Raw genomic sequence first — 57,671 nt, 5'->3', positions numbered from 1 at the left:
GTGATATATGTGTCCTACATTATAACACTCCATGTATTATTAAACAATAATTCATCCTTATAGGGATAAAACTGCTTTTGTGTTACAATAATAGAGAATTTTTGTAAAGGAGGATTACTGCTATGAGTACTTTTGATCAGGTCATCACACGGCTTGGAACCAACTCTGAAAAGTGGGATGGCGCGGAGAAACTTTTCGGTCGCAAAGACCTTCTCCCGATGTGGGTAGCCGATATGGATTTTAAAGCTCCCGATGTAGTCATCGAGGCTCTACATAAGCGCGCGGAAAGTGGTGTTTTCGGCTATGAGCTGATCCCCGATTCTTTGCCAAAAGCAATAATTGAATGGAATAAAAACCGTCATAACTATGTTATTAAAAAGGAGTCACTGTTTTATAATGTAGCTGTCGTGCCTTCTATCTCTTTATTGATACGGGCATTAACGAAAGAAGGTGACGGGGTGCTGATGCATTCGCCAATCTACCATCCTTTCTTCAAAGTCACAAAAGCAACACGCCGCCAAGTAGTAATGTCCCCGCTTCGTTATGAAGATGGCCAATATCAGATCGATTTAGAAGATATGGAAAAACGGATTCGCGAGGAGAATGTCAAACTTTTCTTACTGTGTAATCCGCAAAATCCTGGTGGTCGCTGTTATTCTAAGGAAGAACTGCAGGCGATCGCTAGACTTTGCGCTACCTATAATATTCCGATTGTATCTGACGAGATCCACAGTGATCTGGTAATGAAGCAGTATAAGCATATCCCGCTCGCTGTGGCTGCACCTGACTATGAATACGAGATCATTACACTGATGGCGCCAACCAAAACGTTTAACCTAGCTGCCATCAAAGCTTCTTATTTCATTATTACGAATCCTGACTATCAAGAAAAAGTCCGTGCAGAGCAGGCTTATATGAGCCAGCCTGACTTAAACGCTTTTGCGATCGCAGGAATGGAAGCTGCTTATACTGGTGGAGCCGAATGGCTGGATGAATTACGTGATTACATCTATGACAACTATTTGTATGTCAAAAAAGCACTGCATGAAGCACTTCCGGAAATCACGGTCACTGAATTGCAAGCGACTTATCTCATGTGGCTCGATTGTCGTTCTTTTGAAAGTGATGAGAAAACAATTTATCAAAACCTGATTGACGAAGGCGTGGGCGTGCAAATGGGATCCACTTTCGGATTGTCAGGCAAAAAGTTTGTCCGCCTCAACATCGCTTGCCCGCGTGAAACTTTAAAAAAAGGAACTGCCGCGCTTATTGCCGGACTTAAAAAAAATAAATAATAGAAGGAGTTTTATTCATGTTTCTTGGAATGCGTGAACTTTTATATTCAAAATTACGTTTTTTCTTAGTTACTGGCATCATGGTATTGATCATCTTGCTTGCCTTGATCTTATCTGGTCTTGCAAACGGTCTGGCATATGACAATGCTTCCTCGATCGCCAATAACAATGTACCACTTTATGCGATCAGTAAGGACGCCCAAGGTACACTTGCTCGCTCGCTTTTCAATGAGAAGGCTTTAGATACGATCAAAAAAGACAGTAATGTCAAAGATGCTGCTCTTTTTGGCCAATCTATGCAGACTTTAAAACGAGAAAGCGATGATAAAAAATACAGCGTGGCGCTTTTCGGCATTCAGCCTGATAGCTTTTTAGCTCCGAAGATCGCCAGCGGTCATTCTTTGAAAGTGACAAAGCCTGACGAGATCGTCGTGGATTCCTCTTTGAAAAAAGAGGGCTTGCACATTGGCGACGTGTTGATGGACGATATTTTAAATCGTGAACTTACAATTGTAGGCTTTACAACTGATCAAAAATACAGTCATGCGCCAGTTGCCTATCTGAACATCGCGACTTGGCAGCAGATAAATCCGATTTTATATCATCAAAAAACGCCACAAACCAGCGCGATAGCAATCAAAAAAGTCGATGCTGATAAAAAAGTGGCGCTTAGTGATAAGAAATTGACACTACTAGATCATAAAGCATTCTTGGATCAGATCCCGGGCTATTCTGCAGAACAAATGACGCTGAACATGATGATTTATTTCTTAGTTGTCATTGGCGGTTTTATCCTAACAGCTTTCTTCTACGTCATGACTTTACAGAAGACTGCACAATTCGGGATTTTAAAAGCGCTCGGAGTCAAGACAAAACGCTTGGCTGGCAGCATTATTGGTCAAGTCGTTGTCATTTCTTTGATCGCGATCATTATCAGCGTATTGGTCACATTCTTGCTTCCTTTGATCTTGCCGGATGCAATGCCATTCCGACTTGATACTGTAACGATCATCAGTTATTCCGTCTTGTTCTTCGTTGTTGCGATCATCGGTTCGCTGCTTTCGTTATACCGGATCGCTAAGATCGATCCACTAGATGCCATTCGCGGAGGTGACGAATAATGACAAATCTTATGACATTTGAAAATGTAAGCAAAACCTATCCATCCGGAAAATCGACCATCGAAGCGCTGAAGCCAACTAACTTTTCAGCTGCAAGTGGTGAATTGATTGCAATCGTAGGACCTTCTGGTTCCGGTAAAAGTACTTTTCTTTCGCTTGCCGGTGCTTTGATCTCACCTACTACAGGAACGATCTCCATAAACGGACGTGATATCAGTACTCTTAAACAAAAAGAGCGGACAGATATTCGGTTGGAAGAGATTGGTTTTATTTTCCAAGCGGCCTATCTTGTTCCTTATTTAAAAGTAAAAGAGCAGATCACCTTTATCGGCCGTACTGCTGGGAAGACGAAAAGCGAAGCCAATCAAGAAGCTGATGTGATCTTGGAGCAATTGGGACTTGGTGACCGCAAGCAATTTTATCCAAAAGACCTTTCTGGCGGTGAAAAACAGCGGGTCGCGATCGCACGGGCGATCATCAATCAGCCTTCGATCATCCTTGCTGATGAGCCGACTGCAAGTTTAGATTCCAAGCGGAGCCGCGAAGTCGTCGAACTACTCCGTTCCGAAGTTGTTGGTACTAATCGTGCTGCGATCATGGTCACACATGATGAAAGAATGTTGGATCTCTGTGATCATGTTTACTATATGGAAGACGGTTTATTGACGAAACAAAAATAGAAAAGAACCCTTTGATTGCCAAATGCCGTCAAAGGGTTCTTTTTGAAATCAAAAAAACACTCTGAGAAAACGATTACAGTATTTCGGACAAAAAACGGCCGAACAGTTCGTTTTCTTGAGTGCTTTTATTTTTAAAAATGAGTTTGCTTATTTGTTACCTTCAATTAATTCTACAGCTTGTGCGTATACTTTTTCACCGTTCATTGTACCATACGCCGTCATATCGATAACATCAACTGGAATACGACCAGCTACAACATCATCAACTGTTTTCTTTTGGTAACGAACTTGTGGTCCTAACAATACAACATCTGCGTCTTTTGCTACCGTATTGATTTCAGAGATAGAATAAGCATCGATTTTAGCTTCTTCTCCCTTTGCTTCCGCAGCTTGGCGCATTTTTGTAACTAAAAGGCTCGTGGACATTCCTGCCGCACATACTAATACTATATTTTTCATTATCAATCTTTCCTTTCTAGTTCAAGGTACAAATATTTGCTACATCTTTATTATAGCGCATGACTGGTATAATTAACAAGTAAACCCTTACTTTATTTTAGAAAATGTTTTTTATGGCGGTTTTTTCTATAAATAACTAGAATTTTCCAAATAAACTAACTTTTCATGTTGCACTTTTATAGAAATAGCGCGATAATAGACAATAAACTTTTCCAAAAAAACGTCGAGGTGAAAGCATGAAAGTAATCAAATTCGGAGGAAGCTCGCTCGCTTCGGGAGAAAAACTCCAAAAAGTACATCAGTTATTAGCGGAAGATCTATCTAGAAAAATCGTTGTCGTTTCTGCTCCTGGCAAACGTTTTGCGGGAGATGCCAAGGTAACGGACTTATTGATCGATTGTGCAACAAAGCGGTTGTTGCAGGAAGACACGGAAGCGATTTTCGCGAAGATTATCCACCGTTATCGTGATATCGCGCTAGATAGTGATATGGATCTGGCTATTATAGAAGAGATCGAGAAAGATTTGACGCTTCTTTTAGCCGCAGATACAAACGATCCGGATGTTTTCATGGATAAGATCAAAGCGAGCGGTGAAGACAATAATGCGAAATTAGTCGCTGCTTACTTGCGACATCAAGGGCTTGAAGCCACGTATGTCAATCCAAAAGATGCCGGCTTATTCGTTACGGCTGAACATGCAAATGCCCAAGTCCTCCCCGAATCGTATCGCAATTTATATAAATTGCGCGAACAACCTGGCATCATTGTTTTTCCCGGTTTCTTCGGTTATACGAAAGCTGGCGAGATCGTGACATTTTCCCGAAGCGGTTCTGACATTACTGGCGCGATTCTTGCCAATGGCATCCAAGCCGATTTGTATGAAAACTTTACTGATGTGGATGCAGTTTATACTGTCAATCCGAATATCGTCAAAGATCCAGAGCAGATCAACGAATTAACTTATCAGGAAATGCGTGAACTTTCTTATGCCGGATTTTCTGTTTTCCATGATGAAGCCTTGATCCCTGCTTTTAAAGCCGGCATTCCAGTACATATCAAGAATACTAACAACCCGTTTAGTGAAGGAACTAAGATCGTCAAACAACGGTTAGGAAGTAGTCGACCGGTCACAGGGATCGCAAGCGATGGCGGGTTCTGCAGTATTTTTATTAGTAAATATCTAATGAACCGTGAGATTGGTTTTGGGAGAAAGATACTACAGATTCTGGAAGCACATCATTTGAACTTCGAGCACATGCCTTCTGGGATCGACAATCTAACAATCCTATTGCGGGAAAATCAATTGACTGCGACATTGGAGCAAACGCTGATCACAGATTTGGAGACCGAATTGAAGCCGGATAGCATTCATATCCAGCACCAGATCTCTCTAATTATGGTGGTTGGTGAGGAAATGCGCCAAAATGTTGGAATCACAGCGCGTGCGGCGAAAGCATTGTCTGGCTCGTGTGTGAATATCGAGATGTTGAACCAGGGATCTTCGGAGGTCAGTATTATGTTTGGTGTCAGTGAAGAACAGGAGGAGCGCGCGGTTCAGGCGTTATATGAGGAGTTTTTTGTACAGGTTTTGAAATAGCTTTTCTAAGTGGCTCCACAAAACAGAACGTCCGTTTGCTTTTCTGCGGCTATTTTATTATAATAAATAGTGTATTTATTATAGAAAGTAGGAGATGTAGATGAAATTACAAGCCACTCGCATTATAACGGATGATGTTGATGTTTTAATCCGTTTCTATGAAAAAATCACGGAACTAAAAGCCGTACGCTTACATCCTTTATTTGCGGAGCTACGGACCAATGCTGGCGTTCTAGCCATTGCAAGTTCAAAAACAGTGCCTCTGTTAGGAGATAATGCTGCGGAAGCCGGAGCAAATCGATCTGTCATGCTTGATTTCCTCGTTGCTGATGTAGACGCTGAATATGAACGGCTCAAAAAGGTTATTTCATCCTTTGTCAACGCACCTACGGATATGCCTTGGGGCAACCGTTCCTTGCTATTCCGCGACCCTGATGGAAATCTCATCAATTTCTTTACTCCCGCTACTGCGGAAGAGTAAATTTATGGACTTCAAAAAAACCGCTTGAGCATGATCTCAAGCGGTTTTTAACTATTCTTTACTTCACAATAACTTTTTCGATCACTACATCATTGGCAGGTTTATCTTGTCCCACAGTCGGTACGCTTGCGATCGTATCTACTACATCCAAACCTTCTACCACATGGCCGAAAACAGTGTGGCGGCCGTCTAACCAAGGCGTGCCTCCTGTTTTGTATGCTTCGATGATTTCAGATGGGAAACCAGCTTCTTTCATTTGTTCGATCATATCTTCCGGCATGTCCGGTTTTTGAACGATGAAGAATTGACTCCCGTTTGTATTCGGACCGGCATTCGCCATCGAAAGAGCTCCACGGATATTGAACGCATAAGGTGAAAATTCGTCTTCAAATGGATCACCCCAGATGCTTTCGCCGCCATAACCTTGCCCTTGTGGGTCGCCGCCTTGAATCATGAATTCAGGGATAACACGGTGGAAGATCAAATCATCATAATAACCATTTTTAGCGTGTGTGACAAAATTTTCTACTGCTTTTGGCGCTATTTCTGGAAATAATTTTAATTTGATTGTTCCACGATTTGTCACCATTTCTACTGCAACTTCATTTTCTGCGATTTCTTTCGATAATTGAGGGTATGTCAATTGTATTAACTCCTTTATTTTTAAATTTTTCAACCTAGCCACATATAAAGTAAATTACTTATTACTGCGACCATGTACAATACTAGTATAACAGCTGCTGACCAAATAACAATTTTTTTACCCAAAAAAGCACATCCTTTTTATTGTCTATTGTATTTATTCTATAATAGATAAGACAATATGCAAACTTTTAAGAAATGAGGTGAGATAATGACAGCACAAAAGCGGAATTTATATATCTTGATGGGGGCGAATTTACTTGTTTCCGCGAGCATGACGATGATCATGCCTTTTCTCTCCTTATATATTGAAACATTTGGGCATTATAGTGATGCTTATGTGCAGCGCTGGGCGGGATATATTTTCGGTATCACCTTTTTGATTGCATTTATATTTTCTCCGATTTGGGGTCGGTTAGGTGATAAACATGGCTACAAGGGTATTCTTACGGGCACAGCGATCGGGCTTGCGGTCTGTATTTTTTTGATGGGCTTTGCCGATTCGGTCTTTCATTTGTTTGTTTTGCGAATATTTATGGGGATCGTTACTGGTTTTGTCGGTGTTTCCAACGCTTTTATTGCCAGACAAACGCCTGCTAAAGAAGCCGGTAAGATATTAGGGACGCTTCAATTAGGCGGTGTGACGGGTATGCTGTTCGGGCCTTTGCTTGGCGGAGCGATGGCGGATGTATTTGGATTCAAAAATACATTTACTATTACTGGGATCGCGATCATGATTGCTGCGATTTTAGTTGGCTTCGGGTTGAAGGAATACCGATTGGATTCTGAGGAAGGCGGACGTCCCTTCTATTCCAGACGTGCGGTATTGAAACAAATCTTCAGTCTGCGGGTTCTCTTGACCGTATTGATCATCACGGCATTGATCCAAGTCGCTAACTTCAGCGTTCAGCCGTTGCTTGCTTTATATGTGGGTAGTATGACGCATTCCACAAATATTGCTTTTCTTTCTGGTCTTGCCTTCTCCGCTACTGGGTTTGGCAACTTGGTGATGACGCGGCAATGGGGCAAATGGGGCGATAAATACGGCTACGAAAAAATCCTCAACATTTTGCTCATTCTTGCTGCGGTGACAGTCATCCCTCAAGCATTCGTTTCTAACCTCTGGGTGTTTGTGATCTGCCGGTTCTTATTTGGGATCGCTCTTGGTGGCATGATTCCTTGTACAACGGCGTATATTCGGATCGCTGCTCCGCCAGCAATGCAGGGAGAGATTCTAGGCTACAATCAAAGTGCTCGGTTCTTAGGAAATGTGATCGGCCCGATCTTTGGTGGCATTTTGGCTGGTTTTGTGGGCATCTCGAATGTTTTTCTCTTTACGAGCGCGATGTTTTTCGTCGCCTTCTTCATCTTGTTAGGCTCACTGCATTCCGACCGCAAGCGTCATGTGAATGTGGATTGATCGAGCGGCTTCCTTTTGGCGGCAAGTGCTGGATGAGATTATTTCCCCAGCATTTGCCGGCAGCTTGAGGTTTTTTTTCAGAAATATTTATGTTATACTTAAATTAAGTTTTTATTTTACAAAAATAAATGTAAGTACTTACTTGAAAAATAATCTAGTAATGATTTTTGATAGTGGCTGTTTACAAAAGGAGGACTAAATTTGAATTTTCTCCATCTGGCTATTTTGCTGCCTCTCTTAATGGCAATCTTGATCCCGATAATTTATCGATTTACAAAATCAGTCCACACAGGGTGGTTTGCGCTTCCGATCCCGATCGTACTCTTTATCTACTTTTTGACATTGATCCCGCAAACAATCAATGGGCCGATCACGAAGACGATGGCATGGATCCCGCGATTAGGGATCGATTTTACCGTTCGGCTCGATGGGCTTAGTCTGTTATTTGTCCTACTGATAACTGGTATCGGTGCTTTAGTGACTTTTTATTCGATTTTTTATCTCGGTAAAAACAAAGAGCGTCTGAATAATTTTTATGTCTTTTTACTTATTTTCATGACCGCCATGCTCGGCGTTGTGTTGAGTGATAATTTAATTGTTTTATATCTATTCTGGGAACTTACTTCTATCAGCTCGTTTTTATTGATCGGTTACTGGTATCACCGTGAACGTTCTCGATATGGCGCTCGTAAAGCAATGCTGATCACCGTTTTTGGTGGGCTGATGATGCTCGGTGGGTTTATTGTCCTTCATTTGATGAGCGGTACTTATTCGGTTCATGAAATTATTGGAAATGCCGCTTCCCTCTCGGATAGCCCTCTATTTCTTCCCGCAATGATTTTTATCTTACTTGGTGCTTTTACGAAATCTGCTCAAGTGCCGTTTCACATCTGGTTGCCGGATGCAATGGAAGCTCCTACGCCTGTTAGTGCTTATCTGCACTCCGCTACAATGGTCAAAGCGGGACTTTATTTAGTCGCTCGTTTTACTGCTTTGTTTGCCAGTTCGGGTGTGTGGTTCTGGACGATTTTGATCGTCGGCGTACTCACGATTCTGTGGGGTTCTGTGAATGCGACACTCAAAAATGATTTGAAAGCGATCCTTGCCTATTCGACGATCAGTCAATTAGGGATGATCATGTCCCTCCTTGGGATCGGTGCTGCTGCACTTCATTTCAAAGGTAACAATGACAATATTTATATCGCGGCTTTAGTAGCAGCGATGTTCCACTTATTCAATCATGCGACTTTTAAAGGCAGCTTGTTTATGATGGTCGGAATCATTGACCATGAAACCGGAACGCGGGATATTCGGAAACTTGGTGGACTGCTTCGGATCATGCCGATCACGGCAACTATTGCTTTCATCGGGACTTTTTCCATGGCTGGTCTGCCACCGTTCAATGGCTTTCTAAGCAAGGAAATGTTCTTGGAAGCAATGGTCGATATCACACATCTGCAGTTGTTCAACGCCGATGCGCTGATGATCATCTTGCCAGCGATTATCTGGATCGCAAGCGTATTTACCTTCATTTACAGCATGCTGATATTCTTCCGAACATTTACGGGTCAAGGTGAAATCAAAAAACTACCTAAAAAACCGCATGAAGCTGGAGCCGGATTATTGATCCCGCCTCTATTACTTAGCGCTATTGTTATCGTGACCGGCTTTTTCCCGAACCTTCTGGCTAGACCGATTTTAGAACCTGCTGTTCGTTCCATCATGCCAGCTCTGCAAAATAACGGTTTGGGTGAAAACTTTACGATCCATATCAGTTTCTGGCACGGTATCACGCCTGCCCTCTTGATGACATTTGGCATCGTCATTATCGGCGCACTGCTTTATAAATGGCATTCTGTTTGGAAAGTTTGGCTGATCGAAAAAACCCCGCGTTTCTTTAAATGGGGCGGTATTTATGATAATAGCCTTTTCTGGATAGAAAGTGGTTCTTATCGGATGACAATGTGGCTGATGACTGGTTGGCTGCGGACCTATCTGAATTATATGCTTGCTTCTTTCATTGTAATGGTACTGTCGGCGATGACATTCACGAATGCTTGGAACTTCGACTTTTCCAACTTGACGAAAGTGACACTGATCGACTTTATCCTTGTGGTCGTGATTATCGTGACACTCGTCGGAATCGTATTTTCCAAGTCACGGATCACGTCGATTATTTTACTCGGTGCGATGGGCTATACGATCAGTATCTTCTTCGTGATCGCACGAGCACCGGATCTGGCTTTGACGCAGCTTGTCATTGAAACGATTTCGGTCGTCTTGTACTTGCTTGTCTTTTATTTCTTACCGCAGTTCAGTAATATCGAAGAAAAACCGAAATGGCTGTCGATCAAGACATTCTTGAGCATCGGTGTTGGCGTTGTGGTAACGCTGATTTCTCTTTCTGCTTATAATACGGATATTTTCGAGTCAATTTCTAAATACTATGAACTAAATGCTTATAAAGAAGCGGCTGGTAAAAATATCGTCAATGTTATTTTGGTCGACTTCCGTGGTTTTGATACGCTCTTTGAGACAATGGTCCTTTCCATTGCTGCCATTGGTATCTTTATCATGATCAAACTACGTTTAACGAAAAGGAGGAAATTAGATGAAAACGAATGACGTCTTACTTCGAAATGTCACGAAAGTAGTTTCTTTCATTATTTTCCTTTTCTCGCTCCACTTGTTTTTTGCCGGACATTATAATCCTGGCGGCGGATTTGTCGCTGGGCTCACCACTTCTGGCGCGATCACGCTGACATTACTTGCTTATGATACGAAAACAGTCAGCAGTATGCTGAATATCAATCCGATCATGCTGATTGGGATCGGATTGGCATTCGCGCTTGGAACTGGGATGATCGGTATTTTCACCGGAGATACTTTTTTGACACATAAATACGGGCATTTTCAATTGCCGATCCTAGGAGAAACAAATCTGCACACAGCAACACTTTTTGATCTAGGCGTTTACTTAGTGGTTGTTGGTGTGACAATGACGATTATTCAATCGATTGGGGAGAGTGATTAGATGGAAGTATTAATGTCGATCCTCATCGGACTGATCTTTGCTGCCGGTATCTACCTCATCCTGTCGAAAAGTCTTCTCCGTATCGTTATCGGAACTGCAATTTTGAGTCACGGTGTCAATCTACTGGTGCTTACGATGAGTGGCATCAAAAAAGGGAAAGCTCCCCTGATCGGAAAAGGAATCGGAAAACTTTTTAATGATCCGCTGCCGCAAGCGCTTGTACTGACGGCGATCGTTATCAGTTTTGCGATTACTGCCTTTTTCCTTGTCCTCGCTTACCGAGCTTATCAAGAATTAGACAGTGAGAGTATTTCTAAGACGAGAGGACATGAAGCTGATGATAAATAATATTGTGTTACTACCCATTTTGATTCCTTTCCTCGGCTCCATCATGCTGCTCTTACTTCCTAAAAAGATCATCGTCCAGCGGATCGCTGCTCTTTGTTTCGGTATTTTGCTGTTGTTCGGATCAGGATTTTTAGTTTATTATGTGCATGTACATGGGATTCAAGTTGTAAATCTCGGCAGCTGGAAAGCGCCGTTTGGTATTAGTATCGTGGCCGACATGTTGGCGGCATTATTGACATTCACCACCAGCCTGCTTGTTACGGTCGTTATCTTTTACTCCTTTTATTCAATTGGGAAACCGCGGGAACGCTTTTTATACTATCCGATGATTCTCTTTATGATCGTCGGGGTGAACGGCTCGTTTTTAACGGGCGACATTTTCAACATGTTTGTGTTCTTTGAAGTAATGCTGATGGCTTCTTATGTATTGCTTGTCATCGGCGGGACGGAGATTCAGCTGAAAGCCACGATCAAGTACTTGCTGATCAACGTGATCGGTTCTGCCTTCTTCGTTGTAGCGGTCGGGCTGCTTTACTCGATGATCGGTTCTTTAAATATGGCAGATATTTCTCAGAAGATCAGCACCCTGGGGGATCATAGTTATGGCATGCTAAGTGTTGTCGGGGTATTGTTCTTATTCGTTTTCGGTTTAAAAGCCGGCGTCTTCCCGCTTTATTTTTGGCTGCCTGGTTCTTACTTTGCTCCTCCAATGCCGATTTTAGCATTGTTCGGCGGGTTGCTGACTAAGGTCGGGGTCTATGCGATCATTCGAACATTCAGCTTATTCTTCCATCAAGAAACTTCCTTTGTCATGCCGCTACTTAGCATTTTGGCGCTGCTGACAATTGTGCTCGGTATTATTGGGGCAATTAGTTACTATGATATGAAAACGGTATTGATCTATAACATTATGATCGCGATCGGTGTTATTTTATACAGCTTATCGCTGATGACGCGGGAATCATTGAATGGCGCGATCTTCTATCTGTTCCATGATATGATCATCAAAACAGCCTTATTCTTGATAGTGGGAACGATCATCGCGATCACCGGTTATTCCAGTACGAAGCGGTTCAGCGGACTGATGTCGGTAAAACCAGCGCTTAGCTGGGCATTCTTTATCGGAACGCTTGGCCTTGCGGGCATCCCTCCTCTTAGCGGATTTATCGGAAAAATTTTCATTGTGGAAGGTGCTTTTGATTCCCAACATTTTGTTGGTGGAACAATCGTTTTGGTCTCAAGTTTATTCGTCCTCTTTTCCATGATCAAGTTATTTACGAAAGGGATCTGGGGCGTTAAAGAAGGTACGTTTAATCTGCAGGTATCGTACAAGCGAATGATGATCCCGATCGTCGTCCTGCTTGCCTTATCACTCAGCTACGGGATTTTCACAGATGCGATCTATCCGTTTATCAAACAAGCGGTCGATCCATTGATCGATCCAACAATCTATATTCATGCAGTACTAGGAGAGTGAGTGTTTATGGCCTTTCAATTGATTATCAATATAATTCTCGCCGCTTTATGGATGTTCCTTGAATCTTCATTTACAGTAGGAACGTTCATTATCGGGTTTTTGATCGGGATCGTGCTGCTCTTCTTTATGCGCCGTTTCCTTGGCTCCCGGTTTTACCTCTTTCGATTATTCGCACTCGTCAAATTGGTATATTTCTTTATCCATGATTTGATTATCTCAACAGTCCATGTTGCTCGGATTATTTTGCGAAAGGATATGAATATCCGACCTGGTATATTTCGTTATGACACAACGCTGGAGACAAACTGGGAAGTAACCATGCTGGCGATCATGATCACACTTACTCCTGGGACACTTTCCATTGATATTTCCGATGATTATAAAGTTATTTATGTCCATTCCTTGCATGTGCCAAACATCGAAGAAGAAATCGCAACGATCCGTAAATCTTATGAAGGTGCCATTATGGAGGTGTTTCACGGATGATTTTAAAAATCGCTTTGTCGATCGGACTATTGCTTTATTCCATCTCGACTTTCTTATACCTATATCGAATGCTCAAAGGACCTACCACCTCAGATAAAGCAGTCGCGCTCGATTCTACTGGAATGAATCTTGTAGCGATCGTAGCACTGCTTTCGATTTTCTATGATACAGATGCTTATTTAGATGTTATTCTCTTGATTGCCTTGTTGGCATTTATTGGAACGATTTCGTATGCGAAATTTATTGAAAAAGGGAAGGTGATCGAACGTGAACGTGATAATTGAGTGGATCATTTCGATTTTGATCATCATCAGCGGGCTGCTTAGCGTCCTTGCTGCGGTCGGCGTCATTCGACTTCCCGATGTTTATACAAGGACGCATGCTGCCGGGGTGAGTAACACATTTGGTGTCAGCCTGCTGTTGTTTACGACAGTCGGCTACTTTTTCCATTCCGGCGAGGGCTTTAATGCTCGCTTGATATTAGCAATTTTGTTCATCTATCTGACCACACCGGTTGCGTCGCACTTTATCAACCGTGCCGCTTATGACACCGGCGTTCCACTGGCGATCCGGGTTCGTGACCAGCTGCGGTCGGTGAAAAAAGAAGATATCAAACAGCGCCGTAATTTGATCATCAGACAAGAACAAGTCGAAAAAGCGCGTCAGGAAAAAGAAGAATTGGAAGATCGACTCGAATGGGATAGGGAAGTAGAACGAATCGAGAAACAAGACCATGAGGAAGAAGAAGCTCGCGAAAAAGAATCAGAAACAGTCGAAAAACAAGAAGAAGATTCCGAAGGCGAGATCATCGCCGAGGAAGAAGAAGAAAATAAAACTGAGGATAAAAAGGAAGAAAAATAGGGAAATCTAAAGTGATTTCCCTATTACTGTCTTTTTTTCTTTACCGCGATCGTACAGCGGCTAATACAGATCAAACGATTCGTTTCATCTGTGATCTTTACTTCCCAGACGTGGGTCGTTTTACCGATATGAATAGGTAGTGCTGTTGCGGTAAGTTCGCCTGATTGCTTAGAAGCCAGATGATTGGCATTGATCTCCAATCCAAAAACGATCTCATCTTCTGCGATCATTTTACTCGCTCCCATACTAGCTGCATGTTCAGCAAGTGCGACCGATACACCACCGTGCAGATAACCGAACGGCTGCAGGACTGCTTCTGTGACCGGAAGTTTTAAGATTGCTTTTCCCTTTTCCAAATGTTCGGTAATAATTCCGATCGTTTCATGAAATGCCATAAAAACACCTTCTTCTAGTAGAATATCTCTATTATACAAATTATTACGCTTCCTTGCGAGCAGATGGCGTTTTTAATACTTGCTTTGTGGTAAAATAAATTATAAAGCTTTAGACAGGGGAGATTTCCATGGACTTATTCACTAATATACCTTTTATTGCTTCTATTGTAGCAATCTTATTCGCGCAGTTTATCAAAGTTCCGATCCATTTGATCGTTTACCGAAAAATCGAATGGGGCTTGATGTTTTCAACGGGCGGTATGCCAAGCTCGCACTCCGCTGCAGTAACGGCGCTGATGACTACACTGGCAGTAGAACATGGTTTCGGCTCTCCTTATTTCGCAATCGCCGTAGTGTTCGGCGTCATCGTCATGTTCGATGCTACTGGTGTTAGACGGCAGGCCGGGGAGCAAGCCATCGTACTGAACAAACTAACACTGGATTTCCAAGAATTTGTTGTTCACGCAAAAGGATTGACGGCGGAAAAGCAAGAAGAAAAAACCAAGCATTTGAAAGAATTACTTGGTCATAAGCCAGTAGAAGTATTTTTCGGAGCAGTAACAGGGATCGTAATCGGTATCCTGTTTGAATTATTCCTATAAAAAAAGAGGTGATATCCAGCGGGCTGGTGTATCACCTCTTTTCATTTTGTTTTTATTTGTAGAACTGGAATTTCCCTTTACTAGCTAAAACGCCAGCTCCGCCTAGCATTAAGAGCGCACGGTCGTCGATCACTTTTTTCATGACAGATGCCGGATAACCTTTAAGCGGTTTGCCCATAACAACGCCGATCGCATCATTATCACCGATGGAACATACTGTTCCTTTTTCGTGATAAACGAAATCTTCTAAATCAGATTGGCCGTTGACCAATTTGATTAGATTTTTCGCAGCTATATCTGCTTGTTGCAACGCAATTTGTGCCGTTGGTGGGTATGGACGTTCATTATTCGGATTAATGATCAAGGAACAGTCGCCTACGATCAAGATCTCTTCATTATTTGGTACAGTTAAGTTATTGTTTACTTTCACACGGCCACGGCCTGCTTCAAAGCCAGAAGCTTCGATCACGCTATTCCCACGAACGCCGGCAGCCCAAATGATCGTTGCTGCTTTGATCTCGCGAACATCGTTTTCGCTTTCCGCATATTTAACGCCGTCTGCATTTGCTTCTTTAACTGGTTTGCCCACTTTAAACTCTACACCGCGGTCTTCTAATACACCAACGCCGTAGCTAACTAATTTTTCATCGAATTGTGGAAGTACGCGAGGAGCAGCTTCTAGACAAACGATACGAACTTTTTCACGAGGAACGTCGTATGTTTTCACTAATTCAGGAATACGGTTTGTTAATTCCCCTAAGAATTCGATACCCGTAAATCCTGCTCCACCAACGATGATTGTCAATAGTTCATCGCGTTGTTCGGATTTCCATTTCGCAAATTGTGCTTCAATGTGTGCGCGGATCTTTTTAACAGAATCTACGCTTGTGATAGTATGTGCATACTCTTTCAACCCACTGATACCGAAAGTTTCTGCTTCGGAACCTAATGCGATCAATAGATAATCGTATGCGATCTCCCCTTTTGTAGTTAGGGTAACTGTTTTTTCGTCTTTGTTGATTTTTTCAACAGTATCTTGGATGAAAGTTGTTTTTGATTTGTTCACTACTTTATCGATCGAGTACATCAATTTTTCTGGTTCGATCGTACCTGCAGCTGCCTCGTGCAGCCAAGTTGTTTCATGATGATAGTCATTCTTGTTAACCAATACGATTTCCGCATCGATGTTCGATTGCTGTAATTTACGTAACGTTCTAAGACCGCCGTAACCAGCACCTAGAATGACAATTTTAGATTTGCTCATCTGTAATCACATCTACTTTCCCTTATATTTTTCTTCACAAATAATTTTGCAAATATTTCTCACTTCTAGATAGATTGCGCTAAACATCTATTACTAAGTGAAAATGTCAACTCACTATTCTATCATAGACTTTTTCACAAGCATTTTCAAGAAGATAAACTTACTTTTTTTATCTTTTTATAAGTATCCGCTTCCGTAAGAAAAGCTGTTCTTTTTAACTGATTTTATGCTAAAATAGCTGTATTGTACCCATAATAAGGAGGAATTCTTTTGGACGACACTACCAAAATTTATGATATCACCATTATCGGCGGAGGCCCAGTTGGTCTTTTTGCCGCTTTTTATGCAGGAATGCGTAAAGCCAGTGTGAAAATAATCGAAAGCCTTCCTCAATTAGGCGGTCAGCTTTCGACACTATATCCAGAAAAATATATTTATGACATCCCCGGTTTCCCCGCTGTTCGCGCGCAGGAACTCGTCAATAATTTAACCGAACAAATGCAACCATTCGATCCAACCGTTTGTCTCGGTGAAGCAGTACAAGCCGTGGAAAAGCAGGCGGATGGCACTTTTGAGATCACAACGGAAACAGATATCCATTACAGCAAGTCGATCATCATCACTGCTGGTAATGGCGCTTTTCAACCGCGCCGTTTGGAGTTGGAAGAAGCTAAACAATACGAAGGGAAAAACCTCCACTACTTCATCAACGACTTGAGTCGCTTTTCAGGGCGCCGGGTGGCTGTCTGCGGTGGCGGTGATTCCGCTGTCGACTGGGCGCTGATGCTGGAGCCGATCGCTGCCGAAGTATCGATCATCCATCGTCGCAATGCTTTCCGCGCACATGAACATAGCGTCTCCAATTTGGAAAAGAGTAATGTCAAGATCATGACTCCTTTCATCCCTACTAGCATCGTAGGCGATGAAAGTGGTTTGTCCGCAATTGCTTTAGATGAAGTGAAGGGTGACAAAAAAGAACTTTTAGAGGTCGATGACTTTATCATCAATTATGGCTTTGTTTCCTCGCTGGGACCGATCAAAGATTTCGGTTTGGATCTCGAACGAAATTCGATCGTCGTCAATTCCAAAATGGAAACGAACATTCCCGGCATCTACAGTGCGGGTGATATTTGTACGTATGACGGCAAAGTGAAACTGATTGCCACTGGTTTTGGTGAAGCACCAACTGCTGTTAATAACGCGATGCATTTTATCGATCCTAAAGCCCGCGTGCAACCAATGCACTCTAGCTCATTGTTCGATCAAGACAAGTGATTCTACAAGGGGCCACGTCTAATTAGGCGTGGCCCCTTGTTTTATTTTGGCAAGACCGGGAAATAATAACTATAGAAATTTTGGAGGCGATAGAGTGAATGTTTTAGTTATCGGATCAAATGGCCAGATCGGCAAGCAAATCGTGGAAAAGTTAGCCTTGGAAAAAGGTTATTTTGTACGGGCAATGGTGCGTAAAGCAGAACAAGGTGATACGCTTTCCAAACTTGGAGGAAAACCCGTTATCGCAGATCTTGAAAAAGATTTCAGCTACGCTTATGATGAAATCGATGCAGTTGTCTTCGCGGCTGGTTCTGGCGGAAGCGGTGGTCCTGAAAAAACAACTGCCGTCGACGAACAAGGAGCGATCCGCGCGATCGAGACTGCCAAGCAAAAAGGTGTGAAACGCTTTGTACTGATCAGTACGATTTTCGCCGGCGAACCTGATAAAGGACCTGATTCGCTTGCTCATTATCTAGCAGCAAAAGGCCGGGCAGATGACGCATTGATCGAAAGCGGTCTAGATTACACCATCGTCCGTCCCGTTGCTCTCACAAATGATGAGCCTACTGGGAAAGTCGGTGAAGTCGTTAATAACGCGCCTACCGAAAAAATCTCACGCGCGGATGTTGCGGCTTTCGTCACAGAAGTTCTTCCAGTCGAAAAAGCTTATCAGAAAATCTATACCATTGAAAACGGATCTACTAAGATCGAGGATTTTTGGAATTAAAAAAGCGCCTTGCTTTTCAGCGAAGGCGCCTATGGAATGGACAAAGTCAACTGGCTTTTGTCCATTTTTTATATGGGATTTTCTTCCAAAAAGCGATAGATATTGGCAGCAAGTTCTTCGGCATTGCTCCCTCTAACGACTTCTCCATCCACTAATGCAAACAAGCTGGTTGCACATAGATCGCAGTAAGTCAGACAATCATATTCGATGACATCGACATCTAGATTCGGATCATTCTCCAACTTCTCATAAACTGCTTGTGATCCTTGCGCCAGGTTGTTCACACAAAATTCGACAATCGGGTTCATTTCTGCCCTCTCCTTTAAGATGGTTGCGCTATATATCCTCTATCCAGCATGATCGCATAGATATCCTTCAGCCGCGGATTTCCCTCGGCCACCACTTCATTATCCACAACGATAACTGGGTAGATATAGTCTTCTTCCACGATTTTTTCTGCGAGTTGCCGGGTCTCCTGCTGGTTTGGCGGGTCAAAAATATCAACATAGGTCACGCGGAATGACTGTTCCGGAAACTTCCTTCTGATTGCTGCCCGCAGCCATTCTTCTGTTTCTTTAGAGGACGGAGCACCTACACAACTGGCACATGGAATGGAAGAACCATACACATAAATAGTCACTGCTTCTGTCATTTTATTTCCCACCTTTCTATCCATATTGTAACGAATCTTATCGGCAATTGCGACTATCTTGTTTAGATAATGGTTGACAGATAATTCTGTCTTATATTATAATTGTCCCAACATCTATGGTGCTTTAATGCGCCTAAGTGTTGAAATGAAGTTGCTATCTTGGGTCAGATGATTTGGATCTAGCAACACTCCCTTTTGTTTACAGGTATAGTAACCTGTAACTTTTATCTACTTTTTTTAGTAGAACCGCGTTCCTTTTTGAGCCTTAGGAGCGCGCCTTTTTTTATGGGAAAATGGGCTTCGGATATTAATAGTTTTCTTTTAGCAACAACCTGTTATAATAGGGATATAAGCATTCAAAGGAGGCTGTTTCTATTATGATGGAAGAAATCAGCTATGAAGCGGTCGAGCGAGCGCTTCAAAAGTTCCGTCCCTACCTTGCACGTGATGGTGGCGACTATGAATTGATCGATGTTACGAAAGACGGTACTGTCAAAATCAAACTTTTAGGAGCATGTGAGTCTTGCGCAAGCTCAGAAATCACACTAAAAGTGGGACTAGAAACAACACTTGCAGATAAGTTGATCGGCTTTAAAGAAGTCGTTCAAGTATATTAAACATAGAATAATTGAAGTGTTCTAAAAAGGAATAATCCGCTATCCCTTTTTAGGATGCTTTTTCATTTTAATGATGAGGTGATCATAATGGTTGAAAAACAAAGTGTCTTAGAAGCAAAAGCCAGAAGTTGGCTGGAAGAACGTGGCGTCACGATCGACGACATCGCAGAGCTTGTTTTATATTTACAAAAAAAATATCATCCTACTTTGGATATTGAGATCTGCCGCCAAAATGTAGAGCGTGTCCTTCGCAAACGAGAAGTTCAAAATGCGATTTTGACTGGTATTCAGCTAGATGTCTTAGCGGAACAAAAGCAACTCGTGGAACCGCTGCAAAGTATTATTGATTCAGATGAAGGCCTTTATGGTATTGATGAGATCTTGGCATTTTCGATCGTCAACGTTTATGGTTCGATCGGTTTCACTAATTACGGCTATATCGATAAAGTCAAACCAGGTATTTTGGCTAAATTAAATGAGCATAACGGTACAGATGTGCATACCTTCCTCGATGACATCGTCGGAGCGATCGCTGCAGCTGCAGCAAGCAGACTTGCGCATAGTTATCATGACGATATCGTCCAATAGAGGGAGGCTGTTCTTATGAAAGAAAGTCCTACTATTTTGATCGCACCAGATTCTTTCAAAGAAAGTTTGTCTGCTCGAAAAGTTTGTTTAGCGATCCAGCGCGGTATGCAAAAAGTATATCCAGAGGCTGCCTTTATCCTCTCCCCAATGGCAGATGGCGGGGAAGGAACTCTGGATGCAGTGGTTATGTCAGCTGGCGGAGTCAAAAAGCAGCTGAATGTGCGCGACCCGCTCGGTCGGTCAGTACTGGCACATTATGGCATTATCGAAGCTAGTAAAACCGGTATCATCGAAATGGCCACTGCCAGTGGATTAGAACTTTTGAAGTTGTCAGAGCGAGATCCCGCCATTGCTTCTACTTATGGAACAGGCCAGCTGATCAAACAATGTTTGGCTGACGGCATGCGAACGATCTTGATCGGCGTCGGCGGAAGTGCCACAAATGATGGCGGCAGAGGCATGGCCGAAGCGCTTGGTATTCGTTTTTTAGATAGAAACGGCCAACTTCTCCCAAACGGTGTTTCCTCCTTGAGGCAGTTGGCTAAGATCGACGTATCAAAGTTAGATCCGCGTGTCGCTGAAACAACATTTATCATTGCTACGGATGTCGATAACCCTCTTTGTGGGCCATATGGTGCGAGTGTTGTTTTCGGACCACAAAAAGGCGCAGATAAGAAACTTGTGCAAGAATTGGATAACGCGCTTCATCAATATGGCGAGCTGATCAGGCAAAACTTGGGTAAAGATGTTTTGTCCCTAAAAGGAGCAGGTGCTGCTGGCGGATTAGCTGCAGGACTGGTGGCTTTTACCAATGCTACAATCAAAAACGGCGCAGAAATCGTTATGACATATACCGATCTAGCAGAAAAAATGCAGCAGGCCGATCTCTGTTTGACTGGCGAAGGCAAGCTGGATGACCAAAGCAAAGCCGGGAAAGTCCCCGTTGCTGTTGCCAGCCTTGCTGCACGTTATGATGTCCCTGTGATTGCACTAGCAGGAAGTATTACTGCTGAAAATGCCGCCCTGTATCAAGAGGGATTTACGAGTGTTTTCAGTATTCAATCTGGCGTAACAGAGTTAGAAACGGCGATGCAGCAGACAGACGCCAATTTAGAACGTGCTAGTGAGAATATTGCTAGGATCTTGCGGTTATAAAAAGCCATATCATCTAGTGGATGATATGGCTTTTTATATTGCTACTTTTGATCACATATATTATCAAGCTTCTGCTTCATGCTCTTTAATATGTGATCACCATGATGACGCCTTCCTATTAAAACTGCCACTCCGATAAATCAGCAATGGCATATGTAGGCTGCTGCGGCTTTTCCCGCAGTTCTTCTGGTGAAGTAAAGCCGGTATGCACGATCACCGTATCCATACCGTAATGAATGCCGGCGGAAATATCTGTTTCATAATTATCGCCGACCATGATTGCTTGTTCTTTTCCGATTCCAAGGCGTTCTAATGCCTGCTCTACAATGATAGCTTCGGGTTTGCCGATAAATGTCGGCTCTACGCCAGTTGTCAAACTGATCGCGCCTGTGATTGCTCCATTACCGGGCATGAGACCTTTTTCAGTGGGGATCGCTCGGTCGCGGTTTGTAGAAATAAAAGTAGCCCCGTCGCGGATCGCTAGTGCTGCTGTGGCTAATTTTTCATAATTTACTTCCCGGTCCATTCCTACGACCACAAAATCAGGATCAACGGCTTTCTCTTCAAAACCCGCCAGCTGAAGTGCCTCTTTTAAGCCAGTCTCACCGATGACATAGGCAGTTTTTCCTTGATTCAGTTGTGTCATATATTGTGCAGTCGCCAAAGAAGAAGTGAAAATATTTTCCGGTTTTGCCGGGATATCCATGCTATTCAATGTTGCAGCGACTTGTTCTGGTGTTTTGGTCGAATTATTCGTCACAAATAAATGTGGGATGTTTCGAGCCAACAGTTCTTTTACAAAGAGCGGTGCTTCCGGGATTTTTTCTGAACCTCGGTACATGGTTCCGTCTAAATCAATCAAATATGCACCATATGTTTTTGTGATCACTTTACAAACCTCATTTGCCTTTTATTTTTTTCAAAACGAAATAAGCACAGCCAAAATTACAGTATTCATAAATATATTCTTTCAGCGTGCCGATTTTATTATCATAGGCGGCTTTCCGGTTGTTGTCTTCAAAAAAGCCTTTCAGTCTGAGCTGATCATAACCCCAGTCGCCGACAATATAATCATATCTTCCGAGAATATCACTGAAGCGTTCTTCTAACTTTTCCTGATCGAATGCTTCCCGATAGTTCGTTATCAATTCGTAATTGATATTTTGGATGGTGATCATCGGGCTTCCCTCCTCTTCTATCCGTAAATAGCCTTTAGCTTCCATTTTAAAATATCACGCAAAAGCTCCGGTGTATACACTTCTTTTTTAGATACCCGTTTGATGATCGGGAAAAATGGTGCGAATACAAATGTATCATGTGTGGCGATCCGGTATTCTTTTTGTGCATCGATCCATTCGCCATTGAATAGCGCCACTTGGTTTTCGGCATCGAAGCTCGCTCCGGGCATCAGGATCTTTCCGAAAAACTCACCACGGAAGCCAAAACCTCTTAGCGGTAATTGGACTAATTCTGCTTCTTTTTCTGCAATCGATTGGATCAGCACGGCCAGTTCTTCACCTGTCATCGTCACCACAATCGCATTGAGCGGGTGTGGCAGCATTTGATGGATGTCGAATTCTGTAATGGTTCCCGGCTGCCAATCTTTCATAAAGATACCGGCATTGTTTAGAAATGTTTCTGCCCCTGTCCATTCTATCACAGCTTCCGCCATTATATCCGCTATTTTTGAAGTCTGGTACCAATCATGATAAAGAGCTTCTGGGAGGTGGACCACTTCAGCAGATAATTCCGCTTTTCCTTCTTCAAAATATTGCGCGATCATTGCTTCTTTTCCAGCAACATCGGGAAGTGAGGTGGTCGGATAAGTGATCGCCGTTTTTGCTGCGATAGTTTTATCATCATGGAAAGTGATCGTGATCTCGCCCACATACTGTCCCCATTTCCCAGCGGCAGCAAGCAGTGTGTTTCCTACCATTTTACCAGTTTCGAGTAAATGATGCGTATGGCTGCCGATGATGATATCGATTTCTGGCAGTACCGCTGCTATCCGTTCATCTGCCTGTAAACCCAGATGTGAAAGCAGAATGATCGTGTCCGTGTCTTTATCTAGCATCGCTAAGACTTTTTGGATAGCTGGAATCGGCTCTTCGATTCCCCAACCCAATGTTTCATAAAACTCGCGAAATGGTGCTGTTGCGCCGAGGATCGCAACTTTATGATCATCGATTTGTTTATAAACGAAAGGCGCCGCCCAGTCTGGTCTGATTTGATAATCGAGATCTTCATATAGATTACAGCAGACAACAGGAAATACGGCATCCTCATAGAGTTCTTCTACCTGTTCATGTGCCAACGTCGTCCCTTCATTGTTTCCGATCGTGACGGCATCATAAGGTAGCTCGTTCAGCATCGCTACATTTGCCTTTCCATTCGTTCCTTCCGTCAGCGGGTGGACGCGATCTAGAAAGTCGCCGATATCAAAGAATAGTGCGGCTTCTCCAGAAGAATCTGCCTGCTTTTTCTTTGCTTGTAAAAAAGCAATGATCTGCGGCCAATTTTCAAAGTGACTATGGATGTCATTCGTATGCCATAGTGTTAATTTTTTCATTCAGATCCTCCCTTTCCTCGCAGTCAGCTATTTGTGTACGGCAAGAAAAATTGATACACATTATTCGGGTCGTAAAAACTTGTTTCCGAGGAAACCTGCCAGTCCGTCAATTGCTCGAGCGGCACTTCATAAATGCCGTCTTTTTGCATATCACGGAGGTAAAATGGCTCATTGATCAGCTTGCCTTTTATTTTATCTTTATAAAGTTCCAGCGGTTCAAACCAGATATGTTCCTTATCGTCCTCCCCTTCTCCAAAAGGAATGCCGAATTTCATTAAAAAGCGATAATCAGGATCAGCCTGTACTTTATTACGGCCAAAGAACCCTTTTTTCGCCGGTTTCGTTTCTGCTTCAAAGATATTTCGGAAATACGGTAGTCTATTTCTAGCTTTATCCGCCATTGTCAGCGTTTCTTTTCTAGTTTTCAAAAACATGAGCGATTGTTGCTCATTAAAGCTTTGGAAAAATGTCTGTAGCTGTGGTTCTGTCTCGATCGCGCGGAAGAGCAGAACAGAAGGACCAGCGTGGTGCTCGTCGCGGTCTGCTAGATCGCCTAAAAATTCTCCTTGCGGTAAGCTACTGGGAAACGCTAATTCTTCAAGATCCGGAATAGATTCGATCAGCGGCGGCTGTTTCACATATTCCAAGCCTACTTCCCAAGGAACGGCAAGCACATACTCCAATCTTTCCGGGGTCTGGACCATAGGCGCCGGCTCCAGCATCACAAACTGCTCATTTTCGATACAGTTATTGACATAAGTACGAATCAAGTCGGAGATCCCATAAAAACTTTCCAGGGGATTCGGGATGATGATCTCCACTTCAGCAAAGCCCAAACGATTAAGTCCGTGCGTGTGGAACCAGAACGACTGCGGTTCTGCACTCTCATTATCATAAACCGAATGAATGATATACAAACTTTCCACATCCGGCATGATATCAGTCTCCGTTTGGAATCCTAGCCAATCTTTGCCGAAAAGCTTGTTCCCAGCGGAAAGGTCACGGCAGATAAGCAGATCCGGTGCGATACAATAAGTCGCGTGCAGTTGGACAGCGTAACTGAGCATGCTGTCTGCTTGAAAAAGTGTTTCCAAATAAATATCCTGCTTCGCCTGCCTTACCGCAGCGAGCGTTTCTTCCATGATCGGTTCCATCCGAAAATAGCTTTCCAAAAATTCTTCCTCTTCCTGCCGCTCCAATAGCTCCAAATAGTATCGATACTCCTCCTGCTTAAACTGGAAATCGATATACATACTGGTTTCAGGCATTGCCGGATTTGTTTCAAAGCGAACTTTGGAAAAAAGCGGATATAGTTTAAAGCGCTTTTGGATTTCTTTTAGTGTCATCGCTTGCTTAGGCGTAAAGACAAATGTCGAAGGTGTTTTTTCGAAGTTTCCCGCCTGGATAGCTAAATAATCGTTTAATTGTGTCATACTTCGTCTCCTTTTTTGTTAGTCAAACAGATTCATCTGCCGCGGTGCAAGTGTATCGTATTGTACTTGAAGCGCTTTTTCCAATTGCTTGGCATTATCAGCAGCATCTCCGCCGCTGTTATTATTAAAGATCACCACGATCTCTTTCGACGATTTTTCTAAATGGTGGATGTATTTTTTCCACTCTTCGATCTCTTCCTCATTATAGCGATAGAGCGTGCGTACTTCCCGCCAATTCTCGCTGTTACCTTTGAGCCAGCCAAATTGGTTTCGCCCATGGAGCCGCACTAATGTCAGCTCTGGATGTGTTGCCTGCAAGACGATCGGCACCGTTCCATTTCCGACTTGCGGTTCATCGACAACCGTATGGATAAATTTCAGTTCGGTCAGCAATGCGAGTGTTTTTTCTCGATTAGTCTCAGAATACCAGGATTTATTGCGGAACTCGATCGCAACTGGCAAACCTTCCATTTGCTTAGCAATATAGCGTAAGTAAGAGATGTTTTCCTTCGTACAATTAAAATATGGTGGAAATTGAAACAAGACTGCTTTCAACTTGCCCTCTTCACTGATTGGGGCGATCATATCCATAAAAGCACGATACATGGCTTGCTCGGAATCAAAATAATCCTGCCACTCTTTATGCAGTGTCATCGCTTGAAAGGCTTTTACAACAAATCCGAAACCCGCCGGTGTCTGCCGGACCCATTGCGTCGTCGTTTTAGGTGAGGGGATCGCGTAAAAACTCGTGTCTACTTCTACAAGCGGAAAATGAGCCGCATAATCTTCTAAATGCAGTTTCTTTTGATTATTCAGCAGCGTATCATGGTCGCTCCAACCTGTAAGTCCGATAATTACCATTTAAATCCCAACCTTTCTGATTGTTCTCCCTTTTATTATACCTTTTTTTGTGGTGGGAAGCAGTTAAAAAGCTGGCTTTTCCGAAAAAAACCCCCTTGCTTGATCTGCAAGAGGGTAACCTTTTTCCGTTTTTATTTGTGTTTACTTTTGACTTTTTTCAAGCCTTTTACAGCTTTTTTCAAGTTTTTATCGGCTTGATCGACTTTCTTTTGGGTCGCCTTGCTGTCTTTTAAAACATGTTTGGCTTCCTTCAATGCTTGGGAATACTTCTTCCACGTTTTACTTGTGTAATTTTTCTTTTTCTTATGCTGATTCTTTTCTACTGTCGCTTTCAGCGTTTTTTTGTTTACTTTTACTTTTTTCAACGCTTTAGCTGTTTTTGATAAGTCTTTTTCTGCTTGATTGACTTCTTTTTGCGTTGCTTTTGCATCATTCAAGACTTTTTCTGCTTTTTTGAATGCTTTTTCGTAAGGCGCCCATGTTTTGGCAGTGTAAGTTGCTTTCTTTTTATCTTTATTATGCTGGATCGTCTTCTTTAGCGCTGTTTTATCAACTTTTACTGGTGCCTTCACCAATTTTTCTAGTGCTAGTTGGAGATTCTTCTCGGCTTGCGTTACTTCTTTTTGCGTTGCTTTCGTATCGTTCCAGACTGTTTTACCAGTTTTTAATGCTGTTTCAAAAGCCGTCCATGATTTTGCAGTATAATCTGCTTTTTTCTTTGTTTCACTTTGGGCGATCAACTTTTTTAAAGCTGTTTTATCTACAGATTGCACGGGTGGTTGGCCATTTTCGTCCGTTGGCTGTTGCCCCTGCTCGGTGATGGATCCATTAAATCCTCTTGTCGTCACGCCATTTTGGTAGCTTAGGATAAACTTACGGGACCAGCCTTCTCCTTTTTCGCCTGTATTGACATCCACGCCACTGCTAACGCCTTCCCCTGTCCCATTGATGATATGATTGAATTTTTGCAGAGCGCCATCTTCCTTCGCGAAGGTTTGCAGCGTTGCATTTTCGATCAGAACATCTTTCGCATTCGGGACTTCGATTGCATTGTCTAATTCGATTTGGACTTTAGACGAGTCGTGCGTAGGTCCTGTGTTGATAAAGACATTATAGATGCCAAGCCCGATCGCGTAATGTTTCTTCACTTTATTCGCTACTTTATAAGCCGCATAGCCTTTGACCGTCCCATTATGCGACATCCATGCTTCTTGGCTGATCGGGTCATATGCTTTTTCATTTTGATAGAAATACGTGGCACCATTTTCGCCATTCCACAGTGTATCGTATTCTTGGAAATGTTCATTGAAAAGCGCGTAAGAAGTCACATTATCACCATTCACGATCATGCCGTGTTTCGACTTATTGCCGTCCCAGGAAACGCCGGTGCCGTGATCTGCACGCCAGATCCAGAAATGGTCACCGATAACATCGTCACTGTTGATGATCAAAGCGTCGTCCGCCTTCGTCAATTTATCAGTCGTGCCACCGATCCTAAAGAATAGATCTGCAAGTAGTGTCGGATTGCTGGCGTGGCTTGTATGTTTACCTTCTTCTCCCGCCACTAGCATTGCTTTGGAATGTTCGCCTGCATCAAATATCAATCCTGCCACTGTAAGGCCACTCACATCATCTAAATGCATGGCTGCCTCTTGGTTATCAGGAATGATCGATGCCATTCCGGTTCCGAGTAAGATCGTATTTTCTTTTTGGACTTTGATCGTTTCTTCCGCATGGTAGACTCCCGGCGTGAAGAAGATATTTTTGCCTTTTGCCAGTTCGCCGTTGATCTTGCTTGCGGAATCGCCTTCTTTAGCAATATAGAATTTATCCAGTGAAACAACTTTGCCGTCTCCCATACTGTCTTTTGACCAGGAAGTCCCTTTGGAGTTCTTTTTCAGTGCTGGGACAAAGACTTTATATTCTCCGTCCTTATCAAGGAATAGGAATGGTTTTTCTCGTAATTCCGGTGTGGTTGCGACATTTGTGTCTACTTGTTGCTGTTGATCACTTGTCGGGATCGCCCAGTTGCTGAAACCATTGCCGTTCACTAAGGCTTTGCCGGATTGATCATTAACAAGATTTGGAGCAACGACTCCTTGATAGAAAGCATTCAGCGTCGTTCCGTAAACATTTCCTTTCACTTCGGAATTACGTGTGTAAAACTGTTGTCCAGAGAAAGTACCTGAACTATTCCCTTCGCCGGTGATCCCGTCGATCTTGCTGTCCGCCACATAACCACCGCTCGCCCAGCCGTAGTTCCAATCATAGCTCATCGCTCTTTCGGAATAGATCCTTCTAAGTGGAGCTGCTTGTGCTACTGACCAGTTGAATTGATCCGGACGATAACTGCCGAAATAAGAAGTGTTGTCGCCAGTATTCATTACTGAGAAGTTTTCGCCGGAACGCCAGAAATTACAAGTCGCATTGAAATCCGGTAGATAAGCTGGTACTTCCAAATTGTTTAGCTTCACATCGTAAGGCGTTTGACCCAATCCAGCAATTTGTGTATAAAAACCAACAGGAATCGTTTTCGTTTTTGTATAATCACCTGGTTTGAAGTAGAAAGTAAAACGATTTTCATTAAATTGGGCATTCTTATCACTATCATTCTGTAATTGGAAGGTATTCGCTAAAATTTCGTCAATCTGCTTCGTATCGTCTGTTGGTGCAAAAATATAGATATTTTTGCCAAACAATGTTTTTTCTAAAGAAGCGAACTCATCGGATAGATCAGACGCATCATTTTCGTTCACAGCAACGACTTTATAGTAATTACTGTACTTATCCGCATTCAGATCCTTATCCGTATAAGCTGCTGCTTTGATCCCAGTCGCGATTTTTTTATAGCCATCTTTGTCGTAGGCACTTTTAGCGCGGTAAATGTCATAGCTGTCTGCGCCGTTCACTGCCTTCCAGCTAAGCTCGATCGCATTATTAGCCGCTTTGGCCTCTAATTGCGTCGGCTTTTCAGGAGCTACACCTTTTTTCGTTTGGAAGGTGACTGCTTCGCTTTCAGCATAAGGAGCGTCCGCATTCACCGTTCGCACACTCGCTGAATAGCTTGCTCCCGGTTTCAAATCTTTGAAAGTCCATTCTTTTTTATTTGTTTCTTCCCCGATGATCGATTCATTTGTCGATTGATTGACCAAAACCGCTTTGAAGCCAGTGTAGATCGTTTCTGAAGGACTGTTCCAAGTGATTTTGGCAGAAGAATTCGTCACCGTTTCCGTTTTCAGCCCTGTAGCTTTTTTAGGAGCTGTGACAGTATGAATCACAAATTTTTCATTGTTCGTCAAGTTGCCTTCATAATTGCAAGCTAATTTGCCGTCTTTGACAGTAATATATTTCTTGTTTTGCGAATCTTTGAAAGAAATCGTTCCATCCCCATTCGGCACCACCACGATCGATTCCCAGCCACTTGCCAGAACCCCGTTGTTTTGGAAAACTGTATCTGTTCCGCCGGATTTCCAAGTGATATTACCAAATGCTTTCGAAACAAAATTCATTACCGGCTGACCGTCAAAAGTACCGTAAATCGGACTAAATCTTGCTTTGTCACCGATCTTATCATTCTCTTTCTTCCCGTCAACTGTCAGTGGATCGTTCGCTATCCCATTTGCTTGAATATAATTGCCAGTTTGCTTATGTTCCATATAAACACTCGTATCTTCGTATTTTGGCGCAATGATATAAAAGCTTTCTGCCTGCTCTTTATCCGCTGAACCAATTACTAATTTATCATTTTGAAGCTGAATATAGTGACCGTCAAAATTTTTGATGTTAACCATATCGCCGGTCGTTTTTTCCAATTCAAAACCTTCCCAGCTTCCCGCCGAGATCGTCGCTTGCTTCGTGCCATTTGCTAGAAGATTCTCTCCATTGCTCACCCAAACCTGATTTGGATTATCCGTACGAGTGATCTGTACACGATTAGCTTCTTCAAATTTTTGAATCGAAAATAGACTTTTATCTGTCAGCTTATTGCCATCATTCTCGTTCCCACTTGCGGTAAGTGCATCACCATCTATTTCGACAACTTTACCGGTCGTGGCAGACACGATATAACTATACGCGTCATTTGGCTTATATAAATCTTTATCCGCCAACTTTTGTTGCTTGCTTGCAAACACTGGAAATGCATTCGTCGCTAAAACACTAACTGCTAACATAATCGTTAAGCTGATCGTTAATAGCTTTTTCGCCATTTTTTAACCTCCCCAAGTTAAAATAATTACTGCATCTTTCCCCAATTGTTCGTATAATCTGTTGGTTGATACGCATCTCACAAGCTATCCCGTTGTTTCTCCTCCCTCTGGAATGGATTGAATCACACGCCCTGCTGTTTTTGTGATTCTGGGTATATTATAAGCGGAAAGTTCGATTTTTAGAAAACGTTTTCATGATTTGGGTATTTGTTTCAGTAATTGGGAACAAAAAATGGGGGGGGGTTTTTGAAATGGTATTTTGGGTTAAAGATTGGTATATGGTAATTCGAATGTGTTATTGGTATAAGAATCCCACTACGTAGAAGCATGAAGATCAAAGATAGAAAATATTACACTACTTTATCAAAAATAGATGGAGTGGTGTCTTCTAAATAAAGATAAGGTTCGCCATACCTTTATTTTATCCTGAGGGATGTGTTCCTACTTTTCACTCAATTCGTTGCTTTCTTATACCTTATTTTTGAATATAATTTCGGTAATGGAGTTGAATTTCGGGGAAATTGACGCATGGGAACAGCGTAAGTTGGGAGAAATTGCTAACCGTTTTGATAATTTAAGAATTCCAGTTACTGCATCAGATAGAATAGCAGGGACAACTCCTTATTATGGTGCTAATGGAATACAAGATTATGTTGAAGGATTTACTCATAAAGGTGAATATGTATTGATAGCAGAAGATGGAGCTAATGATCTAATAAATTATCCCGTCCAATATGTAAACGAAAAAATTTGGGTTAATAATCATGCTCATGTTATACAAGGAATAGACAGAGTCAGTGATAATAAATTTTTAATGAATGCAATTAAATCTATTAATATTGAGCCGTTTTTAGTTGGTGGAGGTAGAGCAAAATTAACTTCTAATACATTGATGAAATTACCTGTTAAAATACCTACTTTTTTAGAGCAAAAAAAAATCGGTACCTTTTTCCAACAACTCGACAACACCATCACTCTTCACCATTCTAAAATAGAAAAACTGACTACTCTTAAAAAAGCCTACTTAAAAAACTTATTCATTTAAAATACTTTTCAATAATTAAAAACTTCCCAATAATAGAAATGATGTTATAAACATCAAAAATTATTAGGAGGTTTTTATTTTGGTAAGAAAGAAAAAAGCAGAGCAATTATTTTGTACTTATTTCGAAGAATGGATTGAGTTGTATAAAGTAGGGGCCGTTCGAGATGTTACGCTTCAAAAATATTATATGACACATCAACGTCTTGAAGAATTAGCGCCACAACTAAAAATTGGTAGTTTAGACAGAAAAAGTTATCAAAAATTATTAAATGATTACGCATTGACTCATGAAAAGCAGACAACGATGGATTTTCATCATCAATTAAAAGGATCCATCCTAGATGCAGTGGATGAAGGATTGATAGCTAAAAATCCAACTAGAAAAATTATTATTAAAGGGCGAAAAGCGAGAGAAAAGAAACCCAAATTTTTAAATCAATTTGAAGTGCAAGCAATGTTAAAGCAATTAAAGCTTACTAACGAAATCAATTGGGACTGGTTTATTTTATTGGTAGCTAAAACCGGCTTACGCTTTTCAGAAGCACTTGCTTTAACCCCTAATGACTTTGACTTTTCAAAGCAGAAATTAGCTGTGAGTAAAACATGGAATTATAAAGGAACGATTGGTGAATTTCAACCTACTAAGAATAATTCTTCTAAGCGTAAAATTCAAATCGATTGGCAGACAGCGATGCAGTTTTCGCAATTGATCAAGGAAATCGATCCAGATAAACCGATTTTTGTTAAAAGTAGAGTATTTAATTCGACAGTAAATAATCGGTTGAAAACTTTGTGTGTGGAAGCAGGTATTCCAATCATTACCATACATGGATTGCGTCATACGCATGCCTCTCTACTTCTTTTTGCGGGAGTTTCTATTGCAAGCGTGGCAACAAGATTAGGACATTCGAGTATGACTACCACTCAAGAAACATATCTGCATATTATTCAGGAGTTGGAGAATCAGGATAATGATAAGATTATGAGACATTTGGCGATGTTGATGTAGGTAGTTAGGAAAGAGGCCATGAAAAATGATGTACCGATTTTTCATGGCCTTTATTTTGGTTTAATTATTTTAGATGAATAAAGCTTTTAAATAACCTTTTTTTAAGGACTGTAATTGTTCTAGCTTATTGTGATGAAGAGCGATGATGGTGTCGAGTTTCTCAAAAAAGCATCCAATTTTGCCTTGTTCAGTAGGCGAAGGCAAAAAAATATTCGTATCAAGAATATTTTTATTATATAATCGTTTTATTGTACTACCTTCAAGACCTTGCCATTTTACAATCAAATAAAATTGCTTCAAAAATTTATTATCTAATCGTTCATCATGCTTTAACCAAATAATGTTACTATCTTGAAAATATTCGTCTTTCCCTTCATATACTACCGATCTTCCAATACTTCCAGAAGCAGAAAGTAAAATATCCCCTATTTCAGGATAAGGATATTTTTCTTTATATTCTAGAAATAATTCATAAGAAATATAAGCATCTGGTTCACTTCCAAATGTTCCAATTTTGTAAAATGGAACATCACCATCATCAGATGTTTGTTCTTTAAAAATGCGTTTATTCATGACAACTGAACCCAACGCCCCCAACTTACGCTGTTCCCATTCACTCTCAAAATCAGCAAATCTCAATACCGGCCCCTTCTCGTCTTCACGCACAAACATCTGCTGCAAAAACCCTTGTTTCAACTGCTTTATCAGCTCCAATTTTCGCTGATGAAGAGCGATAGTCTCGTCTAATTGTTTGAAGAATGAACCTATTTTTTGTTGTTCTTCATAACTGGGAACAAAAGCACCCACACTATTAATTACAGTTTTCGATAAACTAGGTACACCAGTAGATTCATCAAATTTTTTCCAATTTATTTTTTTAAAAATAGATAGTGAAAATTGAAGGTCAATATTTTGTTTAGGAACAGCGTAAAACAAGGTATCGACAGTCCAAAAAGGCGCTTTTAATAAATAAGGCTTATCAATTGTCCCTTTCCTTCCGATTCCAATGGCATCTATATCTGATAGCGCTCTATCTACACTTAGCATATATCCACCAGTTCCATAGACAGGTATTGGTCCCGAATTCAGATGTTTGTAGTCTTTTCCAGACTTAACATCAATAAAATCAGCAAACTTACGCTCTTCCCAATCGTCACTAAACCCCTTAAACCGCAAATCCGGAACCCTTTTCTCACTCACTACGGAACACTCCTTTTGCTGCCTCTATTAAATCTTTTGTTTCCGGAGTTACCGCCAATTCGTCTAGCATAGAAAGAAATTCAGATTCTGCTTGCTTAATTTCGCCATTGATTTTAGTGATTTCTTGACTTACTTCAACAATATCGATTGGTTCTTCTTCTTCAAAAGTGTCTACATACCGTGGAATATTCAAGTTATAGTCATTCTCTTTAATTTCATCTAACGTTGCTATATGAGCGTACTTCTCCATTTCTTTGCGATGAACCACAGTATCCACGATCTTCGCTACATCTTCTGGTCGCAGCCGTTTCTGGTTTTTCATCTTCTCAAAGTCCTTACTTGCATCAATAAACAAAACATCTGATTCCACACGATTCTTTCTTAAAATCAACACACAAACAGGAATGGATGTGTTTAAGAATAATTTATCCGGAAATCCAATGACTGCTTCAATCTGATGTTTATCAATTAACGCTTTACGAATACGCCCTTCCGCTGCCCCTCTGAAAAGAACACCATGTGGTAGAATAATCGCCATTCTACCATTATCTTCCAAGTGATATAGACAATGTAACAAGAATGCATAATCCGCTTTTGTTTTCGGTGCAACTCCGTATTCGCGCCAGCGCGGATCATCCTCACGATCTTTATTATTCCAATGAGCGGAATAGGGAGGATTTGCCATAACAGCATCAAACATACGTGGGTTATCTTTTCCTTCAACAACACCATCTGGCCAATCGCTTTTAAGCGTATCGGCATGATTGATACTAACATCATTATATTCCACACCATGCATCATTAAGTTCATTCTGGATAAACGATAAGGCGTCGCATCTTTTTCTTGACCAAAGTATTTGATCATTCCCCGCTTATGCGAGTTCTTCATATAACTAGCAGTTGTTAACAGCAACGATCCTGATCCGACAGTCGGATCATAAATAGAGAAGTGTTCTGCCTCTTCTCTTCCAAAAGTTAAAATTTGAGCCATTACATCGGAAATTTCTTTTGGTGTATAATACTGTCCCATGTCAGATGCTAAGACAGTAGCAAATTTAGCCACTAAATATTCATAGATATCTGAAATCGCATCATCTCCACCAGATAAATCAAATTCCGGGGCAGATAATACTTCAATCATAGAAATCATTACGCTAGCTCGGGCTTGCGCATTGGCGCCTAAGTCTGCACTATCAAAACGCATGCCATCAAAAATCCCCTCGAAATCACTTTTTGCTTCAAAAGCGATTTGCTGGTTAAAATGTCCAAATGTATCCGTCATTAAACCAATATTAAATTGATCTTCTTCAATGGCTTTTTTCCAATCTGAAAAGAAATTATTTGGTCGTATCGCATAGCCTAGGTTCTTTTTCATATAATCTAAGCTTCTAGCAGGATCTTGTGAATAAATACTTTCCCATGATTCTCCTCGCAAGACACTCTCTAACCATTGAGTAGCTTTTTCGGAAAGATATTTATAAAATAAAATACCGAAAATATAATCTTTGTAGGCTGTTAAACCAATTTGCCCTCGCGTTTGATTGAGCATTGCCCACATTTTATTTTGTTGTTCATTAGATAATGCCATGTATGTTTTCCTTCTTTCTAATAAAGTAAGCTATTAAAATGTTTCAAAAAAGGCCAGTAGGGCATCTTCAAATTCCGCCGCCTCAAAGAAACCGATATCTTCTTCTTTTTCGATCGTTCTAACGATATCAGCAAGCTGCGGATTCTCTATAAGCGTTTGCCCAGGGAGATAGGCATCATAAGCCTCTATTATTCGATTGCTATTGACATTTTGATTGGCCGCCCATCGGCGAATCTTAAGTTCGCGTCGTTCCGTACGATATTTCTTCCGCATATTTTGAAGGGACTCGGTTGTAAAATGTTTGGTGATTTCGCCAGACTCGATATCATCCAAAATTTCATTGATTTCTTGCCGACTTTCTTCCTCCATTGGTGTAATATGTTTTTCGATCGCCGCTTTGTTCGTTGCACTTTTGTCATCGATAAATGCATTTAGAAGTCCTACTAACATGTCATAATCAATAATTTGGTGACTATATAACTGAATGCCTACCTTTATTTCAGTCAAATCAGGGCGTTCCTTTTCTGGCAATTTTTCTCGAGCATCATTTAAACGGGCCTGTAATGCGCCAAATTCTTCGATACTCGAAACATCCAAACGAACCATTTCCCCAGTTGGCTGATGGCTTGAATCTAGTTCCTCAATCTCGCTTCCAAGTTCATAACCTTGTTGCACGAGTCTTTGAATTTTATTTTGAGTGGAAAGTCCCAGATTCACGAACTCTTTCAAATCATTATCTCCACGCGGTATTTGACTAAAGTCGGCTCCAGCAAGCTCTTTTAACCTGATCACAGCCTCTTCTAAATCCAAAATTTGATGGCTTTGAGGCTTAGCCAGTATATCATCATTTTCTAAATCTTTCGGTTCTTGCTCCGCTATATCTTTTTCAGCTTCTTGAAGCGTATCATTCCCGCCTTTAGTATAGATAAGCAAGGCATTTTCTACAAATGCTTGCATCTCATCCCCTTGCCGATAAAAGCGAACTTTTCCATGCGGTTTGCTATTCCGGTCAAACGTTCGATTTGTACGGGACATTGCTTGAATCAACATGCCTTCTTTTAGCATTTTATCCATATAGATCATGTTAATATACTTAGAGTCAAAACCTGTCAGTAATTGATCGGAAACAATCACGAGATCCAGTCGATCTTCTTCATTCCCTTGATTATAAGGCTTTTTACGAGCAAGTCGCTTGGTAATGTCTAACATATATGCACGAGCAGGATCCTTCGCGTCCAAAATACTCGGAACATTATATTTTTCAGTATAGTCTTTGATTGCTTTTTTTAATGCTTCATTTTGTTCTTTCGTACCATACTCATTAGACTCATCACGAGAAAAGGTCATAGCAACATTAAGATGGGGTGCCTTCTCTTTGAGTATGTTGTAATAATGAATAACCGCTTGTTTGCCTGACACTGCAAGCATCGCTTGAAAGGCATTTTCTTGACGCCTACCGGCAATTAACACACCACTCGAAGTTTTTTGCCAATTATCAAGGATATCTTGAACGACCTCTTGTCGGTAGACATCACTTTGATAGATTTCCTTTTCATAATCTTTTTCCGTAAAATCATCTATTGGATTTTCAATTACCCAGTGGGGTTTGAAATAGGTTACATCAAATCCTAAAACGTTTCCATCACCGATTGCATCTTTTATAGAGTATGTATGCAGTCTTTTGCCGAAAATATCATGAGTGGAAATTTCACGTGTCGTTTTAATGTCGTTTATTTCATCGCTATAAAAGTTCGGCGTTCCAGTGAAACCGAACCAACTTGTTTTTTTGAAGGCTTTTTTTATTAATTGGACCGATTCACCGCTTGCACTTCGATGCGCTTCATCCATAATAATAACGTTCCAATCGTCATTTACTAAACCGTTTTTAACTGCTTTTGTTAGCCCTTGCACAGAAATCAATAAGATTTGTGAGGCACCTTTATGTTTTAACTCACGTTTAAGTTCATACCCATTGACTTTTTTTATACGCTTTTTAAAATGGATATAAGCAAAGTCTTTAAAATTTTCCAGTGTTTGATCAATAAGATCGACCCGATCCACAATGAACAACACATTTCGAATTCTTGGGGCAGATGCTAATAGTTGTGCTACTTTAAAAGATGTAACTGTTTTCCCTGAACCAGTAGTATGCCAAATGTATCCACCCTCTTTTTGGATAAGTCCACTGGCTTCCATCTCTTTCATTCGTTGTAAAATTTGACGTGTAGCTTGAATCTGATAACTCCTCATAACCATCAAATTGTCATTTGAAGCATCTGGTATCATATTAACAGTAATCAACCGATGTAATGCAGGAATCCCCATCACTTGGTGTACAAACTCAAATGCGTCTGTTATATCTCTGTTATGTTCATCTCGCCAGCCAAAGACAAAGCTCTTATTATAGTGCTCAAGTGCATTTGGCCTAGCAAAATAATGTGCCGAGTGTTGACTTAAAATAAATTGTACCTGAACAAAGGAAAACAGTCCCTGATATAATCCATCCCCATGATAACCCTTGAGTTGTTCAAAAGCCCGCCATTGATTTTGCAAATGTTCATCTTTTTCTTCAATATGACAAACTGGAATTCCATTTATAAGTAGGGCAAGATCGATAATACGCTTTGTTGTCAATCCTTTAGGCAACTCATCAAATGTTATTTGACTGACTACTTCGTAACGAGAGCGTCCCCCCGCCACATCATCTTCGTAGAAAATCTCAACTTCCAAACTCGACCCATCATCACGAGTTACAGGAATCGAGCCCACTCCACCAGCTCCGACTAATAGAAGTTGTGCATCATAAGGTGTACGAATCCGTTGTAATTCTTGTAAGAGCAATCCAAATTCGATATCAGATAATGGTGTACCATTTAACTTGTGAGCATTCGTTTCATTTAAAACTTCCCGCCAATGGCTCTCAATTCTTTTTATACTGACATTAGACAGATCTTTTCGATACGTCCAACCTTCAGCTTCTAGTTTTTTGATCAAAGCTGCTTCAAACTTTGCTTCTGCCAATTACATCCTTCCTTTCTATAGCTAATAGTGGAATTCTTTATAATTTGAAGTGTTCGTTTTCGCTTGTTTTAACTTACGCTTAGCTACTGCGAGAGTTAAATACACCATTTATTATAGCATGATTAGCTAGATAAAATTTTAAAATATTAAGAATAACAGCCCAAAATATTAATTTACTTTACACGCCATGGCTTTTCTCCGCACAAAAAAAGCCAGAAACACCAAAAGGCATCCCTAGCTCACATAACTCTATTTACCCAATCGAACCTTCCATCTCAAACTTAATCAACCGGTTCATCTCCACCGCATATTCCATCGGTAATTCCTTCGTAAACGGTTCAATGAATCCCATTACAATCATTTCCGTTGCTTCCTGCTCCGAAAGTCCGCGGCTCATCAGGTAAAAGAGCTGCTCTTCGGAAACTTTCGATACTTTTGCTTCGTGTTCCAGTGAGATATTGTTGTTTAGGATCTCATTGTACGGGATCGTATCGGATGTAGAGGCTTGGTCCATGATCAGGGTGTCGCACTCGATGTTGGAGCGGGCGCCGTCTGCGTTTCGTCCGAAGTGGACGATTCCGCGGTAGGTTACGTTGCCGCCTTGTTTCGAGATCGACTTGGAGACGATGGTGGAAGATGTGTTTGGTGCGTAGTGCATCATCTTCGCGCCGGCGTCTTGGCGTTGGCCTTTTCCGGCGATCGCGATCGACAATGTCGTGCCACGTGCGCCTTCTCCCCGCAAGTGTACGGCTGGGTATTTCATTGTCAGTTTGGAACCGATGTTGCCATCGATCCATTCCATTGTGGCATTTTCTTCGCAGAAAGTACGCTTGGTTACTAAGTTGTAGACGTTATTGGCCCAGTTTTGAATGGTCGTATAACGGCAATAAGCGTTAGGTTTTACGATGATTTCTACGACTGCAGAATGCAGGGAATTCGTGGTGTAAACTGGTGCTGTACAGCCTTCTACGTAATTGACACTAGCGCCTTCATCCACAACGATAAGTGTCCGTTCAAATTGTCCCATGTTCTCGGAATTGATGCGGAAATACGCTTGTAATGGCGTATCTACTTTGACTCCTTTTGGTACATAGATAAAGGAACCTCCGGACCAGACTGCCGAGTTTAATGCGGCGAATTTATTGTCGCTTGGCGGAATGACTTTAGAAAAATATTCTTTGAAAATATCTTCGTTTTCTTTTAGGGCTGAATCAGTGTCTTTGAAGACGATTCCAAGTTCTTCCAAGTCTTCTTTCATATTGTGATAGACAACTTCGGATTCATATTGTGCCGAAGCGCCTGCCAAGTATTTTTGTTCTGCTTCGGGAATGCCGAGTTTATCAAAAGTACGTTTGATTTCTTCCGGCACTTCATCCCAAGATTTTACGGTGTGATCTGATGGTTTCACATAGTAGGTGATGTCTTCAAACTTCAGTTCTGATAGATCTCCGCCCCATTGTGGCATCGGCATTTTATAAAACTGTTCTAGTGATTTCAAACGGAAGTCGAGCATCCATTCTGGTTCTTCTTTGATTTTCGAGATCTCCCGGACTACATCTGCTGTAAGTCCACGCTCTGTACGAAAAACCGATGTATCTTTATCGTGAAAGCCGTATTGATATTCATCTATTTCTGGAATTTCAGTCATTATAATCCTCCTTCATCTTTACTTGCTTTTTCTAAAATCGCTCGCTCCATTGCTTTCCATGCCAGCGTGGCACATTTGATCCGGGCGGGGAATTTCGCTACGCCGCTGAGCGCTTCTACTTCGCCCGCTTCGTCGATCTGGCCATGTTCGTGACCTTGGACCATTTCGGAAAATTCCTTTGCCATTTGTAGTGCTTCCTGTTCGGATTTTCCTTTGACAGCTTGTGTCATCATCGAAGCCGAGGCCATCGAGATCGAACATCCGTCGCCGGTAAATGCTGCGGCCGTGATCTTGTCATTTTCTATTTTCAAATGAAGATGAATCTGATCCCCACAAGTTGGATTATTTAGATCAACGGTCACATTACCGTCTGGCAATGTTCCTTTATTCCGCGGGTTTTTATTATGGTCCATAATAACACTACGATATAATTGATCTAATTTGCGAGTCGTCATACGTCAAAATACTCCTTTGTAAGTTGCAGCGCTTTGATAAAAGCATCTACCTCTTCTTTTGTATTGTAAATATAGAAACTTGCGCGTGCTGTAGATGATACTTCTAGCCATTTCATCAGCGGCTGTGCGCAGTGATGTCCGGCTCTAACAGCAATGCCTTCTTCGTCTAAGATCGTCGCCAGATCGTGCGGGTGGACGCCTTCGAGATTAAAGGTGATCACGCCGGTCCGTTTGCTTACATCTTGTGGTCCATAAACCGTGATGCCATCGATTTGAGCTAATTTTTCAAGCGCATATCTGCTGAGCATTTGTTCATGTTCATGGATTCGATCCAAGCCGATTTTTTCCAAATAGGTAATGGCTTCGGCTAACGCGATCGCTCCGGCAATGATCGGTGTACCCGCTTCAAATTTCCACGGGAGCTCTTTCCATGTCGAATCATATAATTCCACAAAGTCGATCATTTCTCCGCCGAATTCTGTTGGTTCCATTTCTTCCAGCAATTCTCGCTTGCCATATAACACGCCGATCCCCGTGGGTGCCATCATTTTATGTCCGGAGAAGGCATAAAAATCGGCGTCGAGTTTCTGCACGTCTACTTTCATATGCGGAACAGCTTGTGCTCCGTCAACTAGAACAACGGCCTGATATTCGTGTGCCAAGTCAATGATCTCTTGAATTGGCGTAATGCCGCCGATCACGTTGGAAACATGTGTCAATGCCACTAATTTCGTGTGTTCTGAAATAGCTTGTTTCGCATTTTCCAAGGTGATCGTGCCGTCACTTTCTAAATCCAAATATTTTAAAACAGCGCCAGTACGTTTGGCCAACTGCTGCCATGGGATCAGATTGCTGTGATGTTCCAAATAGGAGATCACGATCTCATCGCCAGGGCCTAAATTAGCTGCGCCGTAACTATCTGCGACTAGATTGATTGCTGCGCTGGTTCCTCTTGTAAAAATGATCTCACCCGTTTCGGCTGCTCCAATAAATGCCGCTACTTTTTCGCGTGCATTCTCATAAGCAGTCGTCGCGCGGTTAGCAAGTGTATGGACACCGCGGTGAACATTTGCATTATCGTACTCGTAGTAGTGCATCAGACTATCCAATACAGCTTTAGGTTTTTGCGATGTGGCTGCATTATCCAAGTAAACTAATGGCTTATCGTTGACTTTTTGATGCAAGATCGGAAAATCCGCGCGAATTTTTTGGATGTCTGTCATTTACAGCACTTTCCCTTCGATAACATTTCTTAGCATGAGTTTTACATTTTCGATCGGCAGCTGACGTACAACTGGATCTAGGAAGCCATGAATGATCAGGCGTTCTGCTTCTTTTCGAGAGATTCCGCGACTCATCAAGTAGAACATTTGGACTGGATCCACTCGTCCGACAGAAGCGGCGTGGCCTGCGACTACATCATTTTCATCGATCAATAAAATCGGGTTCGCATCGCCGCGTGCTTTCGAGCTAAGCATCAAAACACGCGATTCTTGTTGGGCGTCGGATTTGGAAGCGCCATGTTTGATGTGACCGATCCCGTTGAATACGGTCGTCGCGCTATCTTTCATAACACCGTGCGAAAGGATCGTACCAATGGATGCTTTTCCATAATGCGTCACGCGAGTCGTCACATTTTGTGTTTGTTTCCCGCGGCCAACGGTCACCGTTTTGACATCACTGGACGAACCAGCGCCGATCAAGTTCGTATTGTTCTCATTGATCGTATCCCCGTCATTCATCAAGCCCAATGCCCATTCTAAGCGGCTGTCAGCGCCGACATGCCCGCGGCGGTTGATATACGTCGTTACTTCACTGGATAAATTGTCCACTGCGCCAAATGTGATGCGCGCATTTTGATTCGCGATCACTTCTTCGACGATGTTGACGATCCCAGCCGTTTTTTCATCTAACGTAATATAATTTTCCACATAGGTCACCGAACTGTTGTCGTCGGCAATGATCAAGTTGTGGTTGATAAGTGGTGATTCGATATTTTTTTGGACAAAAACAGCTTGGATCGGTGCTTTTACTTCTACATTTTTAGGAACATAGAGAAAAACGCCGCCATTGATCAATGCTGCATGAAAAGCAGTCAATTTATGCTCGTCTTTTTGCACAGCTTGTGTCATTAAATAGCTTTTGACCAGCTCTGGATGATTTTGAATAGCGGAATGCAGATCTTCAAAAATCACGCCTTGCTCTTTTAATTCTGCTTGCAATTGCAAACGTGCCGGATGCTGATCCACTTGTACGTAATAATTAGCTTCTTTATTTTCCAGGTCCAAGACGCCGGTTACTTTGGAATCAAGTTCTTCGTCCGTAAGCCCTGGTTTGAACGCATGGAAAGTATCAAATTTGGTAAAATTCCAGCGGTTTATTTTTGTTTTATCCACATATGGCAAATCTAATTCTGCCACTTTTTGCCAAGCAGCTGTTCGAAAATCAAGCAGCCATTTTGGTTCATTTCCATTTTCGGAAAACGTGCGGATAAAATCATCTTTTATAATTAAATTTTCTGCCATGATCTTAGCCCCACTTTCCTATTGTTCTTCTACTGTTTCTTCATCTTCTTCGTCAAATTCAATACCTAATTCTTGTTTGATCCAATCGTACCCTTCGTTTTCCAAGCGTTTAGCCAACTCCGGTCCGCCGTTTTTCACGACTTTCCCTTGCATCATAACGTGGACAAAATCCGGTTCGATGTAGTTAAGCAAACGTTGGTAATGCGTAATGATCAAGCAGCCGAAACCTTCGCCGCGCATTGCGTTGATGCCGCGTGATACGACTTTCAGTGCATCGATATCAAGACCAGAGTCGATCTCATCCAAGATCGCGATCGTTGGTTCGATCATCAATAATTGTAAGATCTCATTACGTTTCTTTTCCCCACCAGAGAAACCTTCATTTACATAGCGTTCTGCCATTTCTTCTGACATATCTAGCAGTTCCATTTTTTCATCCATTTTACGGATATACTGCATCAACGGCATTTCTTGACCTTCTTCGCGGCGGCTGTTGATCGCGGAACGCATAAATTCTGCATTCGTGATCCCAGTGATTTCGCTTGGATACTGCATTGCTAAGAATAAACCAGCACGTGCGCGTTCATCAACATCCATTTCTAAAACGTCTTCTCCATCTAGTGTGATAGAGCCTTGTGTAACTTCATATTTTGGATGCCCCATGATTGCTGAGGATAATGTGGATTTCCCCGTTCCGTTTGGTCCCATGATCGCATGAATTTCATTTGTCGATACTTCTAAATTAACACCTTTTAAAATCTCTTTTCCTTCTATTTCAACATGTAGATCTTCTACTTTAAGTATTGCCATTTAATATAGTCCTCCTTTATTGTCGTTTCTTAAATCTAGTTTAGTATAATTCTAATCTAATTACAACTATAAGAAATAGTCTTACAGCCGTTTTCTCCTCTATTTTACTACTAAGCAAGCACTTTTACCACACCTCTATCATTATCATTATTTCTTCTGTATTTGAGAATCAGGCAAATCCCTATTACTATTCCCTATGCAAAAGGTCTACTTTTTCTTGAAGTGTATTGTCAGACTGCCATTAATATGGTATTGTGTTTAGTGTTATAATATTGCAATACTGTTTTATTTTTGTAATATATTTTATTTTTAAAAAAGGAGTTTTATTATGAAAAAAGCAATAGGCATTCTTGCTGTTCTTACATTGCTTTTAAGTCTTTTAACATCCTGCAGCTCGTCTAAATCTGTTTTCTTGGCAAATTTAAGACATTTCGCAAAAGAACCCGATTTTTCCGCGAAGATGACATTCCATATCAAGGAATTATCAGGAAAGTATGAAACGAAGCATGCCTCGCTGTTACGCAACTCTGAATTTATTTATGATACTTCATTAAATAGAAAAGCAAATCAAAGCTACAATACCTATCAATGGAATGTAACAAAACCAACCTCACACACATTAACTTTCCATACACTGCAAGATTTCGAAACTGGTCGCATCTATCTCCCAGCTAAAGACCTGTTTTCCAACCAATCTGAATATGATTTCTTTTTCAGCAAGCAACTCCAAACCATCGCCGATGATGTCTTACCGATGAACCAAGCGCTTAAAGGCAAATATTTCGACCTTTATGAAGCTATGCAAAATATCACTGGCCAAACGATCGACAGTCAAATGGTGACGAAGCAAGCAAAAGAAATCGCCAATATTGAAGATAAGGTCATGTTCAATCTCTATAACTACATGAATAAAATCAATAAAAAGCGCTTCACCACAGATGATAATGTACTAAAATTACGCTTAAATAAGCACGATATCCGTTCGCTGGTCCGTGAAAATGCAAAATCATTTTACAAAGATGAAGATCTGCTGAATCTAGTTATGGAAAACGAGGATATCAGTAAACAAGACGCGAAGCAATTTTTAGAAAAGCAAATGGCTGAGACGAACAGCAAGCTAACAAGCTTCGTCAATAACCATGCGAATAAATGGAACATTGACATTGCCCTTACTGGCGATAGCAATAAGAAACTGAAAAAGATGTTTATCACGAATGATCTGCAGACTGCCAATGACCGGCTAGTCTTTACGACCAATATCGAGTTCAAGAAATATAAACCCGTCCCAAGCATTCCTGGACGTTCCACTATTATCAATAAAGAAAGCTTAGATAAAGCAATTTCTGACGTGATCACAAGTTATATGAGCCGTTAAAAAAAGCGTGTTCTTTCTATTATGAAAGAACACGCTTTTTTTATTTTGTTTTTCCTTCTATTATATGCGGCAGGTTATGATTCCCATATTCTTTTTGTACTTCTGATATGGAAAGACCCTTCGGATAATGATTGGGCTTTGGTGCTGCTAAAAATGCTTGCAGTCGCTTATCGACAATGACCCAGCTGCGCCAGTTGACGTGAGAGGTATCTTCCATATAATAAGGTTTATCTTGCTTACTTTGCAGGGAAAGATAGCGGAAGCCGTTTTCTTTGACGATACGCTCACTATTGCGATAGTAACTTTCGATCATTGGCTTATCCATTCCACTGTAATCGATCCATTCCCCGTTCAATGGCTGGTTGATCACGAGTACATCAGCACCTTGCTTTTTAAAGGTATCTAAAAGCAGCTGAAGATCGACATATTCCGGCGAACGATCATAACGCAGTTTTTGCGCTTGCTTGACCAATTTCTTCATATTAGGTTTGAGCTTGCTGCGGTATACTTTGCGTTTGATATGGAAAGGCACATCAGCCGTTTGTTTTTCTGCTGTTTGAAGTGCCAGCTTGTCTAACGTTTTAAAATCGAGTGTCTCTGGCAATTTTGCGATGCCCTTGTCGATCTGTTCTTGTTTGGATTTTCGGATATGTTTGGCGGTCAGCTCGTCTTTACGCATCAAGAGCTTGTATTTCAACTCGCCCAATTTACGGAAAAATTTCGCATTTGCCGGTTTTTTATTAGGTGGCAATAGCTTATTCTTCAGCAGATGACTCAAAATAACATCATCTTTTACAACTTGGAACTCCAAAAGCCGTTTGGCTGCGTATTTGATCTCCGGCGTCGGTTTTTCCGTTTGCAAAGCAAAATAATAAGCCTGCAGCGGCGAGAAGTTGGCTCCGAACCCGCCGTTTCCTACACCATCTTGTTTAAACCATTGCGGTGATAAAATGAACACAATTTTTTTGCCTTTCAAACTATCGCCAAGCATATTAGCATCTAGAAAATGCTGCAAGGATTGTGTGCCCGGTCTTCCCATTAAATAAGTTTTATATGTAGGCTCGTACTTTCCTAGAAAGACACTGGGATGAAAAGCAGACAGACGCGATAACTCGGAGGAACCAAAAAGTGGCAGATAGTTTTCTTCCATTGCCCTTTTCTGCAAGATATTTCCCTGCAGAGATGTCTGATTCATCGAAGTCGCACTGTCGCGCACTGCTTGTTCGCTCACACCACCAAAGATAGCACTTGGCCCAAATAAAATAAAGCTGAATAGTAATAAAGCAACCAGTATTGGGCCAAATGTCATCCATAGTTTCTTTTTCATTATTCGAATTCCTTCAAGCGTTCAATTATCATTGCCGGAGTAGCCCACGTTTCCCGATCAAATTCTGAAACTGGCACCGTGATGTCCAGAGTTGATTCCACTTCCATCAACAATTGGACTGTGCCCATTGAATCTAATAATCCTTCGTCGAATAAGTTCAAATTCAAATCGTCTTTTACTTCTTCTGTTTCTGTTACTTCTGCTAATAAGTCCAATACTTTTTCGTTAAATTCCATTTTTAGTACCACCTTTATTTAATATGTGATTTTCGCGAATATTCCTGAGAAGATTAAAAAGCCAAAGCAGACAACGTGGAATGTAATTATCAAACTGATGATATAAGTCACGTTGTTTTTAGGATAAAATCGATACTTCTTATTGATTCGTTCAAAGATATCCATCCCGACAATCATCGTCGCATGATAGAGTCCATAGACGATGTAATACCAATGCAAACCATGCCAGACACCCATGACGAAGAAATTGACGAAATAGGCAATATACATGACGGTGAACTTGCTCTTGAACCATTTCTTCTTCGTCAGCCACATGACAAGGCGCATAAAGATAAAATCGCGGAACCAGAAAGACAGCGTCATGTGCCAGCGGTTCCAGAAGTCTTTGATATTTCTCGATGCGAACGGCTTATTAAAGTTCATCGGTGTTTGGATCCCCAGCAGATAACTTACACCTACTGCGAAAGCACTGTAGCCGGCAAAGTCGAAGAATAGATACATGCTATAGCTGTACATATAGCCGACCATCGACCAGCCGAAATCAATGTGATTGAATAAGCGAAACTGCAGATGATGGATCAAATAGGTATCGATCAGATACGATAGAATGAATTTGTAAAGGAATCCCAAGAAGATCAAGAAGATCCCTTTATTCAGCAGCTCCAGATATGCTTCTTTTTCCAACGGCTTTTTGACGTCTTTTTGAAAACGCCGGAAGCGATCGATCGGTCCTGAAGAAATTGTTGGGAAGAACAGCAGGAACTGTACAAAGTCAACCGCGTTATATTCTTTGATCAGATTATCACGGATCTCTATGACCATCGCAACTGCCTTGAAAGTAACGTAGGAGATCCCTAGGAAACCGATCATCGTCGTGTGTGCTGCCAGAAGCGGCTGCACTTTTACAACTGCCAATGGCAAAATCGATAAGATCACAAACAGAACGAAGATCCCGCCATGATTTTTATTCCATACTTTCCGATAGTGGAAGTACATTCTCACGATCGCTAGCTGCCAGAAAATAAAGCAGATGAAGGTGACAGCTTGAACTGTATTATGCGCGTACAAGAAATAAAGAAAGACGAGCGTAATAAAAGAATTGTAAATTGGGAGTCGCTTACCGCATAATCCCGCGATCACAACTGGTAATAAAAAGAGGATCAATACGCCGAAATAAAACAGCGTCCCATATGGAGTTGTCATCTTTGCACCTCTTCTGCAAGAAGTTTCCGATCGATCTTACCATTCATCGTAAGCGGCAATTCTGTTTTATACAGCCACTTTCCAGGGATCATATAGCTAGGCATCACTTCTTTTAATTCATTTTTGATTGCTTTAGTCAATTGGTAGTCTTTTTCAAAATCATGTTCGTTCGGAACGATCACGGCTACTAACTTCTCCACTTTACCAGCGCGGTATCGCGGTAGCACAACAGCATTTTTGACATAATCGACTACTTTCAAGTTTTGCTCGATGTCTTCTAGTTCGATGCGATAACCATGTAACTTGACTTGGAAATCCATTCGGCTATGATAAAAGAGCTGCCCAGCTTCTTTGTAGCCGCAGTCTCCGGTGTGATAGGCACGATAGCCACCATGCTTGGAAAAAACTTTTGCTGTTTTCTCTGCTTCGTGCAGATAGCCTTTTGATACAGAAGGACCAATCAGCACGATTTCACCTTTTTCGCCTGCCGCTGCCTCGGAACCATCTTCCCGCATGATCTTCAATGTCAAATCAGCTTTCGGTTCTCCCAAGGGAATAGCCTCATACTGCTCAAGGATTTCAGGCGTTACCTCGATGTGGGTAACTGCCACTGTTGCTTCCGTTGGCCCATAAGTATTGAATACACGCGCTTTCGGAAATCTTTTCAGCAACTCAGCAGCCGTTTCTTTTGTCAGTACTTCTCCGCAAAATAAGAACTCCGTCAATTCTGGATTGTTTTCTCCATTAAAGTTAGGATCCAGCAGGCACACGTCTGCAAAGGAAGGCGTGGATACCCAAGTCTGTAATTTCTTATTTTGAATCGCTGTCGCCAGGGTTTTCAGATCATTACTTTCTGCCTTGTCGAGCGGCACTAGTGTACCACCAGCGGTCAAGGTCGGATAAAGATCCATGACTGACAAATCAAAGGAAAATGGTGCTTGATTAAGAACGCGTCGACCAGGTGCAAAAGAAAAAGTCTTTAGCATCCAATTCGTAAAGCTTACCAGGTTATTGTGGCTGATCTGTACTCCCTTCGGCATTCCCGTGCTGCCAGAAGTATAGATGATATAATGATTTTCATCCTCTGCCACGCCTCGCTCCTCTGAGAGCGCTTTGTCGTCGTTTTTTATAACCGCCCGGTCAATGTCGTCCGGCGTAATGAGCGGTACTTGTCGGCTTTCTTCAAGCGGGAATGACTCCGTAGCGATGATGTATGCAGGCTGAGCAGCTTCAATGATCTGCTCCAACCGTTCTTTCGGCATACTGCTGTCGACCGGTATATAGGCACGGCCAGACTTTACAACAGCGATAAAAGCTACCAGCATACTGCTATTCATGTGTCCATATACTAAAGCAGGCTGCGAGGTGCCTGCTATATAATTTTCTGCCAGATAATAAGCAAGCGCATCAGACTTTGTTTTTAACGACTGATACGTCAGCGTCTCATCGCGATATTCATAACACGAGACATTCGGCGCTTTTTCCGCCCATTCATTTAGTTTCATAAGTAAATAACTCGTCTCTGTTTGTGTTCTCATATGTAATGTCCCTTCTTTCTAAAATTCGTTGTAGATGAATTGTGCGCCATTAGGGTTTTTGAAGCCATAGAACCAAAATAAGCCAAAAAAGATAAGCAAATAAAACAATGTGCGCAGGAAGAAAATAACAATTGGTTTTGTGAGCAATAATTTTAGTTTCATGATAAAATCCTCCTTTTCTAATATTTCCGTTAGATTACAAAAATTAATATTAAATGTCATATATTAATTTAACTCATTTGCTTTGTTTTGTCCAATTTTATTTTTACTATAAAAACCTTTGCAAAACCTTAATTCTTAAGAACAGCTTTACTTTTTCGATTTGTAATATATAGTAATATTGCTATCCTAGAGCCATTTTGTAAGATATGTTAAAGTTTTTTGAGAAAAATTCTTGAAAATCTTTAAAAAACTTTAAAATTCCCACAAAAAAAGGATTTTAAAACCGCATTAAAAGTAGCTTTTTACGGCTTTTTTCTACACCAAAAAACGCAAATTTACACTTCTTCTTTTCAAATACAAAAAAGCAGCGCCCCTTATTAAACAAGGAACGCTGCTTTTTTTGCTTTTGTTATTTATTTACTGGCAATACTGCGCCTTTCCATTTATCCGTGATAAAGTCTTGGATTTCTTTCGAATGCAATACTTTTACTAGTTCTTTTACATCCTTATTGTTTTTGTTCTTCTCTGTTGTCACGATGATATTAGCATATGGAGATTTTTTGCTTTCCAATGCGATTGCGTCCTTTTCAGGATTCAAGCCTTGCGCAACGACAAAGTTGGAGTTGATTGCTACAGCATCGCCTTCATTATTTTTGTAAGCCGTCATCAAGTAGCCTGGATCGAAGCTGGTTTTGAATTTCAAGTTTTTTGGATTGTCGGAAATATCTTTGAAAGTCGCGTCTTGTAGTTTTACCCCTTTTTTCACTTTGATCAAACCTTCGTCTACAAAAATACCGATAATACGTGGCCAGTCTGATTTAGAGTTGGATACTAAAATTTGAGCGCCGTCTTTTAAGTCTTTCAGTGATTTTACTTTTTTCGAGTAGATGCCAAGTGGTTCTAAGTGAATAGCGCCGACATCAGCAAATTTATAGCCTTTTTGCTTTTCTTCTAATTCCAAATATGGTTTATGTTGGAAATAGTTAGCTGTCAAATCCCCTTCGTCTAGTGCTTTATTCGGTAACACGTAGTCATTGTATTTCACGATTTTCAAGTTGATGCCTTTCTTTTTCAAGATCGGTTTTGCTTTTTCAAGAATAACTGCATGTGGTGAACTAGATGCACCTACGATCAATTCTTTGTTCTTGGAATCGCCTGAAGAACTTTTACTTCCGGACCCGCAAGCCCCTAATACTAAAATAACTGCTAAAACTGCAAATAATGCTGTAAACTTTTTCATTTTTCCCTCTCCTTTTTTATCGTTTATCAAACGATTTGGTTAATAAATCTCCAATAATTTGGAAGATAAATACAATAATTAAAATAATCACGGTTGCAACGATCGTTATCTGAAAGTTCGCTTGTTGATAGCCATCGATATAGGCGGCGTTTCCAAGGCCACCTGCTCCAACCGCGCCTGCCATTGCTGTATAACTCACGAGTGAGATCGCTGTGACGGTGATCCCGGAAATGATCGCCGGCATGGCTTCTGGTAATAGCACTTTCCAAATAATGGTGAAAATATTCCCACCCATAGCTCTAGCGGCTTCGATAACGCCCTTGTCTACTTCGCGAAAGGCGATTTCTACCAAACGACCGTAAAAAGGTGCTGCGCCAATGATCAAAGCCGGAAGTGCGGCTTTCGGTCCAATGATCGTTCCGACTAGAAGTTTTGTCTCTGGGATCAATAAAATGATCAGAATGATAAATGGGATCGATCTGAAAATATTAACAATAACAGCTGTGATCCAATGGATGATCTTCTTCCAAATGCTGTCTTCGTTAGCTGTCAAAAACAGCAGCAATCCTAGAATGATTCCGATTATAAAAACCAGCACTAGGGAAATCACTGTCATATAAAGTGTTTCTTGGGTGGCAGTTCCAATCAACTGCCAATCCACATCTGGGAATAAATGGTTCATCATTTGCTGATCACTTCCGTTTCTACCTGCAGTTGGTGAAATTGTTCAATGCTCTTGGCGATACGCTCCGGCTCTCCTGTCAAATGAACATATAAGGTACCATATGCACCGTTTTGCGTCTGTGTCAACGAACCATGCAGGACATTCAATGACACTTGCTGCGCCCTAACTACTTCTGAAATGATCGGTTGAGTCGCATTTTTATTTACAAACAGCAACTTCACGATCTCACCTTGCTCACCGTAATTTTCTAAGAGCAGTTGGATCAGTTCTTCTGTCTCATCAGAATCGGTCACTTGACGCACGAAACGTTTGGTCACTTGCTGCTGTGGATGCTGGAAAACATCGAGCACATTGCCGAGTTCTACTACTTTTCCTTCTTCCATGACAGCGACCCGATTACAGATTTTGCGGATAACATGCATTTCATGGGTGATAACAATAATAGTCAGATTGAGTTTTTTATTGATATCAAGCAGCAGATCCAGTACTTCATCCGTTGTTTGCGGATCGAGCGCACTAGTCGCCTCATCGCAAAGCAGTACATTTGGGTCATTGGCAAGCGCTCTGGCAATCCCGACACGCTGTTTTTGACCGCCACTTAATTCGGATGGATAGGAACGCTCTTTTCCTTCCAGTCCAACCAACCGGATCAGCTCATTGACACGCTGTTTTCTTTCTGCACCACGGATGCCAGCGATCTCCAGTGGAAAAGCGATGTTCTCAAAAACTGTTCGCGACCACAGCAGATTGAAATGCTGAAAAATCATACCGATCTTTTGTCTGGCTTTGCGAAGTTTGCCGCCACGGATCTCGCTGATGATATTCTCGCCGATCTGGACCGTTCCTTCTGTTGGAAGCTCCAAACCATTGAACATTCGGATCAACGAACTTTTCCCAGCACCGGAATAACCAACTACTCCAAAGATCTCACCGTCCTCGATTTGAAGGTCGACATGATCAACAGCACGGATTTTTTGCGATCTCGTTTTATAATCTTTCACTACTTGTTTGAGTGTAATCATTTTTTATTCACCTTTTTTTCTGTCAGAATATGAAAAAAGCCTTTCTGCAAGTGAGCAGAAAGGCGACGATTTAGAGGTCGATTACTTTCTTCTCATCTTCCAAAACAAATGTTTTGCATGAATTAGCACCTTAAGCAAATTGCTTAGGTTGCCGGGCTTCGTAGGGCATTTCCCTCCACCGCTCTTGATAAGAATATGATTTTATTAGTTATAATTGCTGTTCGTTTATATTACACCGAACTGCTTAATTTTGTCAACTATTGATTGAATACGAACAATTTTTCCGACTTTGATGCTCAGCAAGCGGTAATTTGACAATAAATGTCGTTTTGTGATTTTTGCTCTCTGCGGTCACGATCCCGCCGTGCTTCTCTACGATCGACTTCGCGATCGCAAGCCCAAGCCCCGTTCCAGTGGTCGTCCGATTTTTGTCGACTTTATAAAAACGGTCGAATAAATATGGCAAATCGATAGCTGGGATTTCCTCTCCATAATTAGAAACCTCGACCACAGCCATTTCTTCTTCTTTTCGAGCTACGATCTCCAACTCATTTTCGCCATAGCGGAGCGCATTGGAAAATAAATTTTCAAATAGCCGCATGATCTGATTCCCATCACCTGTTACGATCAATTTATCAAGTTGATAGCTCTCATTGATCTTGATTTTTCGTTCAGCTGCTTGTGCTTCGAACTCTAAAACAAGCTGGCTCAGTAGTTCGTTCATATCAAGCGTATCATGTTTCAGCGGATATTCCGTACTTTCCAAACGGGTATAGGAAAACAAGTCGTCAATCAACTTATGAAGATGCTTCGCCTTGCCATACACTAATTCGGTGTAATAGCGCAGTTCGATCTCATCACGATAGCGGTCTTCGTGAATAAAGCTTAGGTAACCCAAGATCGAAGTCAGCGGCGTCCGTAGATCATGTGATACGTTGGTGATCAAATCATTTTTCGCCTTTTGAGCTTGTGATTCTTGTTCCATAAGCACACGCTGCCGTTTACGCATATTCTCAATATTTTCCTCCAGCTCTTGGATATCCTTTACATAACTGGCGGTATCAACAGGACGGTCTTCCCGCAATGCAAAATTGATCGTCCGCAGCTGTTTCTTAAATATTTGATGCCGGCAAAAGCGGTAGAATAAATAGAAAATCAAAGTCGCGAGCAGTAGAACAACGATATATTTCGTGATTCCAAACCCGATAGACTCCCGCAGTTGGGTATATTTCGTCTTGCCAAATAGGCGGACAAAAGAATCTGATAATCCCTTGAGTACAATAGAATCATCGCGGATCGCTACTAACCAGAGATACATCGTCCGCAGCAAAAACAATGCGAAGATCCATGATAAAACCGCAAAGAATGCTACCTGCCAAATATTCATCACTCGGCTGACATGTAGAAAGATTTTTTTAAAGTTCAATTTTATAGCCCACTCCCCAGATGGTCTTGATAACATTTTCTCCCGCCATAGCAACGCGAAGTTTATCTCGTAAATTACTGATGTGGACCATCACCGTTTTACTTGCTCCAAGCGCTTTCTCCTGCCAGATCTTTTCAAAAATATATTCTGAGCTAAAAACACGTCCCGGTTCACTGGCTAGCAAATATAAAATATCAAATTCAGAAGTCGTCAAATGCAGCTCTTTTTCATTCACCGTCACAATGTGCTGATCTTTATCGATCACAATCGGGCCAATGATCGTTTTAGCTGTATCGACACTACTATTGGCTTGGATATTCTGGATCCTTCTCAGAATAACTTTTACGCGGACAGATAGCTCAAGCGGATTGAAAGGCTTGACCATATAATCATCAGCTCCTGTTAAGAGCCCCATGATCTTGTCATTATCTTCTGCTTTCGCACTCAACATCAAGATTGGCGTCAAAATATTTTCATTGCGCATTTTTTTACAGACCTCTAGTCCGTCCATCTCCGGCATCATTACATCCAGAATCACTAAGGACGGCATTTTATCTTGAACGATCTCCCAGGCTTCTTTTCCATTATAGGCTTGATAGATCTGATAGCCCTCGTTTTGGAGGTATAGCTTTACCAAATCTACAATCTCTTTGTCGTCATCTGCAATCAATATGGAAGTCATGATTCATTTTCCTTTCCGGCATAGTCTTGTTTCTATTGTATCATTTTCAATATAAAAAAAGAAATCCGTCTCAAGATAGATTTCTTTTCATTATTATTTATTTTTCCGTTCTTCCTCTGGTTCGATGTGGATCAATACCTGCGCTTTCGAATAAAAATCATTGACTGCTGTCTCGATCTCGTCACACAAATGGTGTGCCTCTTCGATTGACATGCTTGCCGGAAAAACGAGGTGAAAATCAATATATTCTTCTGCCCCTGCTCTTCTGGAGCGAAAATCATGGAACTCGATGTAGTTATCACTATATGACTCAATGATCCGCTTGATCTCTTTCTCCTCATCAGGAGATAAGCGCTCGTCCATCAGTGGGGGGAACGATTCTTTTAACAATTGCCATGCTTCATACATAATATAGATCGCTGTGATGATTGCGATAACTGGATCTAGCCACAACCAGCCAGTAAGATAGACTAAAAACAAACTGAAGGCGATCCCGACAGATGTAAATACATCTGTATATAAATGTAAGGCATTTGACTTCATTGCTACCGAGTTCTGCTTGATGGCCGCACGTTTGATGATCATGGAGATCACTAAGTTCATCGTGGCTCCCAGCAACATCACACCGATACCTAGCCCTGGTAATCGTATTTCATGCGGTGTAATAAATTTATTGACAGATTCATAAATAATCCAAATACCCGCTACAAAAATCAACAATGTTTCGATTGTTCCAGCAATATTTTCTGCTTTTCCATGCCCATAGGGGTGATCTTCATCAGCCGGACGATTAGATATCCGAATCGAGAAGAAGGTAATGACAGAAGCAAACAGATCCATAAATGAGTGTATGCCTTCTGAGATAACTGCTACCGAACCTGTAAGAACGCCAACAATCAATTTTAATACGACAATGAAAAAGTTACTGAATACTGATAGAATAGTTAAATTTAAATGATTCATTCTGCTTCCTCCAATTTCCACCGATTCGGTAAACCTGAATTATCATATCATACAGGATGGTAGTGGGTCTACAGCAATCTTTTTAACGGTCTCCACTTCTATAAAGTGAACGAAACTATTTTGCCTTAGCGCAACTTATACTTTGAAAAACAGCTTGCTTCCCAAGTACTTCTCAGGGAGCAAGCCATCACTATTTTTGAAAAAAATCATAAATCGATGAAATATTGCCTAAGTCATAACTGATGCGCTTGGCTTTGCCATTTTCAAAGAAAACGAGTGCAGGGACCGAGGTGATCTGCAATCTTTCCGCAACCTCAGGCACAAAGTTCAAATCCATTTTCGCTAAAGGCTGCTCCCAGTCATCGGATTGCTCAATAATCTCGATCAGCTGACTTGCAAACTGGCAAGCGCCACACATCGGCGTGAAAAAATAAACATAAAAATTTTTATCCAAAGATTCTGCTTGTTCTAAATCGGGACGAGCCCATATATCCATAGCTATTTCATTCTTTCTTTAATCTAAAGTTTCTTCGTAAGCATCGCTGTTTAGCAATTCATCTAGCTGCGACTCTTCTAGTTCTTCTATTTTCAAGATCCAGCCTTCGTTGTATGGATCGCTATTGATCATTTCTGGCGCATCTTCCAACGCTTCGTTTACTTCCACGATTTTCCCACTTACAGGTGCGTAAAAATCAGAAACCGTTTTAACAGACTCGATACTACCGATGGAGTCCCCTTGCTCAATTGTTGCGCCAACTTCAGGAAGTTCAACGAAAACGATATCTCCCAACTGATCTTGCGCGAAATCTGTGATACCTACACGAACGCCCTCTGTTTCTTGTTTTACCCATTCATGTTCTTCTGTATATAGATAATCTTTTGGCAAACTCATTTGTATTTCCTCCCCTAATTATTATTTCCAAGTGCTTTCATAACTATCTTCACTAAATCCTAATGTAATATTTTCACCGTCTGTTGTCAGTGGACGCTTAATTAATTTCCCGTCAGAAGCAAGTAGCGTATATGCTTCTTGCAAAGACATGTGATCGATTTTATCTTTCAGACCAAGCTCACGATATTTGATACCACTTGTATTGAAAAAACGACGAATCGGAAGTCCACTTTTTTCATGTAATGCTTGGAGTTTTGCTGCACTAGGAGTATCTTCGGTGATGTCAATTTCGTTTACTTCTACTTCATTATCATTTAACCATTTTTTTGCTTTTTTGCATGTTGTGCATTTGGGATACCAGTAAAAATCAATCATCTAATGTCTCCTCCTACTTATTGTTCTATTACTATCATAGATGATTTTTTTTAAAAGTACAATCCAAAATTGCTCGGATAAGAAGATTTTGATTTTTAGATAAAAAACAGCTCAAGATAGCTAGTTATCTTGAGCTGTTTTCGTTATTTTCTTTTTCTTTTCCACACGTAGATCGCTGTTGCTATTAATAGCAAACCGATGATTGTGTACATCCATAAGAACTGATCTCCAGTTTTTGGCAAGATCGAGTCAATGAACTTTTTGATTTCTGAATGCGGTTTTGTGTCTGGGTTGTTATGTGGTGCTGGATTTGGTTTTGGATCCGGTGTTGGGCTCGGTTTCGGATCTGGACTCGGATTTGGTTTTGGTTCTTGTTTATTTATTTTTACATCTACACTCGCTGGCGTTGCCGCTACAGCTTTTCCATCACTTTGTTCCCCGGCGGCGCTGACTTCATTCGTAAGCACTCCGCTCGCTGGAACTTGTTTCACTTGGACTTTGTACGTGATCGTTTGTTTCGCACCACTTGCGAGGCTCGCGATCGTAGCTTCATATTTCCCAGCTGCCCACGCATCATCGGAGACGGCTTGGCCGTTCACTTTCGTGCTGCCTGCCACATAGCTCAGTTCCGCTGGTAATTGGTCACGGATCGCGATATTGTTCCACTTACCTCCGCCAGCTTCGTTGCCCACTTCGATTTGATACTCATACGTATCTCCAAGCTTCGCTTCTTGCACACTCGCTGTTTTCTTCAAGCTTGGTGTCACAGGGACATCCACTTTCTGATTATCTTCTGGAGTCTCATCGTTCCCCGGTACTTTCCCGGTCGCGATGTTCGTGATCTCCCCGCTCGCTGCTTCGCTGACGGTTACTTCAAAGCTCACACTTACTGGATGGCCATGAGCCAGTTTCTCTAACACGACCGATAGGTTGTTCCCATCGATACCGCCATCATACGCTACCGCGTTCCCAGCTTCATCTTCTACTTTCAGACTT

At 41.5% G+C, this 57,671-nt stretch carries 57 protein-coding genes and 1 riboswitch; of the genes, 22 read left to right on the top strand and 35 right to left on the bottom strand.

Going from position 1 to position 57,671, the window contains the following annotated elements; all coding sequences use genetic code 11:
• Positions 1-122: 122 nt before the first annotated feature.
• From HMPREF0556_RS12515 to HMPREF0556_RS12505, 3 genes are read left to right on the top strand one after another with little or no spacing between them, the layout of a single operon-like run.
• Entirely contained in the window at positions 123-1,295 is a 1,173-nt protein-coding gene (locus HMPREF0556_RS12515; RefSeq protein ID WP_003759205.1) for a MalY/PatB family protein, read from the top strand.
• A gap of 17 nt (positions 1,296-1,312) precedes the next feature.
• Positions 1,313-2,416 carry an ABC transporter permease gene (locus HMPREF0556_RS12510; RefSeq protein WP_003759203.1) on the top strand — a complete coding sequence of 368 codons (1,104 nt, stop codon included), beginning with the start codon at positions 1,313-1,315 and terminating at the stop codon, positions 2,414-2,416.
• The gene (locus HMPREF0556_RS12505; RefSeq protein WP_003759202.1) at positions 2,416-3,096 is read left to right on the top strand and encodes an ABC transporter ATP-binding protein; all 681 of its coding nucleotides are present in this window, start codon (positions 2,416-2,418) and stop codon (positions 3,094-3,096) included. Before HMPREF0556_RS12510 ends, HMPREF0556_RS12505 begins: the two co-directional genes overlap by 1 nt.
• 147 nt (positions 3,097-3,243) lie before the next feature.
• Here HMPREF0556_RS12505 and HMPREF0556_RS12500 read toward each other — a convergent pair whose 3' ends face one another.
• Complete coding sequence (locus HMPREF0556_RS12500; protein ID WP_003759200.1) at positions 3,244-3,555, bottom strand: PTS sugar transporter subunit IIB; 312 nt, start codon at positions 3,553-3,555, stop codon at positions 3,244-3,246.
• A 236-nt stretch (positions 3,556-3,791) separates the two neighbouring features.
• Here HMPREF0556_RS12500 and HMPREF0556_RS12495 point away from each other — a divergent pair, with 236 nt between their 5' ends.
• Positions 3,792-5,153 carry an aspartate kinase gene (locus HMPREF0556_RS12495; protein WP_003759199.1) on the top strand — a complete coding sequence of 454 codons (1,362 nt, stop codon included), beginning with the start codon at positions 3,792-3,794 and terminating at the stop codon, positions 5,151-5,153.
• 100 nt (positions 5,154-5,253) lie between these two features.
• The gene (locus HMPREF0556_RS12490) at positions 5,254-5,634 is read left to right on the top strand and encodes a VOC family protein (RefSeq protein WP_003759196.1); all 381 of its coding nucleotides are present in this window, start codon (positions 5,254-5,256) and stop codon (positions 5,632-5,634) included.
• 58 nt (positions 5,635-5,692) lie between these two features.
• On the opposite strand, the gene HMPREF0556_RS12485 is transcribed toward HMPREF0556_RS12490, so the two are convergent.
• Positions 5,693-6,277, bottom strand: a complete 585-nt coding sequence (locus HMPREF0556_RS12485; protein WP_036108216.1) for a peptidylprolyl isomerase — start codon at positions 6,275-6,277, stop codon at positions 5,693-5,695.
• Positions 6,278-6,487: 210 nt separating this feature from the next.
• Here HMPREF0556_RS12485 and HMPREF0556_RS12480 point away from each other — a divergent pair, with 210 nt between their 5' ends.
• From HMPREF0556_RS12480 to mnhG, 8 genes are all read left to right on the top strand, one after another.
• Positions 6,488-7,696, top strand: a complete 1,209-nt coding sequence (locus HMPREF0556_RS12480; RefSeq protein WP_003759192.1) for a lmo2377 family MFS transporter — start codon at positions 6,488-6,490, stop codon at positions 7,694-7,696.
• Positions 7,697-7,897: 201 nt separating this feature from the next.
• Positions 7,898-10,321, top strand: coding sequence for a Na+/H+ antiporter subunit A (locus HMPREF0556_RS12475; RefSeq protein ID WP_003759188.1), 2,424 nt, complete (start codon positions 7,898-7,900; stop codon positions 10,319-10,321).
• Positions 10,308-10,730 (top strand): Na(+)/H(+) antiporter subunit B, encoded by a 423-nt coding sequence (locus tag HMPREF0556_RS12470; protein ID WP_003759186.1) that lies wholly within the window; start codon positions 10,308-10,310, stop codon positions 10,728-10,730. Before HMPREF0556_RS12475 ends, HMPREF0556_RS12470 begins: the two co-directional genes overlap by 14 nt.
• Positions 10,731-11,078, top strand: a complete 348-nt coding sequence (locus HMPREF0556_RS12465) for a Na(+)/H(+) antiporter subunit C (RefSeq protein ID WP_003759184.1) — start codon at positions 10,731-10,733, stop codon at positions 11,076-11,078.
• Positions 11,068-12,555, top strand: a complete 1,488-nt coding sequence (locus HMPREF0556_RS12460; RefSeq protein ID WP_040486952.1) for a Na+/H+ antiporter subunit D — start codon at positions 11,068-11,070, stop codon at positions 12,553-12,555. Before HMPREF0556_RS12465 ends, HMPREF0556_RS12460 begins: the two co-directional genes overlap by 11 nt.
• Positions 12,556-12,561: 6 nt before the next feature.
• Complete coding sequence (locus HMPREF0556_RS12455; protein WP_036108210.1) at positions 12,562-13,041, top strand: Na+/H+ antiporter subunit E; 480 nt, start codon at positions 12,562-12,564, stop codon at positions 13,039-13,041.
• Complete coding sequence (locus HMPREF0556_RS12450; protein ID WP_003759179.1) at positions 13,038-13,325, top strand: Na(+)/H(+) antiporter subunit F1; 288 nt, start codon at positions 13,038-13,040, stop codon at positions 13,323-13,325. The genes HMPREF0556_RS12455 and HMPREF0556_RS12450 overlap by 4 nt, the downstream gene beginning before the upstream one ends.
• A complete protein-coding gene (gene mnhG, locus HMPREF0556_RS12445) occupies positions 13,309-13,902 on the top strand; it encodes a monovalent cation/H(+) antiporter subunit G (protein ID WP_003759177.1) in 594 nt (197 codons plus the stop codon). Before HMPREF0556_RS12450 ends, mnhG begins: the two co-directional genes overlap by 17 nt.
• Positions 13,903-13,925: 23 nt before the next feature.
• Here mnhG and menI read toward each other — a convergent pair whose 3' ends face one another.
• A complete protein-coding gene (gene menI / locus HMPREF0556_RS12440; RefSeq protein ID WP_036108206.1) occupies positions 13,926-14,297 on the bottom strand; it encodes a 1,4-dihydroxy-2-naphthoyl-CoA hydrolase MenI in 372 nt (123 codons plus the stop codon).
• A 128-nt stretch (positions 14,298-14,425) separates the two neighbouring features.
• On the opposite strand from menI, the gene HMPREF0556_RS12435 reads away from it, so the two are divergent.
• A complete protein-coding gene (locus tag HMPREF0556_RS12435; protein ID WP_003759173.1) occupies positions 14,426-14,899 on the top strand; it encodes a divergent PAP2 family protein in 474 nt (157 codons plus the stop codon).
• 52 nt (positions 14,900-14,951) lie between these two features.
• Here HMPREF0556_RS12435 and HMPREF0556_RS12430 read toward each other — a convergent pair whose 3' ends face one another.
• The gene (locus HMPREF0556_RS12430; protein WP_003759171.1) at positions 14,952-16,163 is read right to left on the bottom strand and encodes an NAD(P)/FAD-dependent oxidoreductase; all 1,212 of its coding nucleotides are present in this window, start codon (positions 16,161-16,163) and stop codon (positions 14,952-14,954) included.
• 270 nt (positions 16,164-16,433) lie between these two features.
• Here HMPREF0556_RS12430 and HMPREF0556_RS12425 point away from each other — a divergent pair, with 270 nt between their 5' ends.
• Positions 16,434-17,438: an NAD(P)/FAD-dependent oxidoreductase gene (locus tag HMPREF0556_RS12425; protein ID WP_003759170.1), complete on the top strand. Its 1,005-nt coding sequence runs from the start codon at positions 16,434-16,436 to the stop codon at positions 17,436-17,438.
• Positions 17,439-17,532: 94 nt separating this feature from the next.
• Positions 17,533-18,165, top strand: a complete 633-nt coding sequence (locus tag HMPREF0556_RS12420; RefSeq protein ID WP_036108203.1) for an SDR family oxidoreductase — start codon at positions 17,533-17,535, stop codon at positions 18,163-18,165.
• A gap of 68 nt (positions 18,166-18,233) precedes the next feature.
• On the opposite strand, the gene HMPREF0556_RS12415 is transcribed toward HMPREF0556_RS12420, so the two are convergent.
• On the bottom strand, positions 18,234-18,473 hold the full coding sequence (locus HMPREF0556_RS12415) for a YuzB family protein (protein WP_003759167.1): 240 nt from the start codon (positions 18,471-18,473) through the stop codon (positions 18,234-18,236).
• A 14-nt stretch (positions 18,474-18,487) separates the two neighbouring features.
• Positions 18,488-18,817, bottom strand: coding sequence for a YuzD family protein (locus tag HMPREF0556_RS12410; RefSeq protein ID WP_036108197.1), 330 nt, complete (start codon positions 18,815-18,817; stop codon positions 18,488-18,490).
• Positions 18,818-19,197: 380 nt separating this feature from the next.
• Between HMPREF0556_RS12410 and HMPREF0556_RS12405 the strand changes: the two genes are divergently transcribed.
• The 3 genes from HMPREF0556_RS12405 (at position 19,198) to HMPREF0556_RS12395 (ending at position 21,177) form a co-directional block, all read left to right on the top strand.
• Positions 19,198-19,434: a NifU family protein gene (locus HMPREF0556_RS12405; protein ID WP_040486951.1), complete on the top strand. Its 237-nt coding sequence runs from the start codon at positions 19,198-19,200 to the stop codon at positions 19,432-19,434.
• Between the two features lie 87 nt (positions 19,435-19,521).
• Positions 19,522-20,022 (top strand): phosphatidylglycerophosphatase A family protein, encoded by a 501-nt coding sequence (locus tag HMPREF0556_RS12400; protein ID WP_036108194.1) that lies wholly within the window; start codon positions 19,522-19,524, stop codon positions 20,020-20,022.
• Positions 20,023-20,037: 15 nt separating this feature from the next.
• Entirely contained in the window at positions 20,038-21,177 is a 1,140-nt protein-coding gene (locus tag HMPREF0556_RS12395; protein ID WP_003759161.1) for a glycerate kinase, read from the top strand.
• Between the two features lie 118 nt (positions 21,178-21,295).
• Here HMPREF0556_RS12395 and HMPREF0556_RS12390 read toward each other — a convergent pair whose 3' ends face one another.
• The 6 genes from HMPREF0556_RS12390 to HMPREF0556_RS12365 form a co-directional block, all read right to left on the bottom strand.
• Entirely contained in the window at positions 21,296-22,066 is a 771-nt protein-coding gene (locus HMPREF0556_RS12390) for a TIGR01457 family HAD-type hydrolase (RefSeq protein WP_003759159.1), read from the bottom strand.
• Between the two features lie 10 nt (positions 22,067-22,076).
• Positions 22,077-22,355, bottom strand: coding sequence for a YutD family protein (locus tag HMPREF0556_RS12385; RefSeq protein ID WP_036108185.1), 279 nt, complete (start codon positions 22,353-22,355; stop codon positions 22,077-22,079).
• 17 nt (positions 22,356-22,372) lie between these two features.
• Complete coding sequence (locus tag HMPREF0556_RS12380; RefSeq protein WP_003759157.1) at positions 22,373-23,746, bottom strand: bifunctional metallophosphatase/5'-nucleotidase; 1,374 nt, start codon at positions 23,744-23,746, stop codon at positions 22,373-22,375.
• A gap of 23 nt (positions 23,747-23,769) precedes the next feature.
• Positions 23,770-25,179 (bottom strand): DUF4026 domain-containing protein, encoded by a 1,410-nt coding sequence (locus tag HMPREF0556_RS12375; protein WP_003759156.1) that lies wholly within the window; start codon positions 25,177-25,179, stop codon positions 23,770-23,772.
• A gap of 18 nt (positions 25,180-25,197) precedes the next feature.
• Entirely contained in the window at positions 25,198-26,040 is an 843-nt protein-coding gene (locus tag HMPREF0556_RS12370) for a DUF72 domain-containing protein (protein WP_003759155.1), read from the bottom strand.
• A gap of 131 nt (positions 26,041-26,171) precedes the next feature.
• Complete coding sequence (locus tag HMPREF0556_RS12365; protein WP_003759154.1) at positions 26,172-30,248, bottom strand: fibronectin type III domain-containing protein; 4,077 nt, start codon at positions 30,246-30,248, stop codon at positions 26,172-26,174.
• 433 nt (positions 30,249-30,681) lie between these two features.
• Here HMPREF0556_RS12365 and HMPREF0556_RS12360 point away from each other — a divergent pair, with 433 nt between their 5' ends.
• Entirely contained in the window at positions 30,682-31,293 is a 612-nt protein-coding gene (locus HMPREF0556_RS12360) for a restriction endonuclease subunit S (RefSeq protein ID WP_003759153.1), read from the top strand.
• Positions 31,294-31,372: 79 nt separating this feature from the next.
• Positions 31,373-32,302, top strand: coding sequence for a site-specific integrase (locus HMPREF0556_RS12355; RefSeq protein ID WP_003759152.1), 930 nt, complete (start codon positions 31,373-31,375; stop codon positions 32,300-32,302).
• Between the two features lie 69 nt (positions 32,303-32,371).
• On the opposite strand, the gene HMPREF0556_RS13640 is transcribed toward HMPREF0556_RS12355, so the two are convergent.
• The 8 genes from HMPREF0556_RS13640 to sufC form a co-directional block, all read right to left on the bottom strand.
• The gene (locus HMPREF0556_RS13640; RefSeq protein ID WP_003759151.1) at positions 32,372-33,502 is read right to left on the bottom strand and encodes a restriction endonuclease subunit S; all 1,131 of its coding nucleotides are present in this window, start codon (positions 33,500-33,502) and stop codon (positions 32,372-32,374) included.
• The gene (locus tag HMPREF0556_RS12345) at positions 33,495-35,090 is read right to left on the bottom strand and encodes a type I restriction-modification system subunit M (RefSeq protein ID WP_003759150.1); all 1,596 of its coding nucleotides are present in this window, start codon (positions 35,088-35,090) and stop codon (positions 33,495-33,497) included. Before HMPREF0556_RS12345 ends, HMPREF0556_RS13640 begins: the two co-directional genes overlap by 8 nt.
• Before the next feature lie 33 nt (positions 35,091-35,123).
• Complete coding sequence (locus HMPREF0556_RS12340) at positions 35,124-38,111, bottom strand: type I restriction endonuclease subunit R (protein WP_003759149.1); 2,988 nt, start codon at positions 38,109-38,111, stop codon at positions 35,124-35,126.
• A gap of 253 nt (positions 38,112-38,364) precedes the next feature.
• Complete coding sequence (gene sufB, locus HMPREF0556_RS12335; protein WP_003759148.1) at positions 38,365-39,759, bottom strand: Fe-S cluster assembly protein SufB; 1,395 nt, start codon at positions 39,757-39,759, stop codon at positions 38,365-38,367.
• The gene (gene sufU / locus HMPREF0556_RS12330) at positions 39,759-40,214 is read right to left on the bottom strand and encodes a Fe-S cluster assembly sulfur transfer protein SufU (protein WP_003759147.1); all 456 of its coding nucleotides are present in this window, start codon (positions 40,212-40,214) and stop codon (positions 39,759-39,761) included. Before sufU ends, sufB begins: the two co-directional genes overlap by 1 nt.
• A complete protein-coding gene (locus tag HMPREF0556_RS12325; RefSeq protein WP_003759146.1) occupies positions 40,211-41,437 on the bottom strand; it encodes a cysteine desulfurase in 1,227 nt (408 codons plus the stop codon). The genes sufU and HMPREF0556_RS12325 overlap by 4 nt, the downstream gene beginning before the upstream one ends.
• Complete coding sequence (gene sufD, locus HMPREF0556_RS12320; protein WP_003759144.1) at positions 41,438-42,739, bottom strand: Fe-S cluster assembly protein SufD; 1,302 nt, start codon at positions 42,737-42,739, stop codon at positions 41,438-41,440.
• Between the two features lie 18 nt (positions 42,740-42,757).
• Entirely contained in the window at positions 42,758-43,549 is a 792-nt protein-coding gene (gene sufC, locus HMPREF0556_RS12315; RefSeq protein WP_003759142.1) for a Fe-S cluster assembly ATPase SufC, read from the bottom strand.
• 328 nt (positions 43,550-43,877) lie between these two features.
• Here sufC and HMPREF0556_RS12310 point away from each other — a divergent pair, with 328 nt between their 5' ends.
• Positions 43,878-44,924, top strand: coding sequence for an Lmo2079 family surface lipoprotein (locus HMPREF0556_RS12310; RefSeq protein ID WP_003759138.1), 1,047 nt, complete (start codon positions 43,878-43,880; stop codon positions 44,922-44,924).
• A gap of 40 nt (positions 44,925-44,964) precedes the next feature.
• Here the strand turns inward: HMPREF0556_RS12310 and dltD are convergent, their stop codons facing one another.
• The 15 genes from dltD to HMPREF0556_RS12235 all read right to left on the bottom strand — a co-directional run.
• Entirely contained in the window at positions 44,965-46,251 is a 1,287-nt protein-coding gene (gene dltD, locus HMPREF0556_RS12305) for a D-alanyl-lipoteichoic acid biosynthesis protein DltD (RefSeq protein WP_003759136.1), read from the bottom strand.
• Positions 46,251-46,487 (bottom strand): D-alanine--poly(phosphoribitol) ligase subunit DltC, encoded by a 237-nt coding sequence (gene dltC / locus HMPREF0556_RS12300; RefSeq protein WP_003759135.1) that lies wholly within the window; start codon positions 46,485-46,487, stop codon positions 46,251-46,253. Before dltC ends, dltD begins: the two co-directional genes overlap by 1 nt.
• 18 nt (positions 46,488-46,505) lie before the next feature.
• On the bottom strand, positions 46,506-47,690 hold the full coding sequence (dltB, locus tag HMPREF0556_RS12295) for a D-alanyl-lipoteichoic acid biosynthesis protein DltB (RefSeq protein WP_003759131.1): 1,185 nt from the start codon (positions 47,688-47,690) through the stop codon (positions 46,506-46,508).
• Positions 47,687-49,228, bottom strand: coding sequence for a D-alanine--poly(phosphoribitol) ligase subunit DltA (gene dltA / locus HMPREF0556_RS12290; protein WP_003759128.1), 1,542 nt, complete (start codon positions 49,226-49,228; stop codon positions 47,687-47,689). The genes dltB and dltA overlap by 4 nt, the downstream gene beginning before the upstream one ends.
• Before the next feature lie 18 nt (positions 49,229-49,246).
• Positions 49,247-49,390, bottom strand: a complete 144-nt coding sequence (locus tag HMPREF0556_RS12285; protein ID WP_260450464.1) for a teichoic acid D-Ala incorporation-associated protein DltX — start codon at positions 49,388-49,390, stop codon at positions 49,247-49,249.
• A 409-nt stretch (positions 49,391-49,799) separates the two neighbouring features.
• The gene (locus HMPREF0556_RS12280) at positions 49,800-50,630 is read right to left on the bottom strand and encodes a MetQ/NlpA family ABC transporter substrate-binding protein (protein WP_040486942.1); all 831 of its coding nucleotides are present in this window, start codon (positions 50,628-50,630) and stop codon (positions 49,800-49,802) included.
• Positions 50,631-50,646: 16 nt separating this feature from the next.
• A complete protein-coding gene (locus HMPREF0556_RS12275) occupies positions 50,647-51,315 on the bottom strand; it encodes a methionine ABC transporter permease (RefSeq protein ID WP_003759121.1) in 669 nt (222 codons plus the stop codon).
• Entirely contained in the window at positions 51,312-52,337 is a 1,026-nt protein-coding gene (locus HMPREF0556_RS12270) for a methionine ABC transporter ATP-binding protein (RefSeq protein ID WP_003759118.1), read from the bottom strand. Before HMPREF0556_RS12270 ends, HMPREF0556_RS12275 begins: the two co-directional genes overlap by 4 nt.
• An 89-nt stretch (positions 52,338-52,426) precedes the next feature.
• Positions 52,427-52,531, bottom strand: a riboswitch (SAM riboswitch).
• A gap of 59 nt (positions 52,532-52,590) precedes the next feature.
• Positions 52,591-53,769, bottom strand: coding sequence for a sensor histidine kinase (locus tag HMPREF0556_RS12265; protein ID WP_241762110.1), 1,179 nt, complete (start codon positions 53,767-53,769; stop codon positions 52,591-52,593).
• Positions 53,753-54,448, bottom strand: a complete 696-nt coding sequence (locus tag HMPREF0556_RS12260) for a response regulator transcription factor (RefSeq protein ID WP_115345922.1) — start codon at positions 54,446-54,448, stop codon at positions 53,753-53,755. Before HMPREF0556_RS12260 ends, HMPREF0556_RS12265 begins: the two co-directional genes overlap by 17 nt.
• Positions 54,449-54,538: 90 nt before the next feature.
• Positions 54,539-55,408, bottom strand: a complete 870-nt coding sequence (locus HMPREF0556_RS12255) for a cation diffusion facilitator family transporter (protein WP_003759113.1) — start codon at positions 55,406-55,408, stop codon at positions 54,539-54,541.
• Between the two features lie 190 nt (positions 55,409-55,598).
• Positions 55,599-55,904, bottom strand: a complete 306-nt coding sequence (locus HMPREF0556_RS12250; RefSeq protein ID WP_003759111.1) for a thioredoxin family protein — start codon at positions 55,902-55,904, stop codon at positions 55,599-55,601.
• Between the two features lie 18 nt (positions 55,905-55,922).
• Positions 55,923-56,300: a glycine cleavage system protein GcvH gene (gcvH, locus tag HMPREF0556_RS12245; protein ID WP_003759108.1), complete on the bottom strand. Its 378-nt coding sequence runs from the start codon at positions 56,298-56,300 to the stop codon at positions 55,923-55,925.
• A gap of 21 nt (positions 56,301-56,321) precedes the next feature.
• On the bottom strand, positions 56,322-56,675 hold the full coding sequence (locus tag HMPREF0556_RS12240; protein WP_003759107.1) for an arsenate reductase family protein: 354 nt from the start codon (positions 56,673-56,675) through the stop codon (positions 56,322-56,324).
• A 143-nt stretch (positions 56,676-56,818) separates the two neighbouring features.
• Positions 56,819-57,671: isopeptide-forming domain-containing fimbrial protein (locus HMPREF0556_RS12235; RefSeq protein ID WP_040486940.1), on the bottom strand; the 853-nt coding region annotated here is incomplete at its 5' end.

Origin of the sequence: Listeria grayi DSM 20601 (genome assembly GCF_000148995.1) — a bacterium.
Lineage (GTDB): Bacteria > Bacillota > Bacilli > Lactobacillales > Listeriaceae > Listeria > Listeria grayi.
The sequence above is the reverse complement of the archived record's forward strand: the minus strand, read 5'-3'. Positions and strand labels throughout refer to the sequence as shown.

What these genes read in the sequence shown, in the direction of transcription:
- HMPREF0556_RS12240 (WP_003759107.1), bottom strand. Translation starts at nt 56,675, where the DNA reads ATGATTGATTTTTACTGGTATCCCAAATGCACAACATGCAAAAAAGCA.
- HMPREF0556_RS12455 (WP_036108210.1), top strand. Translation starts at nt 12,562, where the DNA reads ATGGCCTTTCAATTGATTATCAATATAATTCTCGCCGCTTTATGGATG.
- dltB (WP_003759131.1), bottom strand. Translation starts at nt 47,690, where the DNA reads ATGACAACTCCATATGGGACGCTGTTTTATTTCGGCGTATTGATCCTC.
- HMPREF0556_RS12255 (WP_003759113.1), bottom strand. Translation starts at nt 55,408, where the DNA reads ATGAATCATTTAAATTTAACTATTCTATCAGTATTCAGTAACTTTTTC.
- HMPREF0556_RS12365 (WP_003759154.1), bottom strand. Translation starts at nt 30,248, where the DNA reads ATGGCGAAAAAGCTATTAACGATCAGCTTAACGATTATGTTAGCAGTT.
- dltA (WP_003759128.1), bottom strand. Translation starts at nt 49,228, where the DNA reads ATGAGAACACAAACAGAGACGAGTTATTTACTTATGAAACTAAATGAA.
- HMPREF0556_RS12505 (WP_003759202.1), top strand. Translation starts at nt 2,416, where the DNA reads ATGACAAATCTTATGACATTTGAAAATGTAAGCAAAACCTATCCATCC.
- sufD (WP_003759144.1), bottom strand. Translation starts at nt 42,739, where the DNA reads ATGGCAGAAAATTTAATTATAAAAGATGATTTTATCCGCACGTTTTCC.
- dltD (WP_003759136.1), bottom strand. Translation starts at nt 46,251, where the DNA reads ATGAAAAAGAAACTATGGATGACATTTGGCCCAATACTGGTTGCTTTA.
- HMPREF0556_RS12460 (WP_040486952.1), top strand. Translation starts at nt 11,068, where the DNA reads ATGATAAATAATATTGTGTTACTACCCATTTTGATTCCTTTCCTCGGC.
- HMPREF0556_RS12410 (WP_036108197.1), bottom strand. Translation starts at nt 18,817, where the DNA reads ATGACAGAAGCAGTGACTATTTATGTGTATGGTTCTTCCATTCCATGT.
- menI (WP_036108206.1), bottom strand. Translation starts at nt 14,297, where the DNA reads ATGGCATTTCATGAAACGATCGGAATTATTACCGAACATTTGGAAAAG.
- HMPREF0556_RS12450 (WP_003759179.1), top strand. Translation starts at nt 13,038, where the DNA reads ATGATTTTAAAAATCGCTTTGTCGATCGGACTATTGCTTTATTCCATC.
- HMPREF0556_RS12275 (WP_003759121.1), bottom strand. Translation starts at nt 51,315, where the DNA reads ATGATGAACCATTTATTCCCAGATGTGGATTGGCAGTTGATTGGAACT.
- HMPREF0556_RS12285 (WP_260450464.1), bottom strand. Translation starts at nt 49,390, where the DNA reads ATGAAACTAAAATTATTGCTCACAAAACCAATTGTTATTTTCTTCCTG.
- HMPREF0556_RS12380 (WP_003759157.1), bottom strand. Translation starts at nt 23,746, where the DNA reads ATGAAAAAATTAACACTATGGCATACGAATGACATCCATAGTCACTTT.
- sufC (WP_003759142.1), bottom strand. Translation starts at nt 43,549, where the DNA reads ATGGCAATACTTAAAGTAGAAGATCTACATGTTGAAATAGAAGGAAAA.
- HMPREF0556_RS12310 (WP_003759138.1), top strand. Translation starts at nt 43,878, where the DNA reads ATGAAAAAAGCAATAGGCATTCTTGCTGTTCTTACATTGCTTTTAAGT.
- HMPREF0556_RS12270 (WP_003759118.1), bottom strand. Translation starts at nt 52,337, where the DNA reads ATGATTACACTCAAACAAGTAGTGAAAGATTATAAAACGAGATCGCAA.
- HMPREF0556_RS12465 (WP_003759184.1), top strand. Translation starts at nt 10,731, where the DNA reads ATGGAAGTATTAATGTCGATCCTCATCGGACTGATCTTTGCTGCCGGT.
- HMPREF0556_RS12280 (WP_040486942.1), bottom strand. Translation starts at nt 50,630, where the DNA reads ATGAAAAAGTTTACAGCATTATTTGCAGTTTTAGCAGTTATTTTAGTA.
- HMPREF0556_RS12325 (WP_003759146.1), bottom strand. Translation starts at nt 41,437, where the DNA reads ATGACAGACATCCAAAAAATTCGCGCGGATTTTCCGATCTTGCATCAA.
- dltC (WP_003759135.1), bottom strand. Translation starts at nt 46,487, where the DNA reads ATGGAATTTAACGAAAAAGTATTGGACTTATTAGCAGAAGTAACAGAA.
- HMPREF0556_RS12405 (WP_040486951.1), top strand. Translation starts at nt 19,198, where the DNA reads ATGGAAGAAATCAGCTATGAAGCGGTCGAGCGAGCGCTTCAAAAGTTC.
- HMPREF0556_RS12385 (WP_036108185.1), bottom strand. Translation starts at nt 22,355, where the DNA reads ATGATCACCATCCAAAATATCAATTACGAATTGATAACGAACTATCGG.
- HMPREF0556_RS12395 (WP_003759161.1), top strand. Translation starts at nt 20,038, where the DNA reads ATGAAAGAAAGTCCTACTATTTTGATCGCACCAGATTCTTTCAAAGAA.
- HMPREF0556_RS12375 (WP_003759156.1), bottom strand. Translation starts at nt 25,179, where the DNA reads ATGACACAATTAAACGATTATTTAGCTATCCAGGCGGGAAACTTCGAA.
- HMPREF0556_RS12510 (WP_003759203.1), top strand. Translation starts at nt 1,313, where the DNA reads ATGTTTCTTGGAATGCGTGAACTTTTATATTCAAAATTACGTTTTTTC.
- HMPREF0556_RS12495 (WP_003759199.1), top strand. Translation starts at nt 3,792, where the DNA reads ATGAAAGTAATCAAATTCGGAGGAAGCTCGCTCGCTTCGGGAGAAAAA.
- HMPREF0556_RS12435 (WP_003759173.1), top strand. Translation starts at nt 14,426, where the DNA reads ATGGACTTATTCACTAATATACCTTTTATTGCTTCTATTGTAGCAATC.
- HMPREF0556_RS12470 (WP_003759186.1), top strand. Translation starts at nt 10,308, where the DNA reads ATGAAAACGAATGACGTCTTACTTCGAAATGTCACGAAAGTAGTTTCT.
- HMPREF0556_RS12400 (WP_036108194.1), top strand. Translation starts at nt 19,522, where the DNA reads ATGGTTGAAAAACAAAGTGTCTTAGAAGCAAAAGCCAGAAGTTGGCTG.
- HMPREF0556_RS12250 (WP_003759111.1), bottom strand. Translation starts at nt 55,904, where the DNA reads ATGGATATATGGGCTCGTCCCGATTTAGAACAAGCAGAATCTTTGGAT.
- HMPREF0556_RS12500 (WP_003759200.1), bottom strand. Translation starts at nt 3,555, where the DNA reads ATGAAAAATATAGTATTAGTATGTGCGGCAGGAATGTCCACGAGCCTT.
- HMPREF0556_RS12415 (WP_003759167.1), bottom strand. Translation starts at nt 18,473, where the DNA reads ATGAACCCGATTGTCGAATTTTGTGTGAACAACCTGGCGCAAGGATCA.
- HMPREF0556_RS12345 (WP_003759150.1), bottom strand. Translation starts at nt 35,090, where the DNA reads ATGGCATTATCTAATGAACAACAAAATAAAATGTGGGCAATGCTCAAT.
- HMPREF0556_RS12490 (WP_003759196.1), top strand. Translation starts at nt 5,254, where the DNA reads ATGAAATTACAAGCCACTCGCATTATAACGGATGATGTTGATGTTTTA.
- HMPREF0556_RS12480 (WP_003759192.1), top strand. Translation starts at nt 6,488, where the DNA reads ATGACAGCACAAAAGCGGAATTTATATATCTTGATGGGGGCGAATTTA.
- HMPREF0556_RS12430 (WP_003759171.1), bottom strand. Translation starts at nt 16,163, where the DNA reads ATGAGCAAATCTAAAATTGTCATTCTAGGTGCTGGTTACGGCGGTCTT.
- sufB (WP_003759148.1), bottom strand. Translation starts at nt 39,759, where the DNA reads ATGACTGAAATTCCAGAAATAGATGAATATCAATACGGCTTTCACGAT.
- gcvH (WP_003759108.1), bottom strand. Translation starts at nt 56,300, where the DNA reads ATGAGTTTGCCAAAAGATTATCTATATACAGAAGAACATGAATGGGTA.
- HMPREF0556_RS12370 (WP_003759155.1), bottom strand. Translation starts at nt 26,040, where the DNA reads ATGGTAATTATCGGACTTACAGGTTGGAGCGACCATGATACGCTGCTG.
- HMPREF0556_RS12515 (WP_003759205.1), top strand. Translation starts at nt 123, where the DNA reads ATGAGTACTTTTGATCAGGTCATCACACGGCTTGGAACCAACTCTGAA.
- HMPREF0556_RS12360 (WP_003759153.1), top strand. Translation starts at nt 30,682, where the DNA reads ATGTGTTCCTACTTTTCACTCAATTCGTTGCTTTCTTATACCTTATTT.
- sufU (WP_003759147.1), bottom strand. Translation starts at nt 40,214, where the DNA reads ATGACGACTCGCAAATTAGATCAATTATATCGTAGTGTTATTATGGAC.